This window comes from Actinospineispora spinosispora DSM 44797, assembly GCF_000429025.1.
GTDB classification, from domain to species: domain Bacteria; phylum Actinomycetota; class Actinomycetes; order Mycobacteriales; family Pseudonocardiaceae; genus Pseudonocardia; species Pseudonocardia spinosispora.
On sequence record NZ_AUBB01000026.1, the window covers coordinates 1 to 55,372 of the forward strand.

At 70.2% G+C, this 55,372-nt stretch carries 57 protein-coding genes, 1 tRNA gene and 1 riboswitch; of the genes, 37 read left to right on the plus strand and 21 right to left on the minus strand.

Annotated elements, in window-relative coordinates:
- Positions 1–366 (plus strand): efflux RND transporter periplasmic adaptor subunit (locus G406_RS0112140; protein WP_028934047.1); only part of this gene is annotated, 366 nt, incomplete at its 5' end.
- A gap of 59 nt (positions 367–425) precedes the next feature.
- Here G406_RS0112140 and G406_RS46380 read toward each other — a convergent pair.
- On the minus strand, positions 426–1,109 hold the full coding sequence (locus tag G406_RS46380; RefSeq protein WP_169736680.1) for an SGNH/GDSL hydrolase family protein: 684 nt from the start codon (positions 1,107–1,109) through the stop codon (positions 426–428).
- 25 nt (positions 1,110–1,134) lie between these two features.
- On the opposite strand from G406_RS46380, the gene G406_RS0112150 reads away from it, so the two are divergent.
- From G406_RS0112150 to purM, 4 genes are all read left to right on the plus strand, one after another.
- The gene (locus tag G406_RS0112150) at positions 1,135–1,569 is read left to right on the plus strand and encodes a sterol carrier family protein (protein ID WP_028934048.1); all 435 of its coding nucleotides are present in this window, start codon (positions 1,135–1,137) and stop codon (positions 1,567–1,569) included.
- A 145-nt stretch (positions 1,570–1,714) separates the two neighbouring features.
- Entirely contained in the window at positions 1,715–3,841 is a 2,127-nt protein-coding gene (locus tag G406_RS46385) for a putative bifunctional diguanylate cyclase/phosphodiesterase (RefSeq protein ID WP_051341986.1), read from the plus strand.
- A gap of 178 nt (positions 3,842–4,019) precedes the next feature.
- Positions 4,020–5,558, plus strand: a complete 1,539-nt coding sequence (purF, locus tag G406_RS0112160) for an amidophosphoribosyltransferase (protein WP_037076261.1) — start codon at positions 4,020–4,022, stop codon at positions 5,556–5,558.
- 57 nt (positions 5,559–5,615) lie between these two features.
- The gene (gene purM / locus G406_RS0112165) at positions 5,616–6,731 is read left to right on the plus strand and encodes a phosphoribosylformylglycinamidine cyclo-ligase (RefSeq protein ID WP_051341987.1); all 1,116 of its coding nucleotides are present in this window, start codon (positions 5,616–5,618) and stop codon (positions 6,729–6,731) included.
- 373 nt (positions 6,732–7,104) lie between these two features.
- Here purM and G406_RS0112170 read toward each other — a convergent pair whose 3' ends face one another.
- The 4 genes from G406_RS0112170 to G406_RS46390 all read right to left on the minus strand — a co-directional run bounded on the left by G406_RS0112170 (position 7,105) and on the right by G406_RS46390 (position 9,900).
- A complete protein-coding gene (locus tag G406_RS0112170; protein ID WP_028934051.1) occupies positions 7,105–7,368 on the minus strand; it encodes a hypothetical protein in 264 nt (87 codons plus the stop codon).
- A gap of 487 nt (positions 7,369–7,855) precedes the next feature.
- On the minus strand, positions 7,856–8,068 hold the full coding sequence (locus G406_RS0112175) for a DUF3073 domain-containing protein (RefSeq protein WP_028934052.1): 213 nt from the start codon (positions 8,066–8,068) through the stop codon (positions 7,856–7,858).
- 209 nt (positions 8,069–8,277) lie between these two features.
- Positions 8,278–9,426, minus strand: coding sequence for a CAF17-like 4Fe-4S cluster assembly/insertion protein YgfZ (gene ygfZ, locus G406_RS0112180; protein WP_037076264.1), 1,149 nt, complete (start codon positions 9,424–9,426; stop codon positions 8,278–8,280).
- Between the two features lie 3 nt (positions 9,427–9,429).
- Entirely contained in the window at positions 9,430–9,900 is a 471-nt protein-coding gene (locus G406_RS46390; protein WP_037076267.1) for a Fur family transcriptional regulator, read from the minus strand.
- A gap of 174 nt (positions 9,901–10,074) precedes the next feature.
- Here G406_RS46390 and G406_RS56755 point away from each other — a divergent pair, with 174 nt between their 5' ends.
- Both G406_RS56755 and G406_RS0112195 read left to right on the plus strand, forming a co-directional pair.
- Positions 10,075–11,202: a hypothetical protein gene (locus G406_RS56755; RefSeq protein WP_156934811.1), complete on the plus strand. Its 1,128-nt coding sequence runs from the start codon at positions 10,075–10,077 to the stop codon at positions 11,200–11,202.
- A 76-nt stretch (positions 11,203–11,278) separates the two neighbouring features.
- On the plus strand, positions 11,279–12,091 hold the full coding sequence (locus tag G406_RS0112195; RefSeq protein ID WP_028934055.1) for a hypothetical protein: 813 nt from the start codon (positions 11,279–11,281) through the stop codon (positions 12,089–12,091).
- Between the two features lie 81 nt (positions 12,092–12,172).
- Here the strand turns inward: G406_RS0112195 and G406_RS0112200 are convergent, their stop codons facing one another.
- From G406_RS0112200 to G406_RS0112210, 3 genes are all read right to left on the minus strand, one after another.
- Positions 12,173–13,063, minus strand: a complete 891-nt coding sequence (locus G406_RS0112200; protein ID WP_037076271.1) for a 5-oxoprolinase subunit C family protein — start codon at positions 13,061–13,063, stop codon at positions 12,173–12,175.
- A complete protein-coding gene (locus tag G406_RS0112205) occupies positions 13,063–13,698 on the minus strand; it encodes a 5-oxoprolinase subunit B family protein (protein ID WP_028934057.1) in 636 nt (211 codons plus the stop codon). The genes G406_RS0112200 and G406_RS0112205 overlap by 1 nt, the downstream gene beginning before the upstream one ends.
- Positions 13,699–14,268: 570 nt before the next feature.
- On the minus strand, positions 14,269–14,874 hold the full coding sequence (locus G406_RS0112210) for a heme-binding beta-barrel domain-containing protein (RefSeq protein WP_037076274.1): 606 nt from the start codon (positions 14,872–14,874) through the stop codon (positions 14,269–14,271).
- 117 nt (positions 14,875–14,991) lie between these two features.
- Between G406_RS0112210 and G406_RS0112215 the strand changes: the two genes are divergently transcribed.
- Complete coding sequence (locus tag G406_RS0112215; RefSeq protein ID WP_028934058.1) at positions 14,992–16,278, plus strand: cytochrome P450; 1,287 nt, start codon at positions 14,992–14,994, stop codon at positions 16,276–16,278.
- Between the two features lie 40 nt (positions 16,279–16,318).
- Here G406_RS0112215 and G406_RS0112220 read toward each other — a convergent pair whose 3' ends face one another.
- A complete protein-coding gene (locus G406_RS0112220) occupies positions 16,319–17,650 on the minus strand; it encodes a cytochrome P450 (RefSeq protein ID WP_156934812.1) in 1,332 nt (443 codons plus the stop codon).
- A gap of 60 nt (positions 17,651–17,710) precedes the next feature.
- Here G406_RS0112220 and G406_RS0112225 point away from each other — a divergent pair, with 60 nt between their 5' ends.
- The gene (locus G406_RS0112225; RefSeq protein WP_028934060.1) at positions 17,711–18,292 is read left to right on the plus strand and encodes a TetR/AcrR family transcriptional regulator; all 582 of its coding nucleotides are present in this window, start codon (positions 17,711–17,713) and stop codon (positions 18,290–18,292) included.
- Here the strand turns inward: G406_RS0112225 and G406_RS0112230 are convergent.
- Positions 18,258–19,253, minus strand: a complete 996-nt coding sequence (locus G406_RS0112230; protein ID WP_037076277.1) for a GlxA family transcriptional regulator — start codon at positions 19,251–19,253, stop codon at positions 18,258–18,260. The two genes, G406_RS0112225 and G406_RS0112230, sit on opposite strands and share 35 nt — an antisense overlap.
- Positions 19,254–19,379: 126 nt before the next feature.
- Between G406_RS0112230 and G406_RS0112235 the strand changes: the two genes are divergently transcribed.
- On the plus strand, positions 19,380–19,679 hold the full coding sequence (locus G406_RS0112235; RefSeq protein ID WP_028934062.1) for a putative quinol monooxygenase: 300 nt from the start codon (positions 19,380–19,382) through the stop codon (positions 19,677–19,679).
- A gap of 4 nt (positions 19,680–19,683) precedes the next feature.
- On the opposite strand, the gene G406_RS53900 is transcribed toward G406_RS0112235, so the two are convergent.
- Positions 19,684–20,931 carry an HNH endonuclease signature motif containing protein gene (locus tag G406_RS53900; RefSeq protein ID WP_051341989.1) on the minus strand — a complete coding sequence of 416 codons (1,248 nt, stop codon included), beginning with the start codon at positions 20,929–20,931 and terminating at the stop codon, positions 19,684–19,686.
- 200 nt (positions 20,932–21,131) lie between these two features.
- Positions 21,132–21,746 carry a DUF1989 domain-containing protein gene (locus G406_RS0112245; RefSeq protein ID WP_211241124.1) on the minus strand — a complete coding sequence of 205 codons (615 nt, stop codon included), beginning with the start codon at positions 21,744–21,746 and terminating at the stop codon, positions 21,132–21,134.
- 97 nt (positions 21,747–21,843) lie between these two features.
- Between G406_RS0112245 and G406_RS0112250 the strand changes: the two genes are divergently transcribed.
- Positions 21,844–22,662: an NAD-dependent epimerase/dehydratase family protein gene (locus G406_RS0112250; protein WP_169736681.1), complete on the plus strand. Its 819-nt coding sequence runs from the start codon at positions 21,844–21,846 to the stop codon at positions 22,660–22,662.
- 145 nt (positions 22,663–22,807) lie between these two features.
- The gene (locus tag G406_RS0112255; RefSeq protein WP_028934065.1) at positions 22,808–23,068 is read left to right on the plus strand and encodes a hypothetical protein; all 261 of its coding nucleotides are present in this window, start codon (positions 22,808–22,810) and stop codon (positions 23,066–23,068) included.
- Between the two features lie 50 nt (positions 23,069–23,118).
- On the opposite strand, the gene G406_RS46400 is transcribed toward G406_RS0112255, so the two are convergent.
- Both G406_RS46400 and G406_RS0112265 read right to left on the minus strand, forming a co-directional pair.
- Positions 23,119–24,186: a P-loop NTPase family protein gene (locus tag G406_RS46400; protein WP_051341991.1), complete on the minus strand. Its 1,068-nt coding sequence runs from the start codon at positions 24,184–24,186 to the stop codon at positions 23,119–23,121.
- A 391-nt stretch (positions 24,187–24,577) separates the two neighbouring features.
- Positions 24,578–25,072 (minus strand): hypothetical protein, encoded by a 495-nt coding sequence (locus G406_RS0112265; RefSeq protein WP_028934066.1) that lies wholly within the window; start codon positions 25,070–25,072, stop codon positions 24,578–24,580.
- 87 nt (positions 25,073–25,159) lie between these two features.
- Between G406_RS0112265 and G406_RS46405 the strand changes: the two genes are divergently transcribed.
- Positions 25,160–25,816 (plus strand): TetR/AcrR family transcriptional regulator, encoded by a 657-nt coding sequence (locus tag G406_RS46405; RefSeq protein ID WP_245607093.1) that lies wholly within the window; start codon positions 25,160–25,162, stop codon positions 25,814–25,816.
- Here G406_RS46405 and G406_RS0112275 read toward each other — a convergent pair.
- Positions 25,761–26,636: a sigma-70 family RNA polymerase sigma factor gene (locus tag G406_RS0112275; protein ID WP_028934067.1), complete on the minus strand. Its 876-nt coding sequence runs from the start codon at positions 26,634–26,636 to the stop codon at positions 25,761–25,763. The two genes, G406_RS46405 and G406_RS0112275, sit on opposite strands and share 56 nt — an antisense overlap.
- Positions 26,637–26,803: 167 nt before the next feature.
- On the opposite strand from G406_RS0112275, the gene G406_RS0112280 reads away from it, so the two are divergent.
- Complete coding sequence (locus G406_RS0112280; RefSeq protein ID WP_156934813.1) at positions 26,804–28,144, plus strand: protoporphyrinogen/coproporphyrinogen oxidase; 1,341 nt, start codon at positions 26,804–26,806, stop codon at positions 28,142–28,144.
- 193 nt (positions 28,145–28,337) lie between these two features.
- Positions 28,338–28,862: a universal stress protein gene (locus G406_RS46410; RefSeq protein WP_037076280.1), complete on the plus strand. Its 525-nt coding sequence runs from the start codon at positions 28,338–28,340 to the stop codon at positions 28,860–28,862.
- Here the strand turns inward: G406_RS46410 and G406_RS0112290 are convergent.
- Positions 28,859–29,248, minus strand: coding sequence for a cupin domain-containing protein (locus G406_RS0112290; protein ID WP_028934069.1), 390 nt, complete (start codon positions 29,246–29,248; stop codon positions 28,859–28,861). The genes G406_RS46410 and G406_RS0112290 overlap by 4 nt on opposite strands.
- A gap of 113 nt (positions 29,249–29,361) precedes the next feature.
- On the opposite strand from G406_RS0112290, the gene G406_RS0112295 reads away from it, so the two are divergent.
- Genes G406_RS0112295 through G406_RS46415 form a run of 3 tightly spaced genes read left to right on the plus strand, consistent with a single transcriptional unit; the run spans position 29,362 to position 31,257 of the window.
- Positions 29,362–30,255, plus strand: coding sequence for an AraC-like ligand-binding domain-containing protein (locus G406_RS0112295; RefSeq protein ID WP_156934814.1), 894 nt, complete (start codon positions 29,362–29,364; stop codon positions 30,253–30,255).
- A gap of 43 nt (positions 30,256–30,298) precedes the next feature.
- Entirely contained in the window at positions 30,299–30,628 is a 330-nt protein-coding gene (locus G406_RS0112300; RefSeq protein ID WP_028934071.1) for an ArsR/SmtB family transcription factor, read from the plus strand.
- On the plus strand, positions 30,628–31,257 hold the full coding sequence (locus G406_RS46415; RefSeq protein WP_051342024.1) for a cation efflux transmembrane domain-containing protein: 630 nt from the start codon (positions 30,628–30,630) through the stop codon (positions 31,255–31,257). The genes G406_RS0112300 and G406_RS46415 overlap by 1 nt, the downstream gene beginning before the upstream one ends.
- On the opposite strand, the gene G406_RS0112310 is transcribed toward G406_RS46415, so the two are convergent.
- A complete protein-coding gene (locus G406_RS0112310; RefSeq protein WP_028934072.1) occupies positions 31,206–32,093 on the minus strand; it encodes an SDR family NAD(P)-dependent oxidoreductase in 888 nt (295 codons plus the stop codon). The genes G406_RS46415 and G406_RS0112310 overlap by 52 nt on opposite strands.
- Before the next feature lie 82 nt (positions 32,094–32,175).
- Here G406_RS0112310 and G406_RS0112315 point away from each other — a divergent pair, with 82 nt between their 5' ends.
- Positions 32,176–33,084 carry a LysR family transcriptional regulator gene (locus G406_RS0112315; RefSeq protein ID WP_084216006.1) on the plus strand — a complete coding sequence of 303 codons (909 nt, stop codon included), beginning with the start codon at positions 32,176–32,178 and terminating at the stop codon, positions 33,082–33,084.
- Here G406_RS0112315 and G406_RS56760 read toward each other — a convergent pair.
- Together G406_RS56760 and G406_RS0112330 are read right to left on the minus strand one after the other, a co-directional pair.
- Entirely contained in the window at positions 33,081–33,233 is a 153-nt protein-coding gene (locus G406_RS56760; protein ID WP_156934815.1) for a hypothetical protein, read from the minus strand. The genes G406_RS0112315 and G406_RS56760 overlap by 4 nt on opposite strands.
- Before the next feature lie 243 nt (positions 33,234–33,476).
- Positions 33,477–33,550: transfer RNA gene (locus G406_RS0112330), tRNA-Gly, on the minus strand.
- An 89-nt stretch (positions 33,551–33,639) separates the two neighbouring features.
- Here G406_RS0112330 and dcd point away from each other — a divergent pair.
- From dcd to G406_RS57775, 5 genes are all read left to right on the plus strand, one after another.
- Positions 33,640–34,221, plus strand: coding sequence for a dCTP deaminase (gene dcd / locus G406_RS0112335; protein ID WP_028934074.1), 582 nt, complete (start codon positions 33,640–33,642; stop codon positions 34,219–34,221).
- A gap of 76 nt (positions 34,222–34,297) precedes the next feature.
- Positions 34,298–34,960: a hypothetical protein gene (locus G406_RS0112340; protein ID WP_156934816.1), complete on the plus strand. Its 663-nt coding sequence runs from the start codon at positions 34,298–34,300 to the stop codon at positions 34,958–34,960.
- A complete protein-coding gene (locus G406_RS59700; protein ID WP_425414586.1) occupies positions 34,957–35,058 on the plus strand; it encodes a type II toxin-antitoxin system HicB family antitoxin in 102 nt (33 codons plus the stop codon). Before G406_RS0112340 ends, G406_RS59700 begins: the two co-directional genes overlap by 4 nt.
- 149 nt (positions 35,059–35,207) lie before the next feature.
- The gene (locus G406_RS0112345) at positions 35,208–36,005 is read left to right on the plus strand and encodes a hypothetical protein (RefSeq protein WP_028934076.1); all 798 of its coding nucleotides are present in this window, start codon (positions 35,208–35,210) and stop codon (positions 36,003–36,005) included.
- Between the two features lie 87 nt (positions 36,006–36,092).
- Positions 36,093–36,746: a hypothetical protein gene (locus G406_RS57775; RefSeq protein ID WP_169736682.1), complete on the plus strand. Its 654-nt coding sequence runs from the start codon at positions 36,093–36,095 to the stop codon at positions 36,744–36,746.
- A gap of 43 nt (positions 36,747–36,789) precedes the next feature.
- On the opposite strand, the gene G406_RS46425 is transcribed toward G406_RS57775, so the two are convergent.
- On the minus strand, positions 36,790–39,072 hold the full coding sequence (locus tag G406_RS46425) for a heterodisulfide reductase-related iron-sulfur binding cluster (protein ID WP_169736683.1): 2,283 nt from the start codon (positions 39,070–39,072) through the stop codon (positions 36,790–36,792).
- Positions 39,073–39,466: 394 nt separating this feature from the next.
- Between G406_RS46425 and G406_RS0112360 the strand changes: the two genes are divergently transcribed.
- The 7 genes from G406_RS0112360 to G406_RS46450 all read left to right on the plus strand — a co-directional run bounded on the left by G406_RS0112360 (position 39,467) and on the right by G406_RS46450 (position 47,330).
- Complete coding sequence (locus G406_RS0112360; RefSeq protein WP_051341992.1) at positions 39,467–39,757, plus strand: hypothetical protein; 291 nt, start codon at positions 39,467–39,469, stop codon at positions 39,755–39,757.
- 4 nt (positions 39,758–39,761) lie between these two features.
- On the plus strand, positions 39,762–40,148 hold the full coding sequence (locus G406_RS46430; protein WP_051341993.1) for a hypothetical protein: 387 nt from the start codon (positions 39,762–39,764) through the stop codon (positions 40,146–40,148).
- Complete coding sequence (locus G406_RS46435) at positions 40,148–43,171, plus strand: ATP-binding protein (RefSeq protein WP_084216007.1); 3,024 nt, start codon at positions 40,148–40,150, stop codon at positions 43,169–43,171. The genes G406_RS46430 and G406_RS46435 overlap by 1 nt, the downstream gene beginning before the upstream one ends.
- 139 nt (positions 43,172–43,310) lie before the next feature.
- On the plus strand, positions 43,311–45,212 hold the full coding sequence (locus G406_RS46440) for a hypothetical protein (protein ID WP_051341994.1): 1,902 nt from the start codon (positions 43,311–43,313) through the stop codon (positions 45,210–45,212).
- Between the two features lie 29 nt (positions 45,213–45,241).
- Positions 45,242–45,844: a hypothetical protein gene (locus tag G406_RS0112380; RefSeq protein WP_028934078.1), complete on the plus strand. Its 603-nt coding sequence runs from the start codon at positions 45,242–45,244 to the stop codon at positions 45,842–45,844.
- A 5-nt stretch (positions 45,845–45,849) separates the two neighbouring features.
- Positions 45,850–46,872, plus strand: coding sequence for a C40 family peptidase (locus tag G406_RS46445; RefSeq protein ID WP_037076284.1), 1,023 nt, complete (start codon positions 45,850–45,852; stop codon positions 46,870–46,872).
- Positions 46,869–47,330, plus strand: coding sequence for a hypothetical protein (locus G406_RS46450; RefSeq protein ID WP_051341995.1), 462 nt, complete (start codon positions 46,869–46,871; stop codon positions 47,328–47,330). Before G406_RS46445 ends, G406_RS46450 begins: the two co-directional genes overlap by 4 nt.
- Before the next feature lie 64 nt (positions 47,331–47,394).
- On the opposite strand, the gene G406_RS0112395 is transcribed toward G406_RS46450, so the two are convergent.
- Positions 47,395–48,276, minus strand: coding sequence for a bifunctional 5,10-methylenetetrahydrofolate dehydrogenase/5,10-methenyltetrahydrofolate cyclohydrolase (locus tag G406_RS0112395; protein WP_028934079.1), 882 nt, complete (start codon positions 48,274–48,276; stop codon positions 47,395–47,397).
- A gap of 15 nt (positions 48,277–48,291) precedes the next feature.
- A riboswitch (ZMP/ZTP riboswitch) is annotated at positions 48,292–48,372 on the minus strand.
- An 89-nt stretch (positions 48,373–48,461) separates the two neighbouring features.
- Here G406_RS0112395 and G406_RS0112400 point away from each other — a divergent pair.
- From G406_RS0112400 to G406_RS0112425, 6 genes are all read left to right on the plus strand, one after another.
- Positions 48,462–50,243 (plus strand): SDR family oxidoreductase, encoded by a 1,782-nt coding sequence (locus G406_RS0112400; protein ID WP_051341996.1) that lies wholly within the window; start codon positions 48,462–48,464, stop codon positions 50,241–50,243.
- A complete protein-coding gene (locus tag G406_RS0112405; protein ID WP_028934081.1) occupies positions 50,240–51,133 on the plus strand; it encodes a metal-dependent hydrolase in 894 nt (297 codons plus the stop codon). Before G406_RS0112400 ends, G406_RS0112405 begins: the two co-directional genes overlap by 4 nt.
- An 80-nt stretch (positions 51,134–51,213) precedes the next feature.
- Positions 51,214–52,269 (plus strand): PDR/VanB family oxidoreductase, encoded by a 1,056-nt coding sequence (locus G406_RS0112410; RefSeq protein ID WP_028934082.1) that lies wholly within the window; start codon positions 51,214–51,216, stop codon positions 52,267–52,269.
- Complete coding sequence (locus tag G406_RS46455) at positions 52,266–52,958, plus strand: TetR/AcrR family transcriptional regulator (protein ID WP_051341997.1); 693 nt, start codon at positions 52,266–52,268, stop codon at positions 52,956–52,958. The genes G406_RS0112410 and G406_RS46455 overlap by 4 nt, the downstream gene beginning before the upstream one ends.
- A gap of 148 nt (positions 52,959–53,106) precedes the next feature.
- On the plus strand, positions 53,107–53,718 hold the full coding sequence (locus G406_RS56765) for a hypothetical protein (protein WP_156934817.1): 612 nt from the start codon (positions 53,107–53,109) through the stop codon (positions 53,716–53,718).
- A 162-nt stretch (positions 53,719–53,880) separates the two neighbouring features.
- Positions 53,881–55,248 carry a WS/DGAT/MGAT family O-acyltransferase gene (locus G406_RS0112425; protein WP_037076287.1) on the plus strand — a complete coding sequence of 456 codons (1,368 nt, stop codon included), beginning with the start codon at positions 53,881–53,883 and terminating at the stop codon, positions 55,246–55,248.
- Positions 55,249–55,372 lie beyond the last annotated feature (124 nt).

Sequence of the window (55,372 nt, forward strand, 5' to 3'; positions counted from 1 at the left end):
CCGGATCTGACTCGTGACGGTACGGTGCTGTCGATCGCTCCGAGTGGTACGAACATCTCGGGTGTGACGAACTACTACGCCACGATTCTGCTGACCAACACCGACCCGAGGTTGAAGGCCGGTCAGACGGCTGAGGCGTCGGTCATGACCAACACGTTGGACAACGTGCTGGTGGTGCCGAACTCGGCGGTCATCAAGCAGGGCAACGGTTCGTTCGTGAACACCCCGGGTCCGGACGGCAAGCCGGTCCAGACCAAGTTCGAGCCGGGCATGGTCGGCGACAACAACACCCAGGTGTTGTCGGGTCTGCGTGAGGGTCAGGAAATCCTGCTCCCGCAGGCGCAGGTCGCGCCCACCCAGAAGTAACTCCCAAGAAACACATCGGTGGCCCGGTCTTCCCCGAGAGGACCGGGCCACCGGCATGTTCAGGTCTGTTCGAGCGCCGCCAGGAACGCGGCCAGGTACGTGCGGTGGCCGGAGTTGCCCGGGTGGGTCAGGTCCCGGCCCACGTCACGCAGCCGCTGGCCCCTGGTGAGGGCGTGCAGTGGGGCCGGCACGAGCGCCGGGTACCCGGCGAGGATCTCGCGGGCGACGGCGGCGTAGCGCTGCGCGGTGACCCGGTGCGGGCCGCCCCGGAAGTCCGGGACGTCGGCCACCAGGACCCGGGTCCGCTCAGCCCGGGTGGCCAGTTCCGTGCACAGCGTCCGCCAGTTCTCCCGGAACTCGTCCGGCCCGTTCCGGGTGACGTCGTTGGTGCCGACGCACACGACGACCAGGTCGGGCGCGAGCCCGTCGAGCGCCGGAAGTTGATCAGCCAGGACGTCCGGGACGGTCGCTCCGCTGACCGCCAGGTTGTGCACCGCGACGGAGGAACAGAGTTCAGCTTCCAGGTGGTCGGCGAGCAGCCCGACGAAGCCCAGCTCGGGTCGCGCGGCGGTGAGTCCCTGCGCGAGCGAGTCGCCGAGCGCCACCAGGACGAACTCGCCGGGCCTGCGGGACCGTCGTCGCCAGTACGCGGCGTGATCGGCGACGATGGTCGTCAGACCCCGTCGCCACCTCGAGATCAGCAGCACCGGGGCCGCGAACAGCACCACACGTCGTAACGTCATCGGGTCGCAGCATAGGTAGGGAGCCATGGCACGGACACGAACCATCGACGCGATCGATGTGCGCACCGCGTTGGCCCCGGTGCGCGACTGGCTCGACGCTCCCGACGAGGCGAACGGCCCGACCAGCGCGGGTGCGGCCGGGACACCCGATCGGACGACCCTGGCGGCCGCCGTCCGCACGACGCTGCGGGCCTTCGCGCAACGCCATCCGGGTAAGGCCGTCGAGGTGCGGGTGCCACCGTTCGCCGCCGTCCAGTGTCTCCCCGGCGGCGCCCACACCCGGGGTACGCCGCCGCACGTGGTGGAGATGACGCCGAAGGTCTGGTTACGTCTGGTCACCGGGCGGGTCGACTGGGACGCGGCGGTCGCGGACGCTTCGGTACAGGCGTCCGGGCATCGATCAGCTGAAATCGGCGAGCTGCTGCCGATGCCGATCGCGACCGATTCCGGTGCGACATGAAGTGAAACTTGTTGCATTGATACCGTCAGTGACCGTCTTGATGCCCGAATCGAGTGACGATTACAACCAACTGGTAGCACTCTGCGGTCAAAGCCTTCAGGATTAACCCGTTCGGCAAAGTCGTACTCGCCGAAAGGGGCAAGGAGTGCAGGTCGGGGGGCGCCGGTCATCCGGTGCGGCGACCAACACGCGGTTCGCCCAGGAGTGGGCACACGTCCTCGCGGACGCCAGCTACCTGTCCTGGGGTAGAGCGGATGCGGAGGAACGGCTGCGTCCGTTGGTCGACCCGCTGGTGGAGCTGTTGACGGCTCACCAGCTGGATCGCGGGGCGGCCCGAGAGCTGGGTGCGAGGTTCGCCGAGGCGCGCTTCCGGGGCACCAACGCCCTCCAGGTGACGTTGCGGCTCATCCGCACCAGGAGCGACGAGCTGTTCGCGGTGGCCGAACCCGATCGGGTGGCCGAGCTGCTCGGCGAGTTCACCGCCGGGTACGCCGACGGGCTGCGGGAGAGCACCCAGCGCGAGCAGGAGACCCTGCTGGCCGCGGTGCTGCAGACCGCCAAGGACACCGAGACCGCGATGCGGGCCAGCGAGAAGCTGTTCCGGGCCGTGTTCACGAAGGCGGCGGCCGGCATCGCGCTGGTCGGGCTCGACGGCCAGTTCCTCGACGTCAACCCCGCCATGCGCCGCCTGTTCGACCCGGACGGGCTCAGCGAGACCGAGACGCCGCCAAGGCCGATCACCGACTACGTGCACGCCGACGACGCACCCGCGCTGATCGGTGAGCTGCGCGAGCTGACCACCGGCCGCAAGGACAGCCTGCACGGCGAGGCCCGGTTCGTCCGGCTCGACCACTCGGTGATCTGGGCGCACGTCACCGCGTCGCTGGTGCGCAACGAGGCCGACGAGCCGGACTACGTCATCGGCATCGTCGAGGACGTCACCGAACGCCACCAGCTGCGCACCCGGCTGCGTCACCAGACCTACCACGACCAGCTCACCCGGCTGCCCAACCGCTCGCTCATGGAGGAGCAGCTGCGCTGGGCGTTCTCCGCCGACTCCTCGGTGGAGAGCGTCGGGCTGTGCCACCTCGACCTCGACGGGTTCCGGGCGGTCAACGACTCACTGGGCCATCAGGTCGGCGACCAGCTGCTGCTCTCGGTCGCGGCCCGGCTGCAGCTGCTCGCCGGGGAGCACCTGGTCACCCGGACCAGCGGCGACGAGTTCAGCGTCCTGGTGTCCGACCCGATGGGTGTCGAGGAGCTGTGCGAGCTGGCCGAGCACATCCTGGCCGGGCTCACCCCGCCGTTCGTGATCGGCCAGCACCGGCTGTCGATGACCGCGAGCCTCGGCATCGCGTCCCGCGCGGTCACCGAGACCTGGCCGGAGGAGCTGCAACGCGCCGCCGACGCCGCGCGGTCCTGGGCGAAACGCGCCGGCGGCGGCCGCTGGGCGGTGTTCGACGCGGAACGGGACGCGGGGGAGACCAGCCAGTTCGCGCTCGCGTCCAGCGTCCCGGCGGCGGTCGACCGTGGCGAGTTCCAGCTGTACTACCAGCCGCTCGTGCAGTTCGGGTCCGGTGAGCTGATCGGGGTGGAGGCGCTGGTCCGCTGGCGGCACCCGGAGTACGGGCTGCTCGGCCCGGCCCAGTTCATCGACCTCGCGGAGAACAACGGCTCGATCGTCGCGCTGGGCCGGTGGGTGCTGACCGAGGCGTGCCGTCAGGCGAAGCGGTGGGCGGAGGAGCTCGGCCCGGCCGCGCCGTACGTGAGTGTCAACGTGGCGCCCCGGCAGCTGGCCGAGCCCGGCTGGCTGGACGAGGTGTCCCGGGTCCTGGAGCAGACCGGCCTCGACCCGTGCCGGCTGCAGCTGGAGATCACCGAGCGCGCGGTGCTGGTCGACGAGACCGCCGCCTCGGACACCCTGCGCACGCTGCGCGACATGGGCGTCCAGCTGACCATCGACGACTTCGGCACCGGCTACTCCAGCCTGTCCTACCTGCGCAGGCTCCCGGTGCACGGCCTGAAGATCGACGGCTCGTTCATTCGGGGCCTCGGCGAGGCCGGCACCCAGCAGTCCAAGGACAGCAAGATCATCGAAGCCCTGATCACCATGGCCCACGCCCTGGACCTGGTGGTCACCGCCGAATGGGTCGAGACGGCAGGCCAGGCAAGCTGGCTGGCCTCCCTGGGCTGCGACGTGGCCCAGGGCAACTGGTACGGCCCCCCGGTAACGCCCACCCAACTCAACCTCCGCCCCCCGCTGGCCGGCTAGCTCGCACAGACCGTGCACACGCCGCACAGAGGCCCGGGCCTCTGTGCGGCGTACGGACGCTCTGTGCGGGCGGAGTTAACTCACACCCCGCTGGACCGATCTAGCGTTTAGACTGGGAAGCGTCCTGGCCAGGCAAGATCACCCGCAACCGTCATGGGAGCGTGCGTTGGAACCGCGTGTGTCAGATCAGACCGCGACTGGACACCTCGACACAACTAGCGACACCGAAGAACGCGAGCCCCGCGAGGAGTGTGGCGTCTTCGGCGTCTGGGCTCCCGGCGAGGAAGTCGCCAAGCTGACCTACTTCGGGTTGTTCGCCCTGCAGCACCGCGGCCAGGAAGCCGCCGGCATGGCAGTGAGCGACGGCCGCCAGGTGATGGTCTTCAAGGACCTCGGGCTGGTCAGCCAGGTCTTCGACGAACAGTCGCTCAGCTCGCTGCGCGGACACCTGGCGATCGGGCACACCCGCTACTCCACGACCGGGTCGCCCACCTGGGAGAACGCGCAGCCGACGTTCCGCACCACCGCGACCGGCAGCGGTCTCGCGCTGGGCCACAACGGCAACCTGGTGAACACCGCCGAGCTGCGCGACGAGGTCAACGCGCTCGAGGGCCGTCCGCGCCGGCAGGGTCAGCTGCCCAGCACCGACTCCGACCTGGTGTGCGAGCTGCTCGCCGCGACCTCGGCCGACATCGGTCTCGAAGAGGCCGCGATCCGGCTGCTGCCCAGGGTGCGCGGCGCGTTCTCACTGGTCTTCTCCGACGAACAGACCCTGTACGCGGCGCGTGACCAGCACGGGGTCCGCCCGCTGGTGCTCGGCAGGCTCGAACGCGGCTGGGTGGTGGCCAGCGAGACCGCGGCACTGGACATCGTCGGCGCCTCCTTCGTCCGCGAGGTCGAACCGGGTGAGCTGCTGGCGATCGACGAGAACGGCCTGCGCAGCAGCCGGTTCGCCGCGCCGGAGCCCAAGGGCTGCGTCTTCGAGTACGTCTACCTGGCCCGCCCGGACACCACGATCTCCGGTCGCTCCGTGCACTCCGCGCGGGTGGCGATCGGGCGTCAGCTGGCGACCGAGTTCCCGGTCGAGGCGGACCTGGTCATCCCGGTTCCCGAGTCCGGCACGCCGGCCGCGATCGGCTACGCGCAGGAATCCGGCATCGCCTACGGCCAGGGCCTGGTCAAGAACGCCTACGTCGGGCGCACGTTCATCCAGCCGTCCCAGACGATCCGCCAGCTCGGCATCCGGCTCAAGCTGAACCCGCTGCGCGAGATCATCCGGGGCAAGCGCCTCGTCGTCGTGGACGACTCGATCGTGCGCGGCAACACCCAGCGCGCGCTGATCCGCATGCTGCGCGAGGCGGGCGCCCTGGAGGTGCACGTCCGGATCGCGTCGCCGCCGGTGCGCTGGCCGTGCTTCTACGGCATCGACTTCGCCAGCAGGGCCGAGCTGGTCGCCGGTTCGCTCGACCTGGACGGCGTACGCCGGTCTATCGGCGCCGACACCCTCGGCTACGTGTCGCTGGACGGCCTGGTCAAGGCCACCGAACAGCCCGCCAGCCGGCTCTGTTCGGCGTGTTTCGACGGCCAGTACCCGATCCCGCTGCCCGAAGAGGCCAGCCTCGGCAAGCACCTGCTCGAGGAGATCATCGCCGAGAGCGACACCGGCGACTCCCTCGCGGCCGGCTACGGCGCCGCGGGCGCCATGAGGCAGCCCTAACCCTTTCCGCAGTTTCGATGTTTACCTCGACACCTCGCACGGAGTAGAAACAAAAACATGCCACCGACCAGCACCGACGGTCCCAGCATCGAGGGTTACAGCCCAGCAAGCTACGCGGCCGCGGGGGTGGACATCGAGGCCGGCGAGGCGGCCGTCGAGAAGTTCCGTCCCTGGGCGGAGAAGGCCACCCGCCCCGAGGTACTCGGCGGCATCGGTGGCTTCGCGGGCCTGTTCGCGCTGAAGCTCGGCAAGTACCAGGAGCCGGTGCTGGCGGCGTCCACCGACGGCGTCGGCACCAAGCTGGCCATCGCCCAGGCACTCGACCGGCACGACACCATCGGCCTCGACCTGGTCGCCATGGTCGTGGACGACCTGGTCGTCTGCGGTGCCGAACCGCTGTTCCTGCAGGACTACATCGCCTGCGGCTCGGTCGTGCCGGAACAGATCGCGGAGATCGTCAAGGGCATCGCGGACGGCTGCCAGCGTGCCGGCTGCGCGCTGCTCGGCGGGGAGACCGCGGAGCATCCCGGTCTGATGCAGGCCGGTGACTACGACGTGTCGGCGTCCGGCGTGGGCATCGTCGAGGCCGAGGAGATGCTCGGCCCGGACCTGGTTCGCCCCGGTGACGTGGTGATCGCGCTGCAGTCCTCGGGACTGCACTCCAACGGCTACTCACTGGCTCGCCACGTCCTGCTGGACCTGGCCAGGTTGCCGCTGGACTCACAGGTCGAGGAGTTCGACCGGACCCTCGGCGAGGAGCTCCTCGAACCGACCCGGATCTACGCGCTGGACTGCCTGGCGCTCGCGGCCGAGACCAACGTGCGGACGTTCGCACACATCACCGGTGGTGGGCTGGCCCGCAACCTGTCCCGGGTGCTGCCGAAGGGTCTCATCGCGGTGTGTGACCGGGGGACCTGGACGCCCGCGCCGGTGTTCAAGATGATCGCCACCCGGGGCCGGGTCGAGCGGCCCGAGATGGAGAAGACGTTCAACATGGGCGTCGGCATGGTCGCGGTGCTGGACCCGGAGGACGTGGACCGGGCCCTGGCCGTGCTCACCGCCCGCCACGTGCCTGCCTGGATCCTGGGCGAGGTCCGCCGCACGAAGGACGTCACGGACACCACCGAGGTAGTGGACCGCGTCCTTTTGCACAACGAGCACCCTCGTTTTTAGGCCTGTTCCGCGCGGAGTTTTTCTGTGACCACCCCGGCTCGCGTAAACGCTCGCTGGGGTACTCCCAGAAAAACAAGCTCCTTCGTCGCCGGGGCGCGCTTGTTGTCGCCCTGGGAGCCGCCGTCCGGCTTGGGAGCCTGGTAGCGGACATTCAGTACGCCGGCCTTCGCCGGAACTCCTTCGGAGACTGGCGGAGCCGGCTTTACTGCTCCCCAGGCAGCACTGCTCCCCGGGCTTTACTGCTGCCTAGACACACCAATAGGTGATGCGAGTTACGGGAGATACTCACATCACCTATTGGTTGTATATCGTCAGGGTTCTCTGGCGGCCAGCCACACTCTGGCCGCCAGAGTTCTGACTAGAGCCTGTCGGCTCAGAGGTGGTTGTTGTTGCCGATGCTCGGGCAGATGCCTGCCGGGCGGGTGGCCTGCGCACCGAGAACGTTGGTCTCGGCGTCCTGAGCGGCCAGGTTGCCGCCGACCAGCTGGTGGCCCTTGTTGCTCTGCTTCTGGGTGTCGTTCGAGGTGCAGGTGGTCTCACCGGCGCCGTTGTGACCCTCGTGTGCGCTGGCAACGCCAACGAAGCCCATCCCCAGAACGGCTGCTGCCGAGGAGACGATGATCAGTTTCTTCAGCATGCGTACTTCCCTTTCGATTGACTTGCTTGCCCCACCGGTCACGTGCTGACCGTGGAAGTCCGTACCCCCACTCAACGGGACTCATGGGACTCAAGTGACGGATGAGCTGTGACAACCGCTCGAACGAGAGGCAACCTTCTCGTAGAACCCCGCCAGAGCCTGTCGTGATCTACGCGGGGTGATCATGAGAAATGAGTGGGAGATATATCGTGAGCCCCCTGCGCTGAGAGCGAGCACAGCAGGTTACAGAGGGTAATTGCGACTACTATATAGCAGCTGACCTGCGCAAATCGTGACCGAATCCTGCTGCGCTCGCGACAAAACCGCCGTTGCCGCGGCCCCTGGGAAGGGACGCGACTACGGCGGCTGTCTACACACCGACCCGCATGACGCGGCAAACGATCACCGAGGCATGCGAGGGCGATGTGCGGGTGGAACGGATTCGGCGGAATGCCGGATACGACCGGAGGACCGGACGTCGCTGGACTCAGCGGCGGCGGTAGTCGTCCTCGTCGTCATCGTCGACCCGGTACGCGTACTCGTTGGGCGACGAGTAGTCGTCCGGGTCCGGGTCGTGAGTGGAGACTCCCGACCCACCGGTGAGCTCTCGTTGCAAGGCGTCGGCGTCCAGACCCGGCGAGCTGTACTTCAGCTCTCGGGCCTTACGCGTCTGCTTGGCCTTGGCACGGCCGCGCCCCATGGCTCGACCCCCCTCACAGCAGGGACGGGGCGGCCGACGTAGCGGCGGCCCCGTTCATCTCGTTTGAATGTCCTGCCCTCTACCGTACCTTGCGTACGCCGGTCTGTGCGACGTGGTACCGCCCCTGGGGGCGGAAGATCCCGTACTGGCTTAACGGAGTGCTGCTGAGAGCCACCGAACGCGCTCGATGTGTGAGCAGCACCACCAGATCAGGGACGCAGTGCGCGGGCCGTTCTCGCCTGGGCGGCCCGTCCGGGAGGCGGTGTCTCGTCCTCGGCGGGTGCCGAGTCGGGGTCGATCCGCACCGGGGTCAGGCGATCCCGCGTCTCGGCGTCGCCGGGGACACCCGCGGTCAGCTCGGCGTCGACCGCGGTCGACCGCTTCACCAACGCCAGCGCGACGCCACCCAGCTCGTGGTGCAGCGCCCAGCTGCCCACTCTGCCGACCGTCCTGCCGCCGAGCAGTACCGGGTCGCCGGGGTGCAACGGCTCGTCGTCGCCGGACTCGGTGTGCAGCAGCACCAGCTTGCGCGGCGGACGGCCCAGGTTGGCCACCCTGGCGACCGTCTCCTGCCCTCGGTAGCAACCCTTGGTCAGATGCACCGCCGAGCCGATCCAGCCGACCTCGTGCGGGATCGTGCGCTCGTCGGTATCGACGCCGAGCCGGGGACGCAGCGCGCCCACCCGCAGCGCCTCGTAGGCGATCGCGCCCGCGGCGGCCGCGCCGGCCGACCGCAGCCGCTGCCACCAGCCCACCAGCTCGGCGCGCGGGACCAACAGATCGAAGGCGTAGTGGTTCGCACCGCTGGCCAGCGGGCCGGCCAGACCGGGCATCCGGCGGACGAGGCCACCGTCCGGCAGCGAGACGGAACCGTACGGTTCAGCGGGTACCGGGACGCCGGCCTCGGCCAGCACCGCCGGGGCGGTCGGCCCGACGACGCTCAGCATCGCCAGCTCGTCCGTCGCCGACCGGGGCTCGACCTTCGACCAGAAGACCATCTTGCGCAGGTAGTCGAGCAGCGCCTCGGACCTGCCGGGGTCGACGTCCAGCCAGACCGTGTCCCCGACGTGCGACACGATCATGTGGTGCTCGACCCTGCCGTTCAGGTCCAGCACGAGGGCCTCGGTGCCGGACCCTTCCGGCAGCTCGCTCACGTGCTGGGTCAGCAGCAGATGCAGCCAGGACAGCCGGTCCTCGCCGGGGACCGCGATGACCTCGCGGTTCGACCGGTCGACGACAGCGGCCGAGCGATCCATCGCACGCTGTTCGGCAAGCGGGTCACCGTGGTGGCCGGGGACTCCGACATCCGGGCCGTCCTCGACAGCCACCACCCTGGGCAGCGTCAGAAGCGGGTTCACGCGCTAGTCATCTCCGTCGGTTGGTTCGGCTGGGGCGGCCTCGGACTTCGCGCACTCGGCGCAGGCGCCGGACAGTGCCACGTGGGTCGCGTCCAGCTGGAAACCGTGCTCGCCCGCGAGGTCGCGGCCCAGCGCGTCGAGGACCTCGACCGGCGCCTCCGCGACCTTCCCGCACCAGTGGCACACCAGGTGGACGTGCTCGTGCTCACGGACCGAGTAGTTGGGCGCGCCGTGGCCGAGGTGCGTGTGCCGCACCACGCCGAGCCGCTCCAGCAGGTCGAGGGTCCGGTAGACCGTGGTGATGTTCACTGCCGGCGCGACCCGCTGCACCGTTGCGCAGATCTGCTCCGGTGTCGCGTGCTCCAGCTGCTCGACCGCGTCGAGAACCAGTTGCCGCTGAGGGGTCATCCGGAACCCGCGCTCGTGCAGTGTTCGTCGCAGTGCTGTTGTTCCGGCCGTCGTCCCGGTCTCCACCAGCTCGATGGTAGTCCGATCGGCCCAGCACCGGGGGTGTCGCGGCGGTTGTGCGGCACTTGGCGGAGAACACCCCCGCCGAATGGCCTTGCTGTCACGCCGTAGAGTGAACGGGCGGACCAGCGGGCGCTCTCTGTCTACGCTCGCGGAGTATGCGAACCCACGGGAGTGACGATGACCGCTGACCATGGCGACAACGCGGTTCCCGGCCGATACCCGCACCGGCCAGATGGCGACGGCCGGTTCGAGGTCGTGGTGCGTGGTTACGACCGTCGGCAGGTCGACGAGTACATCGCGAACCTGGAGCTGACCATAGCCCGCCAGCGCACGGAACTGGAGCAGGCGCGCGAGGCGCTCTCCCGAAGCGGTGGCAACGGCGCGTTCCGGGGTCCCGATGGGCAGGCCGCTGGGTTCAACTCCGGTACCGCACCCGCCCGCAACGCCGAAGGTTCCGGCGGGCAGATGATCGAGGCGTTCACCGGCCGCCTGCAGACCATCCTGCAGGAGGCGCACGAGGAGGCCGAGGAGATTCGGTCCAACGCGCACAGTTTCGCCCGCAAGGAAGAGGAAGCGGCGCGCGCTCGCATCACCGACCTGGAACGTCGCCGGGACGCGGTGGTCGGCGATCTGAGCAGGGTCCGCAACGGCCTCGACGCGCTGGTCGGCCAGCTGCTCGGCACCGAGCAGAAGAAGTCGGGCGACGAGAAGCCTGCTCCGCGCGCCGACGGTGCGCCCAGCCCGTCACCCCGGCCGAGCCCCACCCCCTCGCCGAGCGCCGACAAGCCGTCGGCGACGCCGCGTTCCGACTCGGCGCCCAGCCCCCGGCCGCACCCGGAGCCCAAGCCGCGTCCGCACCCGGAGCCCGCGCCGCGCTCGGAGTCCGCGCCCCGTCCGCACCCGGAGCCCGGTCCGCGTAAGACCGAGCAGGCCGGCCCGCCGTCGCCCACCCCTCGGTCGGACAGCGGTCCGCGCCTCGGGCAGCAGCTTCCGGTGAACGAGGGGCTGCGTCCCAGCCCGAGCCCGCGCTCGGACGACGCCGCCCGCGCGCCGCGTCCGTCGCCCAACCCGTCGCCGTCGCCGTCCGGTGCTCCCGCTCCGGCATCGTCTCCGCAGGTCACACCGTCGGCGCAGTCGAAGCCTCGGCCCAGCCCCTCGCCTCGGCCGCGCACCACGCCGCCGTCGCCGGGGCCGGCCGCTCCCGGTACCGGCCAGCGCAACGGGGTGAGCAACCAGAACGGCGCGACCGCGACTCGCGACGAAGAGGGCGGCACCCACAGCGCGTTCGGCACGGGCGCCCGCTAGTTGCGCGATACTCGGTTCTAGTTGATGGGCGCGGCCTGGGGCTGAATCGGCGACTCCTCACGTAGAGTCACCGGCTATGCGGTTGCCGATCCACCTGACACCTGTCGTGGCCGGTGTCGGACTACTGGTTGTAGTCGCCCTGGTGCTGTTGCTGATCGTGCTGTTCGTGCGATCCCGGGTTCGGGCACGTCGGAGAGCACGCGAAGCGGCGACGTCTCGCCAGGTCGAGGCCAGTACGGTGGCCGCCCCTGTCGAGGAACCCGCGACCGACCCGCGTGACCAGTGGTGGGTGGCACCGCCCGATCGGGACGACGATGCCCAGGAGCCGGACGTCGGTGGCCAGGACGGCGCCTGGGAACCGGACACCGAGCCGGTCGTCGTGCACCGGCAGCCGGTCACGCCGCCGGAGCCGGCCGAGGAGACACCGTCCGAGCCGACGTCCGAGCCGACGTCCGAGGCGGCTCCGGAGCCGGTCCCCGAGCCGGAGCGGAACACTGAGCCGGCCCCTGAGCCGGCGGCGGTGCCGTCCGACAACGGTCACTCGGAGGCGTCGACGGTGGCCCTGCACGAGGTCGCGCGGGAGCCCCGGCACGCGAGTGAGCCCGCGACCAGCTCCGAAGCGGCGAAGGACCGGTTGCTGCGGGTGCTGCTGAGCGACCCGGAGACCGCGCTCGTCGCGGTCGGTGACCTCACCGAGTGCCGCGAGCAGCTGGACCGCCTGACCGAGTCGGTCGGCCACCAGCGAGGCGAGCTGGCGAAGGTGGCCCGCCGCCTCCGCAGCGCGGGCCTGACGTCCGCCCAGGTCGCCCAGCTGGCCGGCTTCGGCGAGGGTGAGCTGGCAACCCTCCTGGCCGAACACGCCCCGTCTCCCCGCCCCCGAGTGCGCTGAACGGCTCGCACAGAGCGAGTGCACGCCGCACAGAGGCTGGAGCCTCTGTGCGGGGTGTGGACGGTCTGTGCGAGCCGGGGGTCAGCGCGGGTGCAGGCGCAGCTGGGAGCCTGGGCGGGCCTGGGCCAGGCCAGGGAGCGCCGCGCGGGGGACCACCGCGATCACCGGGTAGCCGCCGGTCGTCGGGCCGTCGGCCAGGAAGATCACCGGCTGACCGCTGGGCGGGACCTGCACCGCGCCGGGCAGCATCGGTTCGCTGGGCAGCTCGGCGCCCTCGCGGTCGGCGACCCTGGCCAGCCCGGTGCCTTCGAGCCGAAGCCCGATGCGGTTGCTCGCCGAACCAACCGTCCAGACCCGGGCCCGTAGCGCGTCGGCAGGGTCGGTGAACCAGTCGTCCCTCGGGCCGAGCAGCACCGGTACGTCCAGCCGCGCCGGCGGCACGGTCACCGGGACCGGTTCGGCGTCGGCGGGCGGGTCACCCCGCACCGCGCCGAGGACGATCCGGTCGCCCTCGGAGACCGGATCGGGGCCCAGGCCGGACAGCAGGTCGGTGCCCCGGCTGCCGAGCACCTCCTCGGTGTCCAGGCCACCGGACAGCGCCACGTAGCACCGCAGGCCGTGTTCGGCGGTGCCCAGCGTCAGACGATCGCCCTCGGCCAACGCCAGCGCCCGATGCGTGCCTGCCCGACGTCTGGCACCGGATTCGGAGGTCACCGTCACCAGGACCGGAGGGCCGGTGACGGCGACCGTGCACGCTGACTCCGCACGCAGCTCCAAGCCGCCCAGCAGGACCTCCAGCGCGGCGCACGCCTCCGGGTTGCCGACCAGCCGGTTGGCGAGCCGCAGCGCGGGCTCGTCCAGTGCGCCGGACCTCGGCACGCCGATGTGCGCGCGGCCGGGCCTGCCGAGGTCGGTGACGACGGTCAGCGGCCCGGTGCGCACGACGGTGACCGCTCGAATGGAGGCGCTCATCAACCGACGGGCTCGAAACGGACGATGTCCCCGGGCGACAGGCGTGCCGGCGGGTCCGCGGCGGGATCGAACATGACCTGCTCGGTCCGGCCGATCAGCCGCCACCCTCCCGGCGAGCTCCTCGGGTAGACCGCGCTGAACTCGCCCGCTACGCCGACCGAACCGGCCGGAATCCGGGACCGCGAATCGTCCAACCGAGCCTGTTGCAGCGGCTCGGGCAACCCGGTCAGGTAGCCGAAACCCGGTGCGAAACCGCAGAACGCCACGGTGTACTCCGCGCCGCTGTGCAGCTCGACGACCTCCGCGACGCTCAGCTCCGCGGTGCGGGCCACCAGGTCGAGGTCCTCGCCGTCGTAACGGACCGGGATGGTCACCTCGGCGGGCGTCTCGCTCGGCGAGCCGAGATGGTCGAGGTCGCCGAGATCGGCGATCAGCTCGCCCACCCGCTCGCGGGGCGGCGTCGAACCGTCCTCGGCGGCCACCAGCACGGTCCGCGCGGCAGGCACCAGCTCACGAACCCCGTGCAGCCGACCGTCGTCGCACGCACTGTGCAACGCCCGATACACAGCCGTCACCTGCGCGCTGGAGGTCAGTTCGAGCAGCAGCCCGGACTCGCCACAGGGAAGCATGCGCACTGGCTCATCATGCCTGTTCCGCGCGCGATACTTTTCTGTGACCACCCCGGCTCGCGTAAACGCTCGCTGCGGTACTCCCAGAAAAGAAGGCTCGGGGACTCGCCCGGGCGCGCGCTTGGGGCCACCTCGGGAGCCGCCCTGGCAGCTGGGTGGGTGGTTGCGGACATTCACTGCCCGGCCCTCGCCGGAACTCCTTCGGAGACTCGCGGAGCCGGCTTCACAGACACATGATCACCCGCAGCGGGTCCTTGTGTGCCCGTGCAGGTGTTCGTCGTGGGAGGCGCATCACGCCTAGCCCCCTCACCCCGCACCGGGAATGTGGCGACACGCGGTTCACGGGTGGGCCCCGCGAGGCGGGCCGGAGGCCGTTCCGCCGCAGGCGGGTAGTGCATGAGGGGCGGCTCTCAAGCCGGGGCACGAAGCGCGCGCGTCGCCGAAGGCGGCATTTTTCCGAGTGGGCCCCCGAAGGGGGTCCGCGAGGAAAAACCCCAGGCAGCGAGCCGTTAGGCGAGCCGCCTGGATCGTTCCCGGTCGGCCCGGAGGGCCTTCCGGGAACGATGGCGCGCGGAACTAGCCAGCAATGCGGCGCAGCTGGGCGGACAGGTGCGGCTGGAGCGGCTCGCCGACCATGGCGCGTTCGTCGACGTAGGCGAGGTCCTTGCCGTCCGAGCCGTCGGCGGCGTCGACCAGCCCGTACAGGCGCTGGCCGGTGTTGACCTCCTTCGCCGTCTGGGTGCGCACGATCGCGTCGGTCGTGAGCTCCCAGGCCGTGGTCGCTCTCGGCTGGCCGTAGTAGATCTCCATGATCCCGGTGGCGTGCGCGATCAGGACCTCGATCGTGTCGTCCTCCTGCGGACGCCAGAAGCCGGTCTCCCGTGCCGCCGGACGCACCACCGCGCCGCCCTCACCGTCGAGCAGCCAGGACTGCGCGCTGTAGGTGAGGAACGGCCTGCCGTCGTGCGCGAAGATGATCTGCTGTCCGAAGTGCATCGGGCCGTCGATCGTCGGGTACACGACCTGGCCCTCGCCGCGCCAGACACCGATCAGCGGCAGCAGGGCGAGACATCGAGGGTGCAGGTCGGGTCCTTCGCGCAGGTTCGCGGTGTCCGGCGGGACCGGGAGGTCGTCGAAGGACGGGATGTTGCGTTGAGGCGCGGGAAGCGGCTCGAGGCTCATGATCGGGTACTCCGGTACAGCAGGGCGGCGGACAGCCAGAGCATCGCGGCGGACGCCGCGAGCAACAGGCCGGTGAACAACCAGGACACGGCTGCGCAGCGTATACCGTGGTGAGTTGTGACCGCGCCGCTGCACGATCCGTCGACGTATCTCCAGGGGCCGCCGCTGGTCGAGCTGGCCAGGCTGCGCCGCGAACAGGGTGTCGTCCGGGTGCCCGAACCGGACGGGCCGGGCTACTGGCTGGTGCTGCGCCACGACGACGTCGAGCAGGTGCTGAAACAGCCCGCGACGTTCTCCTCCGCGATGCGCGGCACGCAGGTCCGGGACCCCGAGACCAACACCGACCTGCGGTACGTGCAGCGGATGATGCTGAACATGGACCCGCCGGAGCACTCCCGGATTCGTCGGCTGGTCGCCAAGTCGTTCACCCCGCGAGCGGTCGCGGCGCTGACCGACCGGATCGAGGGGCACGCCCGCGCGCTCGTCGACGCGATGCTGGGCGACGCCGATCAGGGTGAGTGCGACTTCGCCAAGGACGTCGCGGCGGACCTTCCGCTGCTCACCCTCGCCGAGGTGCTCGGGGTGCCTGCGCAGGACCGCGGCCTGCTGTTCGACTGGTCGAACCGGGTGATCGGCTGGCAGGACGAGGACTACGCGACCAGCTCCGCGTTCGACGCCGAGCGCGGCACCGACATGGCCCGCGAGGCGCTGCGTCTGCGGCCGTTGCCCGATTCCAGCGGCGCGATGCCCGATCCGCGTGCCCGCGAGGGCATGCCGGACCTGTACGCCTACGCGCACCTGCTCGCGGAGAACAAGCGCGCGAACCCGGGCAACGACATCATGTCGATCCTGCTCGCCCAGCCCGACGAGACGATCTCCGTCGAGGAGTTCGAGAACCTCTTCTGGCTGTTCGCGGTCGCCGGCAATGAGACGCTGCGCAACGGCATCCCCGGTGGCATGCACGCGCTGCTGACCCACCCGGACCAGCAGCGGGCCCTGCGCGCGGACCCGTCGCTGCTGGAACCGGCGGTGGAGGAGATGCTGCGCTGGTGGACACCGGTGATGGTGTTCCGCCGCACCGCGACCTCCCCGGTCACGCTGTCCGGCGTGGACATCGCGGCCGACGAGAAGGTCGTGGTGTCGTTCCTGTCGGCGAACCGGGACGAGTCGGTCTTCACCGACCCGGACCGCTTCGATGTCCGCCGCGAGCCGGGCAAGCACCTGGTGTTCGGCCACGGCCCGCATTTCTGTCTCGGGGCGATGGTCGCCCGTACGCAGATGCGCGCGTTGTTCCGAGAGTTGTTCGCGCGGACGTCGTGGCTGGAACCGGCGGGTGAGCCGGCGTTCCTGCGGTCCAACTTCCAGCGTGGCGTGAAGCGGCTACCCGTGCGCTGGCGCCGCTGACCCCGTGAGTGAGTTGGGCTGCCCTGGCAGCCCAACTCACTCACGGGGTCTGAGCTGCTGCTGGTGTGCGGACGGGCCTGCGGGCGCGGACCCGGATTCGGGCGCCGCGCGCGGGGACGAGCGTCACGTGCTTGGGCCGCTGCGGCTCGGCGGGCGCATCGGTGGTCTCCAGCTCCACTCCGCGCAGCAGCTGCCGCAGCACCACCCGCATCTCGACGAGCGCGAACGTCGCACCGAGACAGCGCCGGCCACCGCCGCCGAACGGGAACCACGTGGTGGGGGGCAACGTGACGCCGAGCATCCGGTCCGGGTCGAACCGCTCCGGGTCGGGGTACTGCTCGGCCGAGGCATGGACGAGCCCGATCGCCGGCATGACGAGCGTGCCAGCTGGCAGGTCGTAGCCCTTGATCGTGACCGGCTGGGTCAGCGTGCGCGCCACCTCGTTGATCACCGGACGAATGCGCAGCGACTCCTTGATGATCGCGTCCAGGTAGTCGTCATCGGCGGTGCTGTCGCCGTCGGCGGCCTCGACCGCGCGGCGCAGCAGCTCGGGGTGGCGGACGAGGCGTTCGAACGTCCAGCTCAGCGCGGTCGCGGTCGTCTCGTGGCCAGCCATCAGCAGGGTGATCAGCTGGTCGCGCAGCTCGCGGTCGGACATCGCGCGACCGTTCTCGTCCGCCGCCCTGACCAGCATCGCCAGCACGTCGGTGCGCTCAGCCAGGTTCGGATCGGCCCGCCGGTCGGCGATCTCGGCGAACAGCAGCGCATCCGCCTCGGCGCGTCGCCGCCGCACGCCACGCCACGGCAGGTGCCGCAGCAGCTCCGGCTTGGCCATCGACGACACGTCCAGCAGGTTCATGTCGGTGACCTTCGGCAGCGCCTCGCGCAGCGCGGCGAGCCGTGCGGGATCGTCGGCTCCGATGACCGTGCGCAGGATGACCTCGAGGGTGATCGCGGCCATTCTCGGCGCGACCGCGAACTCCCGGCCGACCGGCCAGCGCGCCACGTCGGAGTCGGCGATCTCGGCCATCAGCTCGGTTTGGCGGCGCACCGCGTCACGGTGGAACGGTGGCAGCATCAGCTTGCGCCGATCCCGGTGCAGCTTCTCGTCGAGCAGCAGCACGGAGTTGTCCCCGATCACCCCGCGCATGATCGAGTTCGCCTCGCCTGCGTGGTAGACGGCCGGATCCCCGGCGAACACGGTCTTGATGTCCGCCGGGTCGGCCAGGTAGACCAACCAGCCGGACGGCGCGGCCCACACCCGGAAGACGTCGCCGTACCGCCGCTGGTTGTTGGTGGCCCAGGTATGCGGACGGGTCCACATCATCGCGGTCTGGAGGAGGCGCGGGAGCTTGGGTCCGGGCGGCAACATGATCAACATCATACATTCGTATATGACGGGTGTCTACATTTTACGGCTAGGCTCTCGCTCATGGGACACCGCGAGGAACTGCTGGTCGCCGCACGGGAGTGTCTGCGCGACCGCGGCTACGCCCGCACCACGGCCCGCGACCTGGTGTCGGTGTCCGGGACGAACCTGGCGTCCATCGGCTACCACTTCGGCTCGAAGGACGCGCTGCTCAACGAGGCGATGATCCAGGCGTTCGCCGAATGGGCTGAGCGGGTTCGTGCGCTGGCCCTGGCCGCGATGCCGCCCGAGGAGGAGCTGCGCAACGACCCGGTGACGCTCCTGGTCGCTTCCTGGGGCGCGATCAGGGCGTCGTTCGCGGAGTACCGGGGGCTCGCGGTGTCCTACCTGGAGGCGATGGCACAGTCCGAACGCCACCCCGAGCTGCGCGCCCAGCTGGCGGCGTCGTACCAGCGCAGCAGGGATCAGGTGGCCCGCATGGTGGTCGAGCTGGCGCCCGGCCTCGGCGAACACGCCCACACGATCGCCGCATTCGAGATCGCGGTGTGCGACGGGCTGCTCATGCAGTGGCTGGTCGACCCGGACGCCGCGCCGTCCTCGGACGACGTGGTCACCGCACTGTCTGCCGCGCTGAGTCGGCGGTAGTCGTTCGGAACGTCGCCCGGTAGGCGGTCGCGGTCGTGCCGGCGAGCTTCTCGAAGTTGCGCCGCAGCGTCTCCGACGAGCCGAAACCGACCATCGCGGCGACCTCCGACACCCGATGGTCGGTGGTCTCCAGCAGAACCTTGGCCCGGTCGACCCGCTCCCGGGTGATCCATTCGAGCACGCTCGTGCCGGTGTCCTCCCTGAACCGGCGCACCAGGCTGCGTTCGCTCACGTGGTGCCGCGCGGCCAGCCGTGCCAGGGTCAATGGCTCGTCGAGATGCTCGCGGATCCACCGCAGCAGCGGCCCGAGCTGCGGTTCGGCATCGACCCGCAGCGACTCCTTGATGAACTGCGCCTGCCCACCCTGCCGCCTCGGTGGGCTGACGAGGAGGCGTCCGACGTCGTTCGCGTAGGCCTGGCCGAGGTCCAACGCGAGCAGGTGCAGCGACAGGTCGACGATCGAGAACATGCCGCCCGAGGTGTGCACCGGCCCGTCATCGACGTAGAGCTTGTCGACCTCCAGCCGGGCCAGCGGAAACGCATGCCGGAACTCGGCGGACAGCACCCAGTGCGTGGTCGCCCGCCGTCCGTCGAGGATGCCCGCTGCGCCGAGCACGAACGCACCGCCGCAGAACGACACCATCCGAGCCCCCGCACCGTGGGCCCCTCGCAGATTGTCGAGCAGGGCGGCGCCGCGCGGGGCGAGTGGTTGTTCGACGCCAGGGACCATGACCGTGTCGGCGGTCAGCATCGTTTCCAGCGGGGCGAGCTCGCCGAGGTCAGCCCCTGAGGACAGCCGCTGCCGAGGCTGCTCCCCGCACAGGACCACCTCGTACCGCGGGTTCTCGTCGCCGATCGCCGCCGCGAGCGACGGCATCCTCGGACCGAAGATCTGCTGCGCGATGGCCACCTCGAACGCGACTGCGTCCGGGACGACCAGCAGCGCGATGACGTGTCGCATGAGCCCCGCTCTCCGGCTGATTCGGCGTGATCCGTGGCAAGTATGGCTGGATCCGTGTGAGATGGGTATATCCGGCAGGCAGGGTTTGTGTTTGTCAGCTCACGCTCACCGGTCAGGAGAACCATCGTGCCGTCATTGGGATTTCTCGTGGAGTTGGAAGCCCAGCAGGGGAAGGAAGACCTGGTCGCCGAGTTCCTTTCGGAGGCGAAGCTGCTCGTCGATGCCGAACCAGGAACTGTGGCGTGGTTCGCATTCCGGACGGGGCCCACGTCGTTCCGGATTTTTGATGTCTTCGACACCGAGGACGACCGGCAGACGCATTTGCACGGCGAGGTGCGCAAGGCGTTGGAAAAGCGTGGCGGCGAACTCTTCGGCGCGCCCCCGGTCATCACTCCGGTGGATGTTGTGGCAGTCAAGCTGCCATGAATGATCAGTAGACGCGCGTGGGTCTTCGTCTCGCTGTTTGGGTGGGGTCGAGCCATTTCGGTGGGATGAATTCGGGCCATCCGTCTCGGATGGTGACGGTCCATCCGCTGGTGTGGATCATGCGGTGGTGTTGTTTGCACAGCAGCATGCAGTTGTCGAGGTCAGTCCGGCCGCCGACGCTCCACTCGATGACGTGGTGGACCTGGCACCAGTGCGGTGGTCGGGTGCATCCGGGGTGTGCGCAGCCTCGGTCGCGCACGGTGAGGGCTTTGCGAAGGCCGGTGGGTGCGGTGCGTGACTCGTAGCCCACATCGATCGGGAGGCTTTTGCCGCCGAGCACGACCGGGGTGATCCCGCAGTCACACAGCATGGCCCGCAGATAGGAAGCCGGGGCTTTGCCGCCGAACTCCAGCTGCGCGCCGCGTGCTTTCTGCTGTAGGTCGTGTTCGGTCAGGATGACCGTGACGTGCGGACGCACCCCGCCTTCGGCGGGGAGTCGGCCTTCGTCGAGGGAGTGGGAGCAGATTTCGGCGAGTGCGTCTGCTTGGCGTTGGGGCAGGGTTTTGCGTTCATCTGCTTCTGGCAGGAGTGTGGCGAGGACGGCGCGTTTGATTTCTTCGAACGATCCGGCGTCGAGGGTGCCTTTGATCCAGCCCCCACCGTCGGGGTTCGGGGTGAGCCACAGTTCGTTGAGCAGCTCATCGCACCCGTCTTCACCCGGCTCGGGCCCGTCCTGATCCAGATGGCTGATCAACCAGTGCGCTTCGACCGCCAACTGGTGTGGAGAGAGCGTGCGCGCCCATTCGGAGAATGTCTGCTCAACGCTGGTCCACGCACCCGGGTCCAACCGTCCGGCGGCGCGGCTGTTCAACACGATGTCGATGACTAGCCCATGGGCGGGGTCGATCTCATAGTCGGCCAACGCGGCGGCGGTACAAGGGAGTCTCGGTGCCAGGGTTTCACCGGTCAGCGTCACGGTGGGGAACACGTGCCGGGCCAGCCGGGTCACCTTGTACGCCTCAGCCGGTTTGATCTGCAGAATATCGGCCACGGCGGCTTTCGCTACGACTCCGCGTTCGGCGAACTCGCCTTCGGCGTCTAGCCGGGAGATGAGATACAGCTCGTTGTAGCGGGAGCGGCGTTGGATGTGGTGGCGTTCGTATTGCAGCCGGTCGATGAGTTCTTGACCCGTGCATGCGTGCAACGCCGAGACCCCGTTTGGGGTGTCGGTGTTGAGCACGGTTTCGGTCATGACCCTATGGTCTCAGGGGGGTCTGACAGTTTTGCAGCAAAATCCGGGGTTCGAGGGAGAAAGTTTTAGAGAAGTTGAAGCCCCGAAGGGTGCGTCGCCGACGTACCCGACGACGGTCCCCGACCGAACAGCGGAAAGGTGCGGCTGGAGAGCCTGCTCACTGACTGTTGTATCTGTTTAAAGATTGCTTATACAAATTGTTATTCGCCGTGGTGGCTGGTGGGTGCAACGGCCTCAATCTCGACCGCAGTCGGTTGCTGGAGTTGGCCGTTGACCGGCGCCAGGTCCTGTGGGCAGGCGGACAACACGAGAACTAGATTCGTCAACGCTCGCAGCGTCACGCTGTCGCCGGGGCGTGAGGTCGGGGGGCGGAACTCGATCTGGCCGGTGGCGTCGACTGGGACGTTCATGAACAGGTTGAGCGGGTCGGGCACCAGCTCGGGGCCGTCGGCGTTCGTCGCGGTCACGGCCGCGCGGAAGTTGTCGTGGCAGTTGTCGTGGTAGCCGACGTGGCCGAGCTGGCGGTAGCGGGTGATGTCGCAGGCGGGGATGAGCGCGTCGTGCACTCCGGGGCTGGTGTCCTCGGCGAGTTCGAGCATCGGTTCGCGGTGGTTGTCCACCAGCTGGTCGCCCGTCCGTACGAAGAGCCGGCCCAGGCGGACCCGGGTGTGGGCCATCGAGAGGACGCGTTGTGCGTTGTCGTCCGCGAACGCCCAGGTGTCGACGACCTGGGTGCCGTGTGTGTTGACGATCCGTACGACGTCGCCCTCGCTCAGGCGAAGTGCGCGTCCGGTGCGTGCGGCGAGAACTGTCACGATGTGTCCTGTCGGTCGACGCGATTGATGTCTTATCGAGCAACTATACAGCCAACATGTTGCCTCTAAGGACAAGTTTGTGGCATCTCGTGTTTTGGTGACCGGAGCGAGCGGCTACCTCGGTCGGGCACTGGTGCGCGCACTGGCCGACGCCGGCCATGAGCCGGTCGCGCCGGCGAGGGCGGACATCGGTGACCCGGCCGTGTACGGGGGCGCGGACGCGGTCTGCCATCTGGCCGGTCTGGCTCAGGCCCGAGCCTCCTGGGACCGGCCGCTGGACTTCTTCGACGTCAACGTCGGGGGAACCACCTCGGTGCTGCGCGCCATGGCCGCCGCCCGGGTCGGCACGCTGGTCTTCGCGTCCACGGCGGCGATCTACGGCGCGCCGGCCGAGCAGCCGATGTCGGAGCGGCTACCGGACGATCCGCCGCACCCGTATGCGTCGAGCAAGGCTGTCGCCGAGACCGTGATCGGCTGGGAAGTGGCACGGCGCGGACTCGCGGCGACCGTGCTGCGCCTGTCGAACCTGGCGGGCGGCGCGGATCTCGACGAGTCGCGGCTGTTGCCCAGGGTGCTCGCGGCCGCGCGGTCCGGCGAGCCGATCACGGTGAACGGTGACGGTCGCGCGGTCCGTGACTACCTCCACGTCTCCGACGCCGCCGAGGCGTTCGTGGCCGCACTGCACACGCCGGGGCCGCCGGGCGTGACCCGTCGCTACACCATCGGCAGCGGTGTCGGTTCGAGCGTCACCGAGGTCATCGCGGCCGTCGAACGCGTCACCGGCAGGGTCGTCGCGGTGACCCACGGTCCGCCAGCCGACGAGCCGCCCGCGCTGGTCTGCGACCCCACTCTGGCGATGACCGAGCTGGGCTGGCGGCCGCGTCGGGCGACCGTTCCCGACATCCTGCGCGACTGATGTCGAGTCCCGAGTTGCGGGATCGCCGCGTGTCGCATACGGCGAGTCCTCTCAGGCTACGGCGTTTTGCTTGAAAGGACCCCGGGGAGGCTGTATCGATGGAAGTACGGGTCAATCCCGCGCCCTAGCAACAAGGAGAAGCAACATGGTGACGCTCAGCGCCGAGCGACCGGTCCAGCGGCAGGCCATCACGGAGCACTTCCTGGCCGCGTTGGAAGACGTGGTTGCGCGGTACAGGGCTCTCGACCCGGGCTCGCAGCAGGCGGACCTGCATGCGGAGCTGCTCACCGCCGAGGTCGCCCACCAGCTCGCGGTCGCGCGCAGTGCGCTGCACCGCCGCCCGCCGCTGAAGAACGACCTGAAGAACGACCTGAAGAACGACGACCTGAAGAACAACAAGGTCTGATCGCGACACGAGGGCCGGCCCGGGATCGGGTCGGCCCTCGTGTCGGCGGATCAGGCGGGGGTGCCGAGCAGTCCGTCGACCAGCTCGTCGGCGGTGCCGTCGGACGGGAGCGGCTTCGCCAGCAGCTCCAGCGCACCGCTACCGGCCAGCTCGGCCGGGGTCAGCACCGGGAGACCGGTGGCGGCCGCTGCCTCACGGGTGGCCAGCGGGCTCGCGGTGACCAGGCCGCTGACCGCGCGGACCGGGACACCCAGCTCGGACAGGACCTTGATGCCGGCGATGGCGCCCAGCGCGTCGCCGACCGCGAGCACCACGGCGTCGGCGAAACCGGGCAGGGTGGCGGCGAGCGCGCGGGTCTCGTCCTGCAGCACGCCGTCCGCGACCTCGAGGACGACGGCGTCCGCGCCCTCGGCGACCAGCTGGTTGCGGATGGCGGACATGGTGGTGATCAGGCGCTCGACCGGGTAGCCGAAGCTGGAGGCCATGCCGAAGTCGAGGAAGTCGGCGATCGTGGCGGCACCGGCGTCGAGGTAGGCCCAGTGGTCCTTACCACTGCCGGAACCGGTGACTTTGCCGGCGCCCGCGCGAAGCCCGGAGCGGGTCAGGCCGCGCACGATGGACGAGGTCGCGGTGGTCTTGCCCGCGTTCATCGACGAGCCGAGCACGACGATGGTGCCCAGCTCGGGGCGTGCCTCCGGAGCGGGGGCGAGTGCAACGTCGTCGGTGCTCATCGAGTTGCCGGCCGCGTCGGTCAACGGGCCGAGGACCTCGAGGACGGTGGGCTCGCCCTTGGAGGTGTGTGCCGAGGCGACGGTGCCGATCAGGCCGCCCGCGGTGAGCAGGTGCACCTCGTCGCCGGGGCCGGGGATGTAGCCCTCGTAGAAGTCGGTGGCGTAGCGGTTGCCGTAGGCGCCGATGACCAGGTCACCCGGGTACATCCGGACCCGCCGGCCGTACGGGTTCTCCAGGTACTCGTGCTCGCCGAGCTTCGCCACGCTGGCCACCACGAAGTCGCCGAGGCGGGCCGGCTGTGCCGACGCGCCGAGTTGCGCCTCCGCGGTCTCGCTGACCCGACGCGTGACGTAACCCCACTTGGCCGCCGAAATGCCCCGCACCATTGCTACACCCTTCGCAGACTGAAAATCGCTTGCCGGCCGCGCCGTTTGCCAGCTCGTGCCTCTACTCGTCACACCCTCAACGAGTCAACAGCGACTGCGTGACGAATCCCCGGTCTTTACAGCCCCGTTACGAGGTCAAGTAGCACCGGTATCACTCGGAAGAGTGGCGTTGAACAGTATCCTCAGTGGGTATCCAGGCCGGTCACGACCGGCGCCTCGGAGCCTGTTTCTCAGCTGCCACACGCGTATCGCGTCACCGAGTGGGTCGGCGCCTCGTTGGGTGCTGTAGGGATGCCGGTCCACGTGACCACCGACTCTCGCGGACCGGCTCCCTGTCTGACTCCTCAACTGCGCACTTCCTCAATTGCGCACTCCTTGGGCTGTGTGTTCGTCAGCCCTGAGGCAGATGTTCGGCCGTCGCCCAGCTCGGTCCGGACGCCAGCAGGTGGGTACGGGTCAGTGTCTGCCAGCGGCGCTGCCGGATCCGGTACATCAGCGTCCCGATCGCGGCGACCACACCGGTGAGGCCTCCGGCGTCGACGTCCACCGTGTCGCTGTAGCGGCAGCGTCCGGAGTCGATCGGTTCGACGTGCAGCGTGTGCCGCCAGCCCTTGATGACCCCGCCGTGCTCCTGGGACCGCATCGTGCGCGTGTCGTGGTCGAGCAGCTCGAGCCGGATGGTGTGGCGCCAGGCAGGCAGGACGTGGAACAGCACCAGCCAGCTGGTGCCGCTCTCGCCCTGACGGAACGGCTGGGTCCGGCCGGCCAGCGCGGGGAGCTTGAACAGGCCCTGGGTGACGTAGCGCAGCGACTCGGCGTGCTGCATGGCCTGCCAGACGGCATCGGCGCTGGTCGGCAGCTCGGTCTCGACGTGAATGGTTCGCATGATGTGCCTCCTCCGTGAGGTTGTGAGGTAAATTGTGAGTAATTGCTCGGTTGTCTGGCTACTCGCTTTTACCCGGAGGATCACGTGGTGACGAAACGCCTCGAACCGAGGAAAAGCCCACGTCAGATACGTGCACAGGAGACGAGGCAGCGGCTGCTCGCGGCGGCTGCTCACGTTTTCGCCGAGCACGGCTACGCGGCGGGCACCACGAACCGCATCGCGGAGGCCGCCGGGCATTCGATCGGCTCGCTGTACCAGTACTTCCCGAACAAGGACGCGATCCTCGCCGAGCTGGTCACCGCGCACGCGGAGGAAGGGCTCACGCTGATCCGCCGCAGGCTCGCCGAGGGGCCGCTGCCGGAGACGTTGCACGACAAGCTGACGCTGTTCGTCCGGGCCACCGTCGACCTGCACCGCGACCAGCCCCGGCTGCACCGTGTGCTGTTCGAGGAGGCGCCGCGTCCGCCGGAGCTGCTGGTGACGCTGCACTCGGCGGAACGGCAGATCGTCGCCATGGCGGCCGCGGTGCTCGCCGAGGACCCCTCGGTGCGGGTGGCCGACGTCGCCATGGCGGCCCGGCTCGTCGTCGGCGCGATCGAGTCGCTGGTGCACCGGTTCATCGCGTCCGACACACCCGACGACACCGAGCGGTTCTCCCGCGAGCTGGTCGCCATGCTGATGCGCTACCTCACCTGCCCAGAATCGCCAGGTCCAGCCGATCCAGCCGGGCCGGATCGCCGATGACATCGAGCTCGGTGATGCGATCGCCGGAGATCGTGACGGCCATCGCGACCATCAGACGGCCCCCGGGCGCCACGACCAGGCCGACCCGTCCGTCGACGAGCGCGGGCACCGAGAACGGCGAACGCCGGGAGAAGAACAGCGCCTGACCGGCCACCTCGGAGGCGCCACGCAGCTCTCGCGGCGTTCCCTCGGGCGCGGTGAACCCGTCGGTGCGCAGCACCACGTCCGGATCGAGAACGGCGACCAGCGCGTCGAAGTCGCCGCCCCGCGCGGCCGCGAGGAACGCGTCCACCACCTCGCGCTGCCGGGTCAGGTCGGGCCGAGGGACCGTCGCGGTGCCCTGCACCCGGCGACGGGCCCGACTGGCCAGCTGGCGGGCGGCGGCAGGCGAACGGTCCACGATCGGCGCGATCTCCTCGAACGGCATGGCGAACATGTCGTGCAGGACGAACGCGAGCCGCTCGGCCGGCGCCAGCGTCTCCAGAACCACGAGCAGCGCGAGCCCTACCGAGTCGGCCAGCTCGGCCTGCTGCTCGGGATTCGGGTCGGTCGAGGGACTCTCCGGGGCGATGTCGTCCAGCGGCTCCTCCCGGCGGGTGGAACGGGAGCGCAGCATGTTGAGCGACACGCGCGCGACGACCGTGGTCAACCAGCCCGCGAGGTTCTGGACATCCTGGGTGTCCGATCGGCTCAGCCGCAGCCAGGCCTCCTGCACGGCGTCGTCCGCCTCGCCGGTCGAGCCGAGCATGCGGTACGCGACCGCGTGCAGATGGCCCCGCTGCTCCTCGAAGTGTCGCGCCAGCCAGTCGTTCTCATCCATTGCGGTACCTCCTACCCGACTGACCCGCCGCGCCGCTGAGATGTGACTGTCCGTTCGAGAGAGCTTTCCTCCTCCCAGCGGGCGATGTGCGACGGGTGTCACACACACCACACTGGATCTTCGGCTGATCGGCGTACGTCTGGTCACCTGTGCGTGAGGACGTGTGGATGGAAGCCCGGGACGTGGTGGTCGTGGGGGCCGGCATCGCCGGTCTGACGGCCGCTCGCGAGCTGCGCGCCCGGGGCTACCGGCCGGTGGTGCTGGAGGGCGACGCCGTCCCGGGCGGCCGGGTACGCACCCGGGTGCTGGACGGTGCCAGGGTGGAGCTCGGCGGCGCCGTCGTCACCCGGGCGCACACCGGGATGTGCACGCTCGTCGACCAGCTCGGTCTCGCGGGTGACGCGATCGAACCGGAGTCCCGGTACAACGCGGCGGTGCGGCGCGACGGCGTCTGGCATCACGTCGACCACGGCGGCCTGCGCGGGCTGCTGGGGTTCTCCGCGATGAGCGTCAGGGACCGGCTCTCGCTGCTGACCGGCGCGGCCCCTGCCGTGCTCGGACGCGCGGACCTCGGTGACGTCCTGACCAGCGCGAATCTCGACATCCGATCGATGGGCGAGGTGATCAGCAGGTCAGCTGCCACCTTCTACGCCGGTGTGCTGACCGGCCTGTTCTGGGGCGTCGAGCCGCACGAGGTGTCCCACACGCTGCTGCCGCACTGCCCGAGCATGGTGCGCGAACGGCCGGTTGAGCTGCGCGGTGGCGCGGCGTCGGTGATCGACGAGCTGGCCGCGCCACTGGACGTCCGGTGCGGGGTGACGGTCTCCCGGATCGAGGAGACCGAGGACGGGGTGCGGGTCGACGCACACGGCACCGAGGGTGAGCTCGCGTTCCTGAGCCGCGCGGCCATCCTCGCGACCGACGCGCACACCGCGGCACGGCTCTGGCCCGGTGCGCCCGCGCCGACGCGCGAGTTCCTGAGCACGGTGCGGTACTCGCGGGCGGACTTCGTCCACTTCAGGACGAGCAGCCCGGTCGGCCCCACCAACTCGACCGGCGCGCCGCTGGCGATGGCGACCCTGCCCGCGACCGGGCGCGGCGACCGCATGATCGGGATCATCCGCTACCTCGACCACCGCGCGCCGACCGGCGGCCTGGTCTGTGTCCGGGCCGCGCCGCACAGCGGAGCCGAGGCGCTCTCCGACGCCGCGCTGGGCGACCGGTTCGAGGCCGAGCTGCTCGAGCTGAGCCCCCGGATGGCCGAGCGGATCACCGCCCGCCACGTGGGACGCCAGCGGCGGTTCGTGCCGATCTTCGAACCCGGCTACATCGCCAGGCTGACCCGGCTGCGGTCGACGCTGTCCTCCGGCTCGGTCGACCTCGCGGGGGACTACCTGCACGCGCCCTGCCTGGAGGGTGCGCTGCGCAGCGGCACCCGAGCCGCCGCCCGCACGCTGCGCAGGCTGGCGACGATCCCCGCCGTCGGTGTCGGGGCCTGCGCCCGCTAGCCGGTTGCACCACGTCGCAGAGCCTCGTGTCGCGTCGCGGATGTTGCAGCGTCTGCGACGCGACATCACGGTCTGCGAGGCGCGCGGTTCAGCCTGGTGAGCCGTGTCAGGACCGTGTCAGGACGCACCGTCACGGCGTCAACGACACGTCAGCGGTGTGGTGCGAGCGGACCGCGCGAGGTGCGCTGGGGTCGTGGACGAGGTCATCGCGCGAGTGGTCGTGGGAGTGAGCGGTTCGGTGGGCAGCCTGGCCGCGCTGCGCCGGGCGGTCGCCGAGGCCCGTGCCCGGCGGGCGGTCCTGTGGTCGGTGCTGGTGTGGGACGCGGGTGACGACCGTACGGTCCGGCGGGACCCGGTCGCCGAGGTCTTCCGGGTGTGGGAGGCGGACGCGCTGGTGCGGCTGCACGCCGCCTGGGAGCAGGCGGTCGGGGCCGTCCCCACCGATCCGGCGACCCGGCTGTTCATCGCGCCGGGCCGGCCCGGGCCGACGCTGACCCGGATCGCCGACCGCGCGGACGACCTGCTCGTGGTCGGTTCGGGCACCGGCGGACCGTTCCGGCGGCTGCGCGGCGGTTCGGTCGCCGCCCAGTGCGCCGCGCACGCCCGGTGCTGTGTGCTCGCGGTGCCACCTCCCGCGTGGGAACGGGACCTCGGCCGAGGACCGGTCAGCCGGCTGCTCGCGCGCCGCCGCCTGGTGCAGGAGCTGACCCGGCCCTAGCCTGCCCGCCCATCGGTGACGACGACGAACTTCTCGAACGGCTCGTGAAACGTCCAACGGGTCATCGTGCCCTTCTTGAACGAGTACAGGTCACCGGCGTTCAGCTCGACCGTCTCGCCGGTGTCGACGAGCTCGATGGTCACGCGGCCCCGGACGACGTAACCCGACTCGTCCCCCATCGGAACGTCGTAGAGCGGTGACGTCGTCGCCCCGACCCGCCAGAACGCCGCGACGTGGACCGTGCCGTCGTACGCGGTGCTGCGCTGGACGGCGATCTCGCCGAACGTGCGGGTACGTCCGGTGCCCCCGGCCTCCGGGTACTCGAACGGGACGAACTCGGACGCGGCGCTGTCGGCGATGACGTGCGTCCACGCTGCGGTGGTCATGGTCTGCTCCTCTGATTGACGTGCACACCCGTTCGGCGAAAGGTAGGACGTCGCGGAGTGACCTGGTCGACGGTTCGCGCACGGAGCATCGACGGTTCGCGCAGGGAGGCCTCATGCAGGTGGTCACGGACAGCCCCGCGCGGTGGGCCCAGATCATCACGGACAGCTTCATCTCGTTGCGCGTCCGAGGCGCGGACGACGGTTTCGAGGGTTCGCTGCGCCGGTGCGACCTGGGTGGCGGCGTGCGGCTGACCGCCGTCGGGACGCGGCGGTGCCGGGTGTGCCGGGACGAGAGCGGCGTGCGCGCGGACGGGTCCGACGACCTGCTCCTGCTGTCCCCGCTCACCGGCACGGCGACCGTTCGGCAGGAGGGCACCGAGCAGGTCATCGGGCCTGGTTCGGCGTCCGTGCACGTCGCCGACCGGCCCTACGAGCTGGAGTTCGACGGGCCCAGCCAGGTGATCGTCCTGCAGGCGCCGCGCACGATCGTCCCGTCCTCGGCGCTCGTCTCTCCCGAACGGCGCCGCAGTCCGTCCCGCGGCGGCCTGGTCCGGGTCTTCCGCGCCTTCGCCACCGAGCTGCTGGCCGCGACCGAGGAGCTCTCCGCGCGGGACCGCGACGAGCTGGGCGTGACGGCGGCGGGACTCGCGGTGAGCGTGCTGGGCGCCGCGCGGCCCGAGCCGACGCGCCACCTGGTGACGACCGCGCGGGCGTTCGTCCACGACAACCTCGCCGACCCCGACCTGAGCCCCTCGACGATCGCCGCGCACTGCCGAGTGTCCGTGCGCCTGCTCCAGCTCGCCTTCGCCGAGGACGGCGGCAGCCCGGCCGCGTACATCCGGGCCGAGCGGGTACGGGCCGCTCAACGGCTGCTCGGCGACGGGCGCTACTCGGCGCTGTCGGTCGGTCAGGTCGCGCGCAGGGTCGGGTTCACCGACGTCACCGTGTTCATCCGGGTCTTCACCCGCCGGACCGGCTCGACGCCGGGACGCTGGCGGGTCCGCTGAGTTCAGTGGTTGCTTTATTCAGCGCTCGCTGTACTGTTGAGTCGTGGAGACGTTGACGCACGGCGAGGTGCTCGCCCGGTTCGGACACGCGCTGTCCGACCCGATCCGGTCACGGTTGCTGCTGGCCCTGCGGGAGGCTCCCGGATACCCGGCCCAGCTCGCGGAGCTGCTGGGTACCTCGCGGCAGAACCTGTCCAACCATCTGGCCTGCCTGCGCGGGTGCGGGCTCGTCGTGGCGGTGCCCGAGGGCAGGCGCTCCCGGTACGAGCTCGCCGACCCTCGGCTCGCGCATGCGCTCGGTGACCTGCTGGGCGTCGTGCTGGCCGTCGACCCGGCGTGCTGCCCCGGCAGCGGCGACGCGGAGTGCTGCTGATGACGGCCCCGGCCCGGCTGGCCACCCGGATCCGGTGGCTGGTCGCCGCGACGATCACCTACAACGTGGTCGAGGCGGTCGTCGCGATCAGCGCCGGCGCCGCCGCGTCCTCCACGGCGTTGATCGGATTCGGGCTGGACTCGGTCATCGAGGTGTCCTCGGCGGCCGCGGTGGCCTGGCAGTTCGCCGCCACGGACCACGCCAGACGGGAGCGGACCGCGCTGCGGATCATCGCGGTGTCCTTCTTCGCGCTCGCCGCCTACGTCACGGTCGAGTCCGGGCGGGCGCTGCTGGGCGCCGAACGTGCCGAGCACTCCACGGTGGGGTTGGTGCTCGCCGCGCTGTCATTGCTGATCATGCCCGTATTGTCGAGCCTGCAGCGTCGGGCCGGGCGGGAGCTGGGCTCGGCCAGTGCGGTCGCCGACTCCAAGCAGACCCTGCTGTGCACGTACCTGTCGGCGGTGCTGCTGGTCGGGCTCGGGGTCAACAGCCTGTTCGGCTGGTGGTGGGCCGACCCGGTGGCCGCGCTGGTCATCGCCGCCGTCGCGCTGAAGGAAGGCCGCGACGCATGGCGCGGTCAGCACTGCTGCGCGGTCGGAGTCCCGGATCGTTCCGGTGAGTGCTGCTGAGCGAGCACTCGACGGGTCAGCGCGCGAACGGACGCCGAGATCTCGGGGGTGAGGAACTGGAGCAGGTCCTTCGACGGCGCGCCGTCCGGACCGAGCACCAGCCCGGTCGCGCCGTCGAACGCCGGGTCGGTCGCGGCGGCGACGATCGGCCGAGCACCCTCGGCGGCGGGACGCAGGCCCCGCTGAATCTCGTCCCAGAGACCCCGCAACGCGGGCGGCAGGATCTCCGGGGTCATCGCGGCGGCGTTCGGCGTCGCCGCCGCTGCCGGACCGAGCGGATCGACGACGAACACGCTGATGCCGCTCCCGCTCAGCCGCTCGGCCAGGTCCAGGGCGTGCGCGAGGTGCGCGAGCTTCGCCCGGCCGGTGACCGCCATCCCGTAGTACTCCCCACCCTCCTCGACCTCGGTGTACGTCGGCGATCCGTCGACCACGGTGATCGACGACGAGCTGACCTCGATGATCCGGCTGGGAGCACCCGCCTTCAGCGCGTCGATCAGCGCATCGGTCAGCACGGTGGGGGACAGATGGTTCAGCGCGAACGCGGCCTCGATCCCGTCAACGGTCTCCCAGCGTGTCGACCACATGCCGCCGACGTTGTTCACCAGCAGCCGCAGCGGGCCTTCCCCGGCGAGGCGCGCACCGAGCGCGCGCACCTCGTCCAGTGACGAAAGATCGGCACGCAGGAACCGGGTGTCCCCGCCGATGGCCCCGACGGCGGCCTCGCCGTGGTCCGGGTCCCGGCCGACGACCGTGACGGCGTACCCCTGCCGCCGCAGCTCCATGGCCACGTGGAAGCCGATACCCCTCGTACCGCCGGTGACGACTGCTCTCATCGACCCCTCCGCTCGTCCTGCCGATGTCGCCAGCACACAGGACGAGCAGTCGCGGTGTCCAAGGCCGCTGTGGGATGACGCCATGCCCGCCCGGCATCGCCGCTGGTCTGGCACGCTGGAGGGTGTGGAGCCGGAGATCGAGCTGAGGCATTTCCGCTACGTCCTGGCCGTCGCCGAGGAGGGCACGTTCACCGGCGCGGCCGCGCGGCTGGGCATGACCCAACCGGCGCTGTCCCGGGCGATCCGGGCGGTGGAGACCATGCTCGGCGCGGACCTGTTCGTGCGTGACCGGCACGGCGCGACGCTGACGGACGCGGGCAGGGCACTGCGCGACGACGCCCGCGCCGTCGACGATGCCGCCCGGGCGGCGGTCACCCGGGCGACCGCCGCCCGGGGCACGCGGCAGCTGCGGGTCACCGCGCGTGCCTGCGACATCGACGCGCTGGAGGCTCTCGTCGTCGCCTACAACGCCGAGCATCCCGGTCGCGTTCGGGCGGCGGTGGTGGACGGGTCCGCGCAGGTGGAGGAGGTGCGCACCGGAGTGACGGACGTGACGCTGGTGCGTTCACCGATGGACTTCCGGGGCCTGGACAGCGACCTGTTCCGCGCAGACCCGCGCGTCGCGCTGCTCCCCGACGATCACCCGCTGGCGACGCGCCGGGTGATCGAACGCGCCGAGCTCGACGGCGCGACGATCCCGACCTGGTCCGGGGACACGCCCGCGCAGACCGCCTACTGGACCGGCACGGACCTGGCCCCACACGCGTGGACGCCCGGCCCGTCCGTGTCGGACGCGGCACAGTACGTCGCCGGCATCCGGCTGGGCGGCGCGATCGGATTCGTCCCGGAGTCGTTGCTGCCGGAGCTGGTGCTGCGCGGCATCAGCGTCGTCCAGGTGGCCGGCCTGTCCGCGAGCGAGCTGCGGATCGTGTGGGCCCCGTCGGCGACCTCACAGGAGACGGCGAGCTTCGTCCGGCACGCGACCCGTTAGCGGCGCAGGCCGGACGCGCCCGCGCCGAGAGCAAGACCCACCGCGACGAGCCACCACATGCCCGTCACGATGCTGGCGACCACACCGATGATCAAGCCGGTACCGGCGGTCAGCACGAACCGGTTGCGACCGCGCGTGGAATCACTCATACGCGAGACGATAGGGAAGAACAGGACGGCTGAGCGAGCTCAATTACTTCGGCCCGGTGTGCGGGCAGGACGCACCCGTGACCGTCGCCGAACTCGACTTCGCAGAGCTTCACGTCGCGTCGCAGACACTGCGGCGTCTGTGACGCAACACGACGCTCTGCGAGGTGGCGCCGTTGCTTCGAGGCCAGACACGACGAAGACCCAGGTCCGATGTAGACATCGTCTGACCTGGGCCTTTGTTGGTGGAGCGGATGACGGGAATCGAACCCGCGTATTCAGCTTGGGAAGCTGATGTTCTACCATTGAACTACATCCGCGCGGTGCTTCGAGAGCGAGCTTAGCACCATCCTCGGCGGCGCCATCAGGGTGACACTGGCCTCGGTGAGTGAGCCGGTAGGGTGACGGCGTGCTGCTCTCGGACGGTGATCTACGCAAGGAGCTCGACTCCGGGCGGCTCGTGTTGGACCCCTGGGATTCCGCGATGTTGCAGCCGTCCAGCATCGATGTGCGGCTGGACCGGTACTTCCGCGTCTTCCAGAACTCGCGCTACACCCACATCGATCCGCGCGAGCAGCAGGACGAGCTGACGACCTCGGTGGAGCCGGAGGGCGACGACCCGTTCGTGCTGCATCCCGGCGAGTTCGTGCTGGGTTCGACGTTCGAGTCGGTGGGCCTGCCGGACGATCTCGCCGGTCGGTTGGAGGGCAAGTCGAGCCTCGGCCGTCTCGGGCTGCTCACGCACTCGACGGCCGGGTTCATCGACCCGGGCTTCACCGGGCACATCACGCTCGAGCTGTCGAACGTGGCGAACCTGCCGATCACGTTGTGGCCGGGGATGAAGATCGGTCAGCTGTGCCTGTTCCGGCTGTCCAGCCCCGCCGAACATCCGTACGGCAGCGCCGAGGCCGGCTCCCGCTACCAGGGGCAGCGCGGGCCGACCCAGTCACGCGCCTACCTCAACTTCCACCGGGTCGACACCCGCCGCTGACCGCGTCGCCCAAAACTGTCAGACCCTTCCGGCATCATCCTCGTATCGAACATCCATTCGACACGAGGAGCTTGTCATGGGTACGTCTGTTTCTGTGGCGAAGGCAGTCGCCCCGACGCGTGACCGGCACGAGCAGGTGATCGCCGAGGCGCTGCGCTGGTGCGCGGCGCGCGGTGTGCCGGCCGACGCCGACGTGTTCGCGCTGATCTGTGCCGGTGCCGAATCGGAGGGCGTGGGCACGGGCGCGCCGTTCGTGTGGACCCGGGTCGGTGTCCGCGCGCTGCTCAGCGACGGCATCGCGAGCTGGTGTGCGCTCGCGGGTGTCAGGGACTGCTCGGTCGAGGTGGTCCCCTCGGTCTGGCAGTGGTTCGACTTCCTCCACGACACGGGCCGGTTCGATCCGAGGAGTGACCCGTTATGGGAGCTGCGCAAGCCGCTGATCTGCTACGGGGGCCTCGACTTCGGCGGCCGTCCCCGCCCGGTGGACGACCCGTCGCCGATCCCGTGCGAGTGCCAACTGCCCTACCGGGAGACGGTCGGCTACCTCACCGCGCTGCTGAACGAGGGTGTGCTCGTTCCGGACATCCTGTTCCCGCCGGGGCGGGAGGGCGCACTCGCGCTGTTCGACACACCTCTGCCCACTCAGCGCCGAGGCAAGGCTCCACCCCGCCGTGCCCCGGGCCGTGGAGGTACCCGACCGGGCGCGGGAGGGCGCGGCGGTCCGCGGGGCAGGCGGTGAGCACTGACCTCGAGTGTGGCGACTCCGGGAGCTTCGGCGCCTACAGCCCGGACCTTCCTGGGTGTGTCGCGGTCACCACGATCACCACGGCGGCCTGAGGACACACGCCGAACGGTCCACCGCGTGCCGATACCAGGCCTCGTGGTGGTGACACGGCTACTCTCGGGCGGCCATGGATGAGCGAGCGACTTCCACTTCAGTCCGGTCCGTTCGAGCGGGATGGCCGCCGTGGTCGCGGCGTCCCCGGGTGGACCGTGCCGGCCGGCAGCGGTGGCCGATCCGGGTTCTCGCCGGGCTGATCCTGCTGGCCGCCGTCGGATTGTTGTGGCCGTTCGCGGGCTGGTCGTGGTGGCCGGTGGTCATCGGGCTCGGCGTGTTGGTGCTGCTGTACCTGCTGCGGCTGGACCGGTTGCTGCTCGGCTGGGCGCCACACCTCGCGGGCCTGGTGGTCGTGGTGCTGATGGCGGCGCGCAGCGATCCGTGGGCGTGGGGCCTTGCGGCGGGGCTCGCGGTGCTCGGTGTCGGGTTCGTGCGGCTGCCGGACTGGTGGGTGGTCGCCGTCGGCGTGGTCATGGTCGTGGCGTTCGGCGCCGGATACGGCATCAGCCACTACCGGACGGCCACGCAGCTGCAGGCCGAACAGGCGGCGGCCGACCAGCAGTACCGGGCGAGCCGGATGGCGTTGCCGGCGGAGGCGTTCCTGGGTGCGATCACATCGGACATCGCGTACGGACAGGAGGTGAAGGCGTGCGGTCTGCTCGGATCACCGGGCGGTGAGCAGCTCGCGGCGGCGGAGGGTGCGCCGTCCTGCGTCGACGCCGTGCGCCGGATGCACGGCAGGGTCACCAACCCCGGCAAGTACTCGAACCCGAGGCTGCCGAAGGGCACCGTGACGAAACGCGCGGACGGCACCGCGACCGTCGACGGTTGCGCGGTGTGGCCGGCGGGCACCACCGCGCCGGGGCCGGTGCTGGGCAGGCTCGAACTGCGCCGGCACGAGGGCAGCAGCTACCTGATCACCGGGTACACCCCCTGCGGGAGCTGATACCCGCTCAGCTTGGGTACCGTCGCGCCCGATACAGGCCCGCTCGCCGGCCCGGCGCGCGGTTCCCCCGGGCCGGACGGAGCGAACGTGTCACGACGATGGCAGACGGTGTGCAAGGCGGTTGTGCTGGTGACCGCGACGGTGTCCCTGACCGCGTGCGGGGCCGCCGGTACCGGCACCGCGCCGGGCTCGGGAGCCGCATCGGTCGCGCCGACGCCCACCGCCCCGGACCTGATCGGCGTGCCCGGCCCGCTCAGTCTGGACGGCATCGACCACAGTCTCGCCGCCAGCAGCAAACCGAAGCCGACCTACTACCGCCAGGAGTACCTGCCCTCGGGTCAGCAGCTGGACAGCTACCAGCGGATGCTGCAGGTCGAGCTGGTCGGCGGCGCCGCCGTGGCGGACGCGGTCAAGACCCAGGTCACCGCGCTCGACCAGCGCAAGAAGACCGACCCGGTGGTGAACTACGACGTGCGGGTCAAACAGGAGACCGGTGAGGCGCTGCTCGACTTCGTGCTCGCCGGCAAGACCCAGGCCGGTGAGGACTTCATCGAGTGGAACGTCTACCGGTACGTCCCGGCGACGCTGGCCGGTAAGAAGGCGACCCAGCTGTACGGGCTGAGCCTGCGTGCATATGGCAAGGGCCGCGAGGACTTCTTGAAGAACCTCAAGCAGACCCGGCCGAAGGAGGTCAACGCCGTGGCGTTGGCACAGGTCCCGAAGGTGACGGTTCCGGCGTAGGACGGCGGTGGGGCGGAGCCGGCGGCTCCGCCCCACCGGTCGGTCAGTTCTCCGAGTCGCCGGACTTGGCGGGCTCGGCCGGTTCAGCGGGCTCGGCCGGTTCCGGCGAGTGCGCCTTGCCGTTGGAGTTGCCGTTCGTGCTCGGGTCGCCGCGCTTGACCGAGGCGAGCAGCATCTGCGAGACGTCCAGGACCTCGACGTCCTCGCTCGCGCCCTCGCTCTGCTTCTCGGTCAGGCCGTCGGTGAGCATCGTGCGGCAGAACGGGCACCCGGTGGCGATCTGCTTGGCCTCGGTGGCCAGCGCCTCCTCGGTGCGGGCCAGGTTGACCCGCTTGCCGATGTGCTCCTCCATCCACATCCGCGCACCGCCCGCGCCGCAGCACATCGAACGGTCCGCGTGCCGGGGCATCTCGGTCAGCTTGGCGCCGGCCGCACCGACCAGCTCGCGCGGCTCCTCGTAGACGCCGTTGTGCCGGCCGAGGTAGCACGGGTCGTGGTAGGTCACGTCCGTGCCGCCTTCCGGGGCGGCGACCGGAACCAACTTGCCCTCGCGGACCAGCTTGTTCAGCAGCTGCGTGTGGTGCACGACCTCGTAGTGCCCGTCCAGCTGCGGGTACTCCCGGCCCAGGGTGTTCAGGCAGTGCGGGCAGGTGGTGACGATCTTGCGCTTGCCCGGCTCGCGGCCCTCGAAGACCGTGTTGAGCACCTCGACGTTCTGCTGCGCCAGCATCTGGAAGACGAACTCGTTGCCGGAGCGCCGCGCCGGGTCACCGGTGCAGGTCTCCTCCGGGCCGAGCACGACGTAACCGACGCCGGCTCGGTGCAGCAGCTCCGCGGTGGCCTTGACGGTCTTCTTGGCGTTGTCGTCGTAGGCGCCCGCGCAGCCGACCCAGAACAGGTACTCGGTGTCGTCGGACAGCTCGCCCTCGAACACGGGGACCTCGAAGTCGAGGCCCTTCGTCCACTCCAGGCGGTCCTTGGCGTTCTGTCCCCAGGGGTTGCCCTTGTTCTCCAGGTTCTTGAACAGCACCGACAGCTCGCTGGGGAACTCCGACTCGATCAGCACCTGGTGGCGGCGCATGTCGATGATGTGGTCGACGTGCTCGATGTCGACCGGGCACTGCTCGACACACGCGCCGCAGGACGTACAGGACCACAGGACGTCCGGGTCGATGACGCCGCCGGCCTCCAGGGTGCCGACCAGCGGACGCGCCGCCTGCTCCTCGCCGGACCCGGTGACCCGCCCGAAGCCGGACTCGGGAACGCCGTGGCCGTGTGCGTCGGCGTTGCCGGCCACCTCGACCGCGCCCTCTTCGGGCATGTCCTTGCCGCCGATGAGGTACGGCGCCTTGGCGAACAGGTGGTCCCGCAGGTCCATGATGACGAGCTTCGGGGACAGCGGCTTGCCGGTGTTCCAGGCCGGGCACTGCGACTGACAACGCCCGCACTCGGTGCAGGTGGCGAAGTCGAGCATGCCCTTCCAGGTGAAGTCCTCGATCTTGCCGCGACCGAAGGTGTCGTCCTCGCCCGGGTCCTCGAAGTCGATCGGCTTGCCGCCGGACTCCATCGGCAGTAGCGGGCCGAGGCCCTTGGGCAGCCGCTTGGCCGCGACGTTGATCGGCGCGACGAAGATGTGCAGGTGCTTGGAGTACAGCACGATGATCAGGAACGCCAGCATGACGCCGATGTGCAGCATCAGGCCGACGGTCTCCAGGATGAACAGCGTGGTGTGCGACAGCCCCTCGAAGGGCACGCCGAGGCCGATCGAGATCCAGGCGCCCGAGGTGTACGGCGAGTTCCCGGCGGCCGAGGACACGGCGCGGAAGAAGAACAGCGTCCACACCACGTTGAAGATCATGAACAGGATGAACCAGGCGGGCCCGGTGTGCGAGCCGTAGAACCGGGACTCGCGCTGGCGCCGCTCGGGCGCCTGCCGGATCCGGATGACGGTGAACACCACGAGCGAGACCAGCACCATGAACGCGATGAAGTCCTGCAGGAACCCGAGCGCGGCCCAGTGGCCGATGATCGGGATCGCGAACTTCTCGTCGAACAACGCGCCGTAGGCCTCGATGTAGACGGTCAGCAGGATGATGAACGCCCACATGGTGAACAGGTGCGCTAGCCCCGGTATCGACCATTTGAGCAGCTTCCGCTGCCCGAGCACTTCGACGAACTGGGTGCGCAGTCGAGCGCCCAGCTGGTCGGTTCGGTCATGTGCGGGTTGGCCTGAGCTGATCAGCTTGTACAGCCACCACGCCCGTCGGCCGGCGACAGCGAGTACGAGCACCGTCAGTACTAGGCCGACCACCATTCGCGCGATCACGGTTGTTCCTCCCGGTGGGTCTTGCGGGTGAGAGTAACCCCCGCCGGAGCTGGACGTTTGGTATGCCACGCATGAGGGGAGCCTTACCTACTGAACGGTAACTAAACTGAAACGAGCCAGATGTGCGCCGTGGGTCACAATGTGTGATGTCTCGCGCGTCGCGCCCACGGACCCGGGAGAACCGCGAGGACACTCTTCCGGGCGACCGGTAGCACTCTCGGCAGGTTTTTCCGGCAATCTTCGGGGTTTCCCGCCCGTTCTCCGGACTGGCACGCATCGCTCGTCCTAGGATTCGCGTGGCCAGTTCTTGGGGAGCAGGCGCCGACGGGGAGCAGTCGGCTTTCACCCGGCCGGGTGGGTGCGCCCAGGCCGTGCAGCTACGTGAGGAGCCGTCATGACCAGCCCGTTCGCCGCGGTCACAGCAGGGGCCGGCCAGTTTCTGGCGCAGGAACAGGGCAAGGAGCTCGGCACCCAGAACCTGCAGACCTGGATCACCGGCAACATCGTGCCGTTGTTGCTACTGGTGATCGCGGTGATTCTGCTCTGGATCGGTGGCCGGGGCGACAACGCCGGCGTCGCGCGCCGAGGCGTGGGATTACTGGTCGGCCTGGTCGCGCTGGGCATCGCGGTGTCCGGCAAGGCGGGCGACGTGGGCCAGTTCCTCGCCAACCTCATCGTTGGGTGACGTTTTGCGGGTCCGGACAGACGACGAGATCTACCGCATCGACGCGGTGTGGCTCGGTCCGCCTCGGGCGACGTTCCCGTGGCGAGCCACTTACTCCAGCTATCTGGTGGGCTTCCTCATCTTCATCTTCGTGCTGTTCATTCAGCGCCGGGTCGGTATCGCGTTCAACATCCTTCCCACCGCGTGGGCGATCGTGATCACCGTTTTCCTCACCAGGCTGGTGTCGCGCAAGGTGAACTACGAGAAGGGTGTGGTCCACCTCTTCCAGCATTTCTGGTACGAGGTGACCGGTCCGAGGGCGAGCACCGCGCACCGCGGCGGCAATGTGCGCAACGAACACGTTCGGGTACGCCGCATGATGCCGCGCGGCAAGCGGCGAGGTGGTCGCTGATGTTCGGTAAGCGCCCGCGCAAGGGCAGGAAACCACCGCCGCGCAAGCAGCCACCCCGCCAGCAACCGCCAAGGCAGCAACCGCCCCGGCAGCAGAGCCAGCGGCCGACGGCGAAGAGCGCGGACGGACGTAAGAGCAAGGCCGCGCGGTCGCTCGCGGGCGAGACCTCGGCGCCGCGCTACCAGCCGAGCATCAACCTGCGCTCGATCGACGGGCACCTGACACGCACCGCCACCCAGGTGATGGCCTGGTACCGGCTGGCGCCGCAGGCCTGGAGCTTCCGCAGCGACAACCAGCGTGAGCTGCTCATCCACCAGATCGCCGCGCAGCTCGGCGAGCTGCAGGGCCGCTGGCTGCACCTGCGGGTCACGACCCGGCCCTACCCGGTGCACATGTGGGCGGAGGCGTTCGACCACAACGCGCTCGGCAGGCCGCCGGACGTCGCCGGCGCACTCGGCTGGGACGGGTTCCTGGAGGGTGAGCAACGGCACCTCATGGGCCTGTCCATGTCGGACAAGGAGGTGTTCCTCGGCGTCGAGGTGTCCGGCAGGGGCACGCTCGACCGCTGGGTGGAACGCACCGCTCCGGTGCTCGGCCGGATCGTCCCGGGCGCCGTGCAGGCGGAGCTCGCCGCGCTGCAGTCCGAGGTGCGCCACGTCGACGAGCTGGTCGCGGGCACCGGGCTGGACGCCGTGCCGGCACTGGCCGACGACCTCGCCTGGCTGATGCACCGCTCGTGCGCGCTCGGTTTGCCCGCGCCCCGGTCGCTCGGCATGACCCCGGGCGGGTCGTCCGCCGCGCGCTGGGAGACCGAGGACCTCGCCGCGTTCACCGACGGCGTCGAGCTGCACCAGGAGCCGTACGCGCCGACGGTGCGGGTCGTCGGGCGGCTACGCAACCAGACGGTGACCAGGCACGTCGCGGTGCTGTCCATCGGGCTGATGGACGGCATGCGGATCCCCGAGGTCGACGACCCGTGGATGCAGCGCAGCGACCGGCTGTCCTTCCCGGTGGAGTGGTCCGCCCGGATGTACATCCGGCGCCCCGAGGACGTGACCGGTGAGCTGCAGCGCCAGATGGGCAAGGTGCGCAGCCAGATCCGGCACTACACCCACGACCACGACCTCGACCCGCCGATGTCACTCGCGCGCCAGGCCGACCGGGTGCTGGAGATCGAGGACGAGCTGAGCAGCGGGCTCACCCAGACCAACACCCGGCTGTACGGCTGGTGGCGGGTCGCGGTGTCCGGCCGGGACGAGGCCGAGGCGGTGTCCCGGGCGCAGCAGCTGCTCGAGGTGTACCGGCCGAAGGTGTCCATCGAGCACCCCGAAGCCCAGTACCGCTACGCCCGCGAGTTCATCCCCGGCGAGCCGCTCGCGTCCACCGCGTACCGCCGCCGCGGCTCGGTGACCTGGGCCGCGGCCGCGGTACCCGCCGCGACCGCGGCCGTGGGTGACCGGCGCGGCATCATGCTGGGCGAGACCTGCACCGCCACCCGGCGCCCGGTCGCGTGGGACCCGTGGATGGCGCAGGAGGTCCGCCGCGCGTCCGGTCTGACCGCGATCGTCGGCGGTCTCGGTTCCGGCAAGTCGTTCCTGACCGGGCTGATCGTCTACAAGTCGCTCCGTGCCGGCGCGCAGTGGACCGTGCTCGACCCGTCCGGTCCGCTCGCCGAGCTGACCCGGCTGCCCGAGCTGGCGCCGTTCTCCCGCAACATCAACCTGCTGCGCGCCGATCCCGGAATCCTCAACCCGTACCGGGTCGTCGCCGAACCGAACATCGAGCATTTCTACGAGGAGGAGGACGCCGAGCGGGCCTGGCGCCGGGAGCGTTCACTCGCCGCCGCGACCCGGCGGCGTCTGGTTCTCGACGTGCTGACCGGGCTGCTGCCCTTCGACGTCGCCCGGCTGCCGCACACCCGGATCGTGCTGCTGCGTGCGGTCCGCGAGGTCGGTGGCGCGCCGGACCGCAACCCGGCGCAGGTCATCGACGTGTTGCGACGGCACGCGAGGGACGGCGAGGACCACGCCGGTGTGGTCGCCGACTTCCTGGAGGAACGCCGCGAGCTGCCGCAGGCCGCGCTGCTGTTCCCGGACCAGACCAGGGAGGACCCGTGGCACGCCGACCGGGAGTACCGGCTGACCGTGCTCACCATGCAGGGCATGACGCTGCCGCGCCCCGGTTCGCCGCGTGAGGAGTGGACCGACGGCGAGCAGCTCGCCGTCGAGCTGCTGAACCTGGCGTCCTGGCTGACCCAGCGCACGATCTACGACGCGAACCGCAACAGCCGCAAGGGCGTCGCGCTGGACGAGTCGCACTTCCTGTCCCAGGTACCGACCGGCAAGGTCCTGATCGACCGGCTGGCCCGCGACTCCCGCAAGTTCAACGTCCGTGCGCTGTTCGCCTCCCAGCTGGCGGGCGACCTGCTGCGGGTGTCCGGGTTCGCGTCGCTGGTCAACGCGGTGTTCGTCGGGCGGACCGACGACGCGGAGGCGCAGGCCGATGCGTTGCGCCTGCTGCGGGTGCCGACCGGGGTGGGCTACGAGGCGATGCTCGGCACACTGTCGCCGAGGCCGCGCCACGACGACCGACCGGACGACACACCGCGCCAGTTCGTGTTCGCCGACGGGCACGGCGGCGTGGAGAAGATCCGGATCGACCTGGAGGCGCCGCACCTGGCGCACCTGGCCGAGGCGCTGGACACCAACCCGGACGCGAACCGGGTGTCGACCTCCGGTCCGGCGGCCCCGGCGCTGGACGGGAACCGTATGGCACCGGCGCTCGGCCGGAGCGAGGCGCCCGCGCTGGGCCGCTCCGCCCCGGCTGAGCTGCCCGCGTCGACCAACGGCCTCACCCGCACCCCGCCACGCCCGCCGGCCGAGCCCTCGATGCACCCGACGGGTGCCCGCCAGTCGCCGCCGCCCGCCGAGTACGACTCCGGCGACGAGCTGGACCTGCTAGATGACCTGGACGAGTTCGACGACCTGGACTATCCGGCGCACACCAGCGAGCGCCCCCGGTGACATCCCCGACCGCCTTCGTGAGTGGTACGGGCGCCTATAGGCGCCCGTACCACTCACGACCTGCGCGCGGCCCGGTCGACCTCGTGAGTGGTGCGTATGGCTATAGCCACACTCAACACTCACGAGCCTGGGGTGGCCGATGATCGCCGTCGGGCTGATCGTGCTGGCCGCGCTGCTCGTCGGACTGCTGCGGCGGCTGCCCCGCCCGCGGGTGCCTGTCCGGGCGCGGCGGATCGTCGTGGTGATCGCGCTGCTGCTCGGGTCGATGCTGCTGGGGCCCTCGGCCTGGGCGGACCCGTTCGACTGCAAGCAGGCGCCCGAACCGGACCGGCCGGGGTCCGGCCTGGTCGGTTCGCTCGACCCGGCGGTCAACGTCGGTGCGCCGAACAGCGTCTACAACGAGGTCGGCTACGCCGGACTGTCCTGGCACACCTACGACCTCGGCTGCGCGGGCTCGGTGTCCGACCCGGCGGTCAACACCGACACCTGGCTCGGCAACCAGACGTTCAACCTGGCCAAGTTCGCCGTCGGTGGCGTCAACTGGGCGCACTACCTGCTGGCCAGAGGCGGTGACGTGCTCACCCCGCTGGACAACGTCATCGAGCAGGGCACCAGGGCGATGTACAACGGCGTGTTCGCCACCTACATCGGTCCCGCGCTGCTGCTGCTCGCGCTGATGATGCTGCTGCTGGCGTTCCGAGGGGACCTGGCGCGGCAGGCCCAGCGCGGCGCCTTCGCGCTGCTCGCGTTGATGCTCGGCGCCGCCGCCTACCTGGCGCCGGTCAACTGGGCGAAGGCCGCCGACGGGCTGCTGCTGGACGGCATCACCCAGATGCAGGAGGGTTTCCTCTCGCCGCTGCACCAGGGCGACGTCAACACGCTGCCGACCGTGCTGACCGACCAGGTCATCTACAACAACTGGCTGCGTGGGGAGTTCGGCACCCCGACCGACCCGAAGGCCGTCGAGCTGGGCCGCGACCTGCTGCGCGCCCAGACCTTCACCAACGACGACGTCTACCAGGGCAAGACCCAGCAGGCCGACGTGGACGCGAAGAAGAAGGCGTTCACCGACATCGCCACCAAGATGGGCGAGCGGTACCCGAACTTTCAGGGCAAGTCGGGCAGTCGCATCGGTGTCGGGGTGCTGGCGGTCATCCAGGCGGTGTGCATCGCACTGTTCCAGCTGATGTCGAAGGTGCTGGTCCTGGTGGCGATGCTGATCCTGCGCCTGATGATCATGACGTTGCCGGCGATCGCGGTTCTCGCGGTGCTGAAGCCCGAGGTACTGCCGACGCTGGCGAAGGTCGCCGGGTCCGCGCTGGTCAACACCCTCGTGGTGGGCGCACTGGCCGGGCTGCACGCGCTGCTCGTGGTGTCGCTGTTCAAGCCGGACAGCGGCATCGACCTCTGGCTGGCGTTGCTGATCACCGGCGTGACGACGGTGATCCTGTGGGCGGTGGCCAGACCGTTCCGACGACTCGTCGCGATGGTGTCGTTGACCCGTGAACAGTTCGGCGGGGTCGTGCCCGGGGTCGGCAGCGGGCCGGTGTCGCGCATGTGGGGCCGGCTGCGTGGTGCCTCCGAGCAGGACGAGCGCCAGACGCGCTGGTGGGACGAACGGCGCAGCGACGTGTCGCGCCCGTCCGACCCGCACGTCCGCAGGCCGGAGACGGTGCAGGCGCAGGCTCAGGCGCGAGTCGTCCCGGAACAGCGGTTCGCCGGTGGCTGGCGGCCCAGCGACCGCACGGCGGTCGACGAGGGTGAGGCGGCGGCGGTCACCGCGCCGTCACGGCGTGCGCTGACCGGCGGGCAGTCCCGGTTGGGCGCGGCGAACAACTACTACCCCGGCGGCGGCTACGGCGGCGGCGCCGACCACACCACGATCGACGAGTCCGTGCTCTACCGCAGGCCCGACGCCGCGTCCGACCGTCCGCACCGCCAACCCGTGCAACCTGAGCTGGTGGACGGCGTGCCGGTCTACCGCATCTACCGCCCGCGCCCGGTCCAGCCGATCTATCCCTACGGCGGCGACCGTGACTGACACAACACGGGTACTTACCGGGAGCCAGCATGCCGATTAGGTCGCCGAAGGGGCGCGGGGCGGCGTACCGGTCGCTGTGGCAGTGGCCGCTGCGCTCGCCGGGCCGGCTGGTGGGCTGTTTCATCGTCCTGCTCGGGCTGATCATCGCGGGCAACTCGCTGCTCGGTCAGGTGTTCCACCGCGGCGCCACCACGGCACCGACCAGCACAGCACCGGCCGTGCCGACGTTCGCCGCGCCGCCACCGGCCGCCGCGCCGACCAGGCTCCCACCGGTCCCCGAGCTACGCCCGACCGTGCTGCCGCCCGCCGAGGCACCGCAGGCCGCGCTGACCGTGGCGACCAGGTGGACCCAGGCGTGGGCCAAACACCCGACCGGGACGAGCACCCAGACCTGGGTGAACGGGCTCAAGCCGTACACCACCGAGGAGTACCTCGGCGTCCTGTCGACGGTCGACCCGACGAACATCCCGGCCAACAAGGTGACCGGTCCCGCGCGCGCCGTCCTGGTCTCGCCCAACTCGGTGCGCGTCGAGATCCCGACCGATGCGGTCAAGCTCGTGGTGCTCGTGGTCAACACGACCGAGGGTGGCAGCACCTGGAAGGTCGCGGGCTACGACAGAGCCGATGACTAGCGCCGATGACTAGCCCCTGGCGCAAGTTCCGCGCGCTGCGGCTGTTGCTGCCGCTGGTCGCGATCGGCATGGGGTTGCTGCTGTTCCTCGGCATCGGCCTGATGATCAGCTTCGGTGGTTTCGGCGGCTCCTCGGCGCGCTCCGGCCCGTGCGCCAGCGGATACGGCCCCGGCTCGGTCTCCGGCGGTCCCGGACGCGGTGTCACCGACGCCTCGCAGCTGTCCGACGAGCAGCGGCAGAACGCCGCGACCATCATCGGGGTCGGCAAGGGCATGGGGCTGCCGCCGAAGGCCTGGCTGGTCGGGCTGGCGACGGCCATGCAGGAATCCGCGCTGCGCAACATCAACTACGGCGACCGCGACTCGCTCGGGTTGTTCCAGCAGCGCCCCTCGCAGGGCTGGGGCAGCCCGTCCGAGGTGACCAACCCGGTGTACGCGGCGACCAAGTTCTTCCAGCACCTGCAGGCGGTGCCCGGTTGGGACCAGCTGCCGGTGACGGTCGCCGCGCAGACGGTGCAGCGGTCCGCGTTCCCGGAGGCCTACGCCCGCTGGGAGGGCCTGGCCGGGCAGCTCGTGCAGACCCTGGCCGACGTGGCGGACCCGCTCGGCTGCGGCGCGGCGGTGAACCTGCCCGAGGGCGTCGTGCGCTCGGCGATCACGTTCGCGCTCAGCGAGCAGGGCAAGCCGTACGTGTGGGGAGCCACCGGGCCGAACGCCTACGACTGCTCCGGCCTTATGCTGCGGGCGTTCCAGTCGGCCGGGATCTTCCTGCCCCGGGTGTCCCGCGAGCAGTACGGTGCCGGTGGTCATGTGCCGCTGAGCGCCGCCCAGCCGGGCGACCTGCTCTTCCTGGCCACCGACCGGAACGACCCGGCAACGATCCACCACGTGATGCTCTACCTGGGAAACAACATGCTCGTCGAGGCGCCCTACAGCGGGAAACCGGTACGCAGCCGTCCGGTCGACTGGAACAACCCCGAGCTGGTGCCGCTGGCCACCCGCCCCGGCGTAGCCCCGAACCCGGCATGAACCGTCCGATCCCCGGACTCCCGCCCTCACCGGGCGAGGAGGATGCCGCGTCGACCACCCCGGTCCGCGACTACGCCGACACCACCTACCCGGGCGCGACGCTCGACTACCTGGTGATCCCGCGTTCGCTCGCGCAGTCGATGCCGCTGGGCTGGCAGAAGCACCTGGTCGGGCTCCTGGACGACCTGCACGACGCCTACAGCAACCTGGAATGGCCCGAGTACCAGGTGATCGCGGCCCGCGAGGAGCTGCTCACCGACCTGGACGAGGAGCAGCTCGCGGCGACCGGCTTCATCGCCGACATCGACGCCGAAGGCGAGCTGGTCTACCGGGACCTGTCCGAACAGCCGGTGCCGGACGCACACACCGTGCGCGTGCTCGCCCCGATCATCGACCCGATCCCACCTGCGGAGGCAGGCCGCATCGACCCCCGACCGGCGGACGACCGCATCAGCTGAGGTCAAACCTCGTGAGTGTTGAGTATGGCTATGGCCACACTCAACACTCACGAGGTTCTGGGCGTTACGAGGCGCGTTCGGCGGCAGCCACGGCGTTGCGGAAGAGCATCGCCACGGTGGTCGGGCCCACGCCGCCCACCCGTGGCGTGATCGCGCCCGCGACCTCGGCGCACGACTCGTCGACGTCCGGCAGCAGCCGGCGGCCCTCGTAGCGGACGCCGCCGCCGATCACCACCGAGCCGGGCTTGACGTGTTCCGGCTTGATGATGCCGGGGACACCGACCGCGGCGACCAGGATGTCCGCGCGGCGGGTGTAGCGGTCCCAGTCCGGCACGCCGGTGTGGACGACGGTGACCGCGGCGTTCGCTGTCGGGCGCTTCTGCGCGAGCAGCATGGCCAGCGGGCGGCCCAGCGTGGCGCCCCTGCCGAGGATGACGACCTCACGGCCGGCCACCTGGATCCCGTGGAACGCCAGCAGCTCCTCGATGCCGGCCGGGGTGCACGGCAGGGGGCCGGGGATGCCGGCGGCGAGCTTGCCCAGGTTGAGCGGGTGCATGCCGTCGACGTCCTTGGCGGGGTCGATCAGCGACAGGGCCGCGTCGTAGTCCAGGTGCTTCGGCGTCGGGTACTGCACGAGCATTCCGTGCACGCCGGGGTCGTTGTTGTAGTTGGTGATGACCTCGGTGAGGTCGTCCTGGGTGGCGGACGCGGGCAGGTGCGTGTGCGGGGACACGAAGCCCAGCTCGGCGGCCTGGCGCTGCTTGATGCGGATGTAGCCGGCGCTCGCGTCGTCGTCGCCGACCAGGATCGTGGCCAGGCTGGGTTCGACACCACGGGCGCGCAGGGCATTGGCGCGCTCGGTGATCTCACCGAAGAGTCGCTCCGCGACGGGCGCGCCGGGCAACAGACGTGCGGTGGCGACAGCGGTCGAGCTGTTTTCAGACATAGGCAGCTGCTCCTCAGCGGCGGCCCAGGCGGTCGACCCCCGCTGGAAGCTCCCCGATGGTTTCCCACCCTCTGGCCGCCAGTCGCGTGTGCCGCCCAGTGTGCCATAGGTAACAACGTAGGACCAATAAACGGATCTTGAGTTCGCACTGGACTCACTGTTGACACTCTGTCTAACATGACAACATGTCTCATAAGGTCGAGGTCGCCGCGGTGCCGCGGACGCGTCGAGTCACCGCCAGTGATGGTGTGTCGCTGGCAGTACAGGAATGTGGTGTCCCGGACGGTCCGGTGATCGTCGCGGTCCACGGCTACCCGGACGACCACACCGTGTGGGACGGGGTCGTCGAGCTACTCGCCAAGAAGTTCCACGTCGTCACCTACGACGTGCGCGGCGCCGGCGCCTCGACCGCGCCGACCAGCCGCGCCGGCTATGCGCTCGACCAGCTGGCCGACGACCTCGGTGTCGTGCTGGACGCCGTGTCGCCGCACCAGCCGGCCCACCTGATCGCGCACGACTGGGGGTCCATCCAGGCATGGCACGCGGTCACCGACGAGCGGTTGGCCACACGCATCGCCTCCTACACCTCGATCTCCGGGCCGTGCCTCGACCACGTGGGGCACTGGTTCCGGTCCCGGTTGCGCCGTCCGGGTGGTGGCCGGTTCCGCGAGCTGGTCCAGCAGGGCCTCTCCTCCGGGTACATCGGCTTCTTCCAGCTGCCGGGAGTGCCAGAGGCGGCCTGGCGCAGCGGCGTGCTTCCCCGCCTGATGCGCCTGCTGAGCAGGGGCGACACCGGGCTGCGGGCACCGAACCCGGACGACGCGATCCGCGGGCTGGAGCTGTACCGGGAGAACATGCGCGGGCACCTGGTCAAGCCGGGCCTGCGTCGCACCACCGTGCCGGTGCAGGTGCTCGCGCCGACCGACGACGCGTTCGTCGGGACGCCGATGCAGTCCGACATCGCCGCCTGGACCACAGAGCCCCGCCTGCGCCGTGTCGTCGGCGGGCACTGGATCGTCCGCAGCCGCCCCGAGGTGATCGCCCGCTGCATCACCGAGCTGGCCGACAACGTCGACGGGGCACCCGCGAGCAACGGGCTGCGCCGGGCGGCCGTCCGCGCCGCTGCCGCCAGCCTTCCCGCCGCGCGTCGGCGCCACCACGGCTCGCTCGTCGTCGTCACCGGAGCCGGCAGCGGCATCGGTCGCGCGACCGCGCTGGCCTTCGCCCAGCGCGGGGCCGATGTGGTGATCGCCGACATCAACCCCGCCGCCGCGTCCGACACCGGCGCCGCCGTGCGTGAGCTGGGTGTGCGTGCCACCGCCTACCAGGTCGACGTGTCGAAGGCCGACGAGATGGCCCGGTTCGCCAAGGAAGTGATCAACGAGTACGGCGTCCCGGACGTCGTGATCAACAACGCCGGCATCGGGATGTCCGGTTCGTTCCTGAACACCTCGGTCGAGGACTGGCAGCGGATCATCGACGTCAACCTGTGGGGCGTCATCCACGGGTGCCGCGAGTTCGGTGCCGCGATGGTCGAGAACGGCGAGGGCGGGCGGATCGTCAACACCGCTTCCGCCGCCGCCTACCTGCCGTCGCGGGCGCTGTCGGCGTACTCGACGACCAAGTCCGCCGTGCTGATGCTCAGCGAGTGCTTGCGCGGTGAGCTCGCCGAGCACAAGATCGGGGTCGTCGCCATCTGCCCAGGTCTCGTCCACACCAACATCACCGCGACCACCAAGTTCGTCGGGTTGGACGACTCCGAGCAGCAGCGTCGCCAGCAGTCCACCACCGCGTTCTACGACAAGCGCAACTACACACCGGAGCGCGCCGCGATCCAGATCGTCCGTGCGACCGAACGCAACACCGCACTCGCCCCGGTGACCCCCGAGGCATGGGCGGCGCTCGCCGCGTCCCGGCTGACCCCGGCGCTCCTGCGCGCCGCCGCCCGGAGGGAGGTGTCGGTGTGAGCAACGAGCTGGCCGACCCGGACAAGGTCTCGCTGCGCCCCCGTGAGGTCGAGTTCGACTGGTCTCAGCTGCCGATGCACTGGGTGCCGAACGACCCGTTCGCCACGCACCTGCTCAACGTGCTGCACCTGCTGCTGCCCGAGGGTGAACGCTGGTTCGTCAAGGTGTTCGCCGAGGCGCTGCCGCTGGTCCGCGACGAGCAGGTCGCCGAGGACGTGCGCGGCTTCATCGGCCAGGAGGCGCTGCACGCCGCGTCGCACCAAGGCGTGCTCGACCACCTCAACACCCACGGGCTGGACACCGAGCCGTACGTGGCCCAGGTCCGGTGGCTGTTCCGCAAGGCGCTGGGGGACCGCGAGTTCACCGGTCGGAAAGCGGCGGCGCGCCGGGATGCGTGGCTCATCGAACGGGTCGCCGGCGTGGCCACCATCGAACACTTCACCGCCGTGCTCGGCGACGCGATCCTGAACGCGCCCGGGCTGGACGCCGCCGGCACCGACCCGGTCATGCTCGACATGCTGCGCTGGCACGGCGCCGAGGAGGTCGAGCACCGCGCGGTCGCGTTCGACCTCTACCAGCACCTCGACGGGCGGTACTGGCCTCGGGTACGGCAGATGATGGTCGTCGCGCCCGGTATGGCGCTGCTGTGGATCCAGGGCGTGCGGTTCCTGATGGCCAACGACCCGACCGGCAAGCGCAAGCCGCGCCTGCGTGACGCGATCCGGCTGCCCCGCTACGGGCTGCCCAGCCTGTTCGCGCTGATCCGGTCCTGTCTGCCGTACCTGCGCCGCGACTACCACCCCAGCCAGCACGGCAGCACCAGCCAGGCCGTGGCCTACCTGGCGAGCTCGCCGGCGGCGATGATCGCCGACGCCCGAGCCGGCCGATGAAGATGACCACCTGGCGGCCCCGCCCCGTGGGTGATGTGGACGATCAGGGGAGCCCACATCGCTCACGGGCGGGGGATGAGTTGCCGCTCGGGCGGCCGAGCGGGGTGTTCCGGGCCGTCGGCGGAGCCGTCCGGGTACTCGACGGGTTGAACCGGTTCGGCAGGCGGCCTCCGGTGCTCGCGGTCGACCGGGACCTGCGGCTCGTCGTCCGTGAGGTGCACGCCGAGGCCAAGGACGTGGTGAGCCTGTGGCTGACCCGCCCCGGCGGCTCCGGGCAGCTGCCCGCCTGGCACCCCGGTGCGCACCTGGACGTCGTGGCGCCCAGCGGCAGGCTGCGCCAGTACTCGCTGTGCGGTGACCCGTCCGACCTGGGCGGCTATCGGATCGCGGTGCGGCGCATCGCCGACGGACTCGGCGGGTCCCGCGAGATGCACGAGCTGCGGCCGGGCGACGAGCTCGTCGTGCGCGGCCCGAGGTCGGCGTTTCCGCTGATCAGAGCTCCGCGCTACCTGTTCGTCGCGGGTGGCATCGGGATCACGCCGATCCTGCCGATGCTGCGGGCGGTCGCCGCGACCGGCGCCGACTGGCAGTTCGTCTACGCGGGCCGGGACCGCGACTCGATGCCGTTCCTCGGCGAGATCTCCCGGCTCGAACAGTCCAGGGTGACGATCCGCACGGACGTCGAGAACGGCGGTCCGCCGACCGGGGCCGAGCTGCTCGGTCATGCACCCGAGGGGGCCACCGGCTACCTGTGCGGGCCACCGCCCATGGTCACCGCATTGCGCGCGGCCATGGACTCGGCGGTGGACAGGGCGGCCCCTCGGCTGGTAGCACTGCACACCGAACGCTTCTCCGCGCCGCCGGTGGTCGGCGGCAGGCCGTTCGTGGTCGAGCTGGCGAGGAGCAGACGACGGTTGGCGGTGCCGGCGGACCGATCGGTGCTGGACGTGGTGAGCGAGGCGGTGCCGACGGTCGCGTACTCGTGCCGGCAGGGGTTCTGCGGGACCTGCCGGACCTCGGTGCTGTCCGGCGACGTCGAACACCACGACCGCGCGTTGACCGAACCGGAACGAGACAGGGAGATGACCATCTGCGTGTCCCGGGCGAAGGGTGATCAGTTGGTGCTCGACCTGTGAGTGACAGCCAGACGAACTGGGACTCCGTGTCGCCCGCGCGCCGGATGAATCCGGAACGTCGTCGCGAGCACCTGATCCAGACGGCGCTGCGGCTGTACGCGGACCAACCACCCGACCTCATCGCGGTGGACGACGTCGCGCGCGCCGCCGACGTGTCCCGCGCGCTGTTCTACCGCTACTTCCCGAACATCAACGAGCTGCGCATGGCCGCGCTGCGCACGGTGGTCGAGGAGATCATCGCGGTCATGACGCCGCCGGAGAACGGCAGTCTGATCGAGCAGGTGCGCTACTCGCTGCACGAGTTCCTCGGGCTCATCCAGACCTACGCGGGCGCCTACGTCGCGCTGCAGCGCACCGGGTCCGTCGTGGCGACCGCGGAGAGCGAAGAGCTGATGAACCGCGTGCGCGACCACATCGTGCGGACGGTCGCGGTCCGGATCGACGCCCGCATGGGTGGAACCGGTGACGCGGCGAGCCCGGCGCCGATGCTGGAGCTCACGATGCGTAGCTGGTTCGCGGTCGTCGAATCGGCCAGTGTCGCGTGGCTCGGCGAGGGCAAGATCGCCCGGGACCGGCTGGAGAACTGGCTGGTTGATCAACTGGTGGCAATGCTCGCGACCACCGCCCGGCACGACCCTGCCACCGCGTCGCAGATGGCCGCCGCGATGCGGAATTCCTACACAAAGTAACTGCGACGCGCCCTCATCAATCTATCGGGTGACGATTCCCTGACCTCTTGATGACCATTGGTAGCTTTCGCCACCAAGTGATCATTCAAGTTGTTGTTGAGGGAGTGCAGTGCCGCGGCTACGTGCTCTGTTTTTCACGCTCACATGCGTGGTCGGTGCAGTACTCGGAACAGCCGGCGCCACCTATGCCGACACCCTGGCCGATTGCATCGGCCACCCGGTGCATGCGGCGTTGCTGGTGCCGCTCGGGGGAGAGGCAAGCCGCGATCTGGCGACCGAGGTGGCGGCCGATGTGGTTGCCGACTCGCCACGCCTGTCGTCGGCCGAGATGGCCTGCGAACAGCGACTCGGCGCGGCGTCGGTCCAGGCGACCCCGATCAAACCGGGGGCACCGCTGATCTCGACCGCGGTCCGGCATGTGCCGAAACCCGGCGAGCCGTCCTCGCCCGGTGTGCTGCATCCGGCGACCGACAAGGCGATGGCGTTGTTGATCGGCTGGATCATGCTGGCGCTGATCGCCGGTGGACTGTGTGCCGGCAGACCCGCTCGTCGACCGGTATCCGACCGACATCCGGCCGTCCGGGCCCGTCGGGCAGCGGCCCGAAGACATCCGGCGGGCAGTAGGCGAGCAGGCTCGCCGAACGCCCGCCAGAACCCCCGCTGCTCACCGAACCGAACCCCGCAACACCGGGCGCCCACCGTCCCCCGCATCCCGATGCAAAGGGTCGGCCCGCCCCGGACAGCCACCAGAGGCAGGTAGCCCCCCCCATCCTTTCCCGCGAGTCGGGGTCCTCAGCACACCGAGTCGGTCGTTTCAGCACACGCCGAGGTGCTCAGATGCCCGACTCGCTGTGCCGAGAGGCCCGACTCGCGGGGAAGGGACGAGTTGACAGGGCGGCTCGCGACGCGCACCGTTCGCGCCATGGTGATGGCGATCACGGACTCCGCGTTCCTGCTCGGCGAATCGCGTGAGCACCCCACGCACGTCGCCCTGCTGCAGCTCTTCCGGCCGCCGCCGGACTCCGGCCCGGAGTACGTGTCGGAGTTCTACCGGGACCTGCTCACCCGCACCGAGGTCTCCGGGACGATGCGTCGCCGCCCGGTGCGCCGCGCGGCGACCCTCGGGCAGTGGAGCTGGGTACGGGACGAGGACGTCGAGCTGGAGTACCACGTCCGGCTGTCCGCGCTGCCCCGCCCCGGCCGGGTCCGTGAGCTGCTGGAGCTGGTGTCCCGGCTGCACGGCTCGCTGCTGGACCGGCACCGGCCGCTGTGGGAGATGAACGTCATCGAGGGCCTCGCCGACGGCAGGTTCGCCGTGTACACGAAGGTCCACCACGCGCTGATGGACGGCGTCACGGCGGTCCGCCGGGTGACCGAGGGCCTCAGTACCGAACGGGACGGCGAGTCGCTGCCGCCCTGGGCACCGTCGGCCCGTGCCCGAGCCGATGGCGGGGCGAAGGGTGACGTGATCGACCAGGCCTGGGGCAGGGTCAAGGGCGTCACACGGATGGCGACCGAGGTCGCCGGCACGCCGGCCGCGCTGACCAAGGCGCTGGTCGACGCTTATCGGGACGGCGCGGCGACACTGCCGTTCGAGGCGCCGAAGACCATGTTCAACGTGCCGATCGGTGGGGCGCGCCGGTTCGCCGCGCAGTCCTGGCCGTTGGACCGGATCCGCGCGGTCGGTGCCAAGGCCGATGCGACGATCAACGACGTCGCGGTCGCCATGTGCGCCGGTGCGCTGCGGCGCTACCTCATCGACCAGGACGCGCTGCCGGATCGCTCGCTCGTCGCGATGCTGCCGGTCTCGCTGCGCGCCGCGGACACGGCCGGGTCCTCGGAGGGCAACGCGGTCGGCGCGATCCTGTGTGACCTGGCCACCGACCAGCCGGATCCGTCGGTGCGGCTGGCCAGGATCCGGGCGTCCACCCGGCACGCCAAGGCGATGCTGTCGGGCTTGAACCCGACCGAGATCGTGGCGCTCGCCTCGGTGCTCGTCGCGGGGCTCGCGGTCGCCCCGGTGCCCGGCCTGAGGGGCATGGTCCCTCCGCCGTTCAACCTGATCATCTCGAACGTCCCCGGCAGCCGCGAGAAGCTCTACTGGAACGGCGCCGAGCTGGTCGAGAGCTACCCGCTGTCCATCCCCGCCGAGGGCCAGGCGGTGAACATGACGTTGACCAGCTACGCGGGCCAGCTGTCCTTCGGCATCACCGGTTGTCGGCGCACCGTCCCCCACCTGCAACGCCTGCTGGACCACCTGGACGCGGAGCTCGACGCACTGGAGGCGTAGGGGTCGGAGTTCGGCTCGCCGGTTCTCGGGGTGTCCCCGCTGGCCATTCAGTGTCTTGGCGTGGGTGGGTGGTATCAACCCCCCGCCTCGCCGGCCTCGCACGGGTTCCTGGTTGCGCGGGTTC

Excerpts from the sequence above, each read along its gene's own strand:
- G406_RS56760 (WP_156934815.1), bottom strand. The coding sequence starts at position 33,233 with ATGAGTGATTCCACGCGCGGTCGCAACCGGTTCGTGCTGACCGCCGGT.
- G406_RS56755 (WP_156934811.1), top strand. The coding sequence starts at position 10,075 with ATGACCGCTGACCATGGCGACAACGCGGTTCCCGGCCGATACCCGCAC.
- G406_RS0112360 (WP_051341992.1), top strand. The coding sequence starts at position 39,467 with ATGACCAGCCCGTTCGCCGCGGTCACAGCAGGGGCCGGCCAGTTTCTG.
- G406_RS46450 (WP_051341995.1), top strand. The coding sequence starts at position 46,869 with ATGAACCGTCCGATCCCCGGACTCCCGCCCTCACCGGGCGAGGAGGAT.
- G406_RS0112230 (WP_037076277.1), bottom strand. The coding sequence starts at position 19,253 with ATGCGACACGTCATCGCGCTGCTGGTCGTCCCGGACGCAGTCGCGTTC.
- G406_RS0112175 (WP_028934052.1), bottom strand. The coding sequence starts at position 8,068 with ATGGGGCGCGGCCGTGCCAAGGCCAAGCAGACGCGTAAGGCCCGAGAG.
- G406_RS0112225 (WP_028934060.1), top strand. The coding sequence starts at position 17,711 with ATGGGACACCGCGAGGAACTGCTGGTCGCCGCACGGGAGTGTCTGCGC.
- G406_RS46435 (WP_084216007.1), top strand. The coding sequence starts at position 40,148 with ATGTTCGGTAAGCGCCCGCGCAAGGGCAGGAAACCACCGCCGCGCAAG.
- G406_RS46415 (WP_051342024.1), top strand. The coding sequence starts at position 30,628 with ATGACGGCCCCGGCCCGGCTGGCCACCCGGATCCGGTGGCTGGTCGCC.
- G406_RS0112315 (WP_084216006.1), top strand. The coding sequence starts at position 32,176 with ATGCCCGCCCGGCATCGCCGCTGGTCTGGCACGCTGGAGGGTGTGGAG.
- purM (WP_051341987.1), top strand. The coding sequence starts at position 5,616 with ATGCCACCGACCAGCACCGACGGTCCCAGCATCGAGGGTTACAGCCCA.
- G406_RS46380 (WP_169736680.1), bottom strand. The coding sequence starts at position 1,109 with ATGACGTTACGACGTGTGGTGCTGTTCGCGGCCCCGGTGCTGCTGATC.
- G406_RS0112255 (WP_028934065.1), top strand. The coding sequence starts at position 22,808 with ATGGTGACGCTCAGCGCCGAGCGACCGGTCCAGCGGCAGGCCATCACG.
- G406_RS0112265 (WP_028934066.1), bottom strand. The coding sequence starts at position 25,072 with ATGCGAACCATTCACGTCGAGACCGAGCTGCCGACCAGCGCCGATGCC.
- G406_RS0112195 (WP_028934055.1), top strand. The coding sequence starts at position 11,279 with ATGCGGTTGCCGATCCACCTGACACCTGTCGTGGCCGGTGTCGGACTA.
- G406_RS0112425 (WP_037076287.1), top strand. The coding sequence starts at position 53,881 with ATGGTGATGGCGATCACGGACTCCGCGTTCCTGCTCGGCGAATCGCGT.
- G406_RS0112380 (WP_028934078.1), top strand. The coding sequence starts at position 45,242 with ATGCCGATTAGGTCGCCGAAGGGGCGCGGGGCGGCGTACCGGTCGCTG.
- G406_RS0112275 (WP_028934067.1), bottom strand. The coding sequence starts at position 26,636 with ATGGATGAGAACGACTGGCTGGCGCGACACTTCGAGGAGCAGCGGGGC.
- G406_RS0112170 (WP_028934051.1), bottom strand. The coding sequence starts at position 7,368 with ATGCTGAAGAAACTGATCATCGTCTCCTCGGCAGCAGCCGTTCTGGGG.
- G406_RS0112400 (WP_051341996.1), top strand. The coding sequence starts at position 48,462 with ATGTCTCATAAGGTCGAGGTCGCCGCGGTGCCGCGGACGCGTCGAGTC.
- G406_RS0112290 (WP_028934069.1), bottom strand. The coding sequence starts at position 29,248 with ATGACCACCGCAGCGTGGACGCACGTCATCGCCGACAGCGCCGCGTCC.
- G406_RS0112340 (WP_156934816.1), top strand. The coding sequence starts at position 34,298 with ATGGGTACGTCTGTTTCTGTGGCGAAGGCAGTCGCCCCGACGCGTGAC.
- G406_RS46445 (WP_037076284.1), top strand. The coding sequence starts at position 45,850 with ATGACTAGCCCCTGGCGCAAGTTCCGCGCGCTGCGGCTGTTGCTGCCG.
- G406_RS46440 (WP_051341994.1), top strand. The coding sequence starts at position 43,311 with ATGATCGCCGTCGGGCTGATCGTGCTGGCCGCGCTGCTCGTCGGACTG.
- G406_RS53900 (WP_051341989.1), bottom strand. The coding sequence starts at position 20,931 with ATGACCGAAACCGTGCTCAACACCGACACCCCAAACGGGGTCTCGGCG.
- G406_RS0112210 (WP_037076274.1), bottom strand. The coding sequence starts at position 14,874 with ATGAGCCTCGAGCCGCTTCCCGCGCCTCAACGCAACATCCCGTCCTTC.
- G406_RS0112220 (WP_156934812.1), bottom strand. The coding sequence starts at position 17,650 with ATGTTGCCGCCCGGACCCAAGCTCCCGCGCCTCCTCCAGACCGCGATG.
- G406_RS0112395 (WP_028934079.1), bottom strand. The coding sequence starts at position 48,276 with ATGTCTGAAAACAGCTCGACCGCTGTCGCCACCGCACGTCTGTTGCCC.
- G406_RS46400 (WP_051341991.1), bottom strand. The coding sequence starts at position 24,186 with ATGGTGCGGGGCATTTCGGCGGCCAAGTGGGGTTACGTCACGCGTCGG.
- G406_RS0112150 (WP_028934048.1), top strand. The coding sequence starts at position 1,135 with ATGGCACGGACACGAACCATCGACGCGATCGATGTGCGCACCGCGTTG.
- G406_RS0112295 (WP_156934814.1), top strand. The coding sequence starts at position 29,362 with ATGCAGGTGGTCACGGACAGCCCCGCGCGGTGGGCCCAGATCATCACG.
- G406_RS0112280 (WP_156934813.1), top strand. The coding sequence starts at position 26,804 with ATGGAAGCCCGGGACGTGGTGGTCGTGGGGGCCGGCATCGCCGGTCTG.
- G406_RS0112200 (WP_037076271.1), bottom strand. The coding sequence starts at position 13,063 with ATGAGCGCCTCCATTCGAGCGGTCACCGTCGTGCGCACCGGGCCGCTG.
- G406_RS0112310 (WP_028934072.1), bottom strand. The coding sequence starts at position 32,093 with ATGAGAGCAGTCGTCACCGGCGGTACGAGGGGTATCGGCTTCCACGTG.